Raw genomic sequence first — 57671 nt, 5'->3', positions numbered from 1 at the left:
GTCCGGCGCGGTGGCGTCGAGCTCCTCCGGAACGCGCACCCGGCCGGTCCTCGCCAGCTCCGACCCGAAGGCGGTGAGGATCCGCTCGGTGCCGTCGCGGACCGCCACGAGCTCCCCGGCGCTGTCGCCCGTGGTGACGGTGGCCACCACCACGCCGGCGGCCGCGTCGAAGCCGACGGCCTGTCGCTGCCCGGACAGGATCGTCCGGGGCTCCCCGCCGTCGAACGGCACCACTGCCAGGTCGACCGCGCCGCGGTTCTCGTTGCCGAACAACACGCCGTCCGCGGTGACGACCGTACGGCCGGTGCTGTCACCGTGGTTGTGGGTCTCGGCCGGGGTGAGCCGCCGCGGCGCGCCCTCGGCGGTGCCGGCGAGCACGGTGGGTACGGCGTACAGGCCGGTGTGGCGGGCCACGAAGTCCAGCCCGCCCGAGCCGACCTCGCTGCCGAGGAAGTACACCGTCCGCCCGTCCGGCCCGAACGCCGGCTGGCTCACGCTGAGCGTGGTGTCGGTGACCTGGCGCGGGTCCTTGCCGTCCGGCGTACACACGAACACGTCGCTGCGCAGGTCGCGGTCCCGGCCGGCGTGGCGGGCACTGGTGAACGCCAGCAGGTCCGAGCCGGGGCTCCACGCGACGTCGGCGTGGTCGAAGTCGCCCGAGGTCACCTGCAGTGGCGCCGGCTCGGCGTGGAACGGGTCGACCACGAAGACGTGCGGGCGCCGGTCGAGGGTGAACCCCACGCCGTCCAGGCGGTACCGCAGGCTGGTGATCCGGCGCGGTGGCTCCTGCTCTGGCGCGACGTCCTCCCGGGTGCCGTACCGGCCCTCGTCGGGAACCCTGGCGACGTAGGCGATCCGGGTGGAGTCCGGGCTCCAGACCGGGGCGCCGGCGCCGAGCGGGTGGTGGTCGACCGTGGTGACCTGCCGCGCGTCGCCGCCGTCGGTGGGCAGGACGTACAGCTGCGGCCTGGCGTCCTTGCCGTTCTTGCCGGCCGCGCGCAGGAACGCCAGCCACCGCCCGTCCGGGGAGAACGCCGGCGCCTGGTCGCTCCAGCCGTGGGTGAGCGGCCGGGCGGGTTCGGCGCCGTCGGTCGGCACGGTCCACAGCTGGGCGCGGTAGGCGTCGGCTTCCAGGTCGAGCCGGGTGACGGCCACGACGGCGGTGCGCCCGTCCGGGGAGAGGGTGGGCGTACCAGGGGTCCGCAGCAGGCCAAGATCAGCAGGCTTCATGCCGCCGGACTGTAGTAGCCGCATTGGTGCTGGTCGAGACTCGTCCCGAACCCGCCTGAGACGAACCTCAGCCGCGGGCGGCCGGGACGTTCACCGAGGCGACCGAGCCGGTGTGCCGGGCCCGCTCGGCGGCGAAGACCGCGAGGTGGGTCTCCAGCGACTCCAGGCCACCGGACTTGATCAGCGACGGGTCGCCCGCGGCCAGCGCGGCGGTGAAGGAGTCCATCAGGCCTGCGTCGCCGCCGCCGTGGCCCGAGCCCGCGTCGTGCCCGGTCGCGGGCACCGACAGCACCTCGGTCCGGTCGGTGAGGAAGTCGAACACCGTCACGTGCTCGCCGTCGCAGTCGACGGTGCCCTGGGTGCCGAAGATCTGCGTACGCCGGTGGCCCTTCTCGGCGAACCCGACCATCGTGAACGTCCCGGTGGCACCGCCCGCGAACTCCATCGAGACCACCTGGTGGTCGACCACGTCGTTGTCGCAGGCCCACACGCACCGGCCGTACGGGCCCTCCGCGAGCGCCTTGGTGACGCCCTCCTCGGTGATGTCGTTGGTGACGGTGTGCAGCGGCCAGCCGGTCTCGCCCCGCTTGATCATGCCGAGGTACAGCTTCTTCGCGGAGTAGGCGCAGGTGGGCTCCACCGCGCAGTCCAGGCAGCGGTCGGAGGCGCCGGCGGGCTGGTTCTGCCGCTTGAAGTACGACAGCCGGCCGAAGCTCGACACCTTCTCGATCGGGGCGCCGACGACGTAGCGGATCCAGTCGATGTCGTGGCAGGACTTCGCCAGCAGCATCGACGACGACTCGTCCTCGCGCCGCCAGTTGCCGCGTACGTAGGAGTGCGCCTGGTGCCAGTAGCCCACCGGCTCCAGGTGCTGGATGCTCATGATCTCGCCGATCCGGCCGGAGTCCAGCACGTCCTTGAGCAGCTGGGTGTACGGCGTGTAGCGGAGCACGTGGCAGACGGCGAGCATCACGCCGGTGCGCTGGACCGCGTCCAGCAGCGCCCGGCAGCCCTCCTCGGTCGGCGCCATCGGCTTCTCCACCAGCAGGTGGTAGCCCTGCTCGGCGAGCCGGGTGGCGGGCTCCACGTGGTCGTTGTCCTGGGTGGCCACGACGGCCGCGTCGGCGAGCTTGCCGGCCTTGCCGGCGGCCAGCAGGTCGGCCCAGGAGGAGAAGGTGCGCTCGGGGGGTACGCCGTGGAGTTCGGCGAGGGTCTTGCGCTGGTAGTCACGCGGCTCGGCGACCGCCACCACCCTGGCCCGGTCGGGGTGCGCCGCCGCCCACCTGGAGTAGACCGAGCCGCGGTTGCCGGCACCCAGGATGGCGATCGTCACCGGCTGCCCGGTCGTGGGAAGGGTTTCCTCGGTCACCATGTGCTCCCAGGTGTCACGGGTGGGGCTGCTCGGCATCCGCGCCGCGCCGCCCACAGTTTGTAGGTCGTCCGCTCCCGATGGTGCCAGGTGAGTGCGTTTTCCTGCGCACTAGCTCACCGGTCGGAGCACGTACGTCCAGTTCGGCGACCGCGCGTACACGGTTGGTGGGCTGCCCGGCAGCGGACCGCAGTGGACTCGCGACGGGCCGCGACCGGGAGCCGGCGGCCGGCCGGGCGAGTCCGTTCCCTGCGTTCCGGAACCGGCCTGTCCGGCCCGGGACCCGGTCGTTGACCGCGTTCCCGACAGGTCCCTACCATCCCGTGAAACGATTCAGTAGAAAGCTTTCCGAGCAGGCGAACGACCGCAGGATTCGACGGGCAGTTCCTACGAGAGGCGGTGCCGTGCGACGGGTGTGCTTTCTGCTGCGGGTCAGGCCTGATCGCCTGGACGAGTACCGAGAACGCCACCGCGCCGTCTGGCCGGAGATGCAGCAGGCGCTGCGGGAGACCGGATGGCACAACTACTCACTCTTCCTGACCGACGACGGGCTGCTGGTCGGCTATCTCGAGACCGAGGACTTCGAGGCGGCCAAGGCGGGCATGGCGGAGCGGGAGATCAACCGCCGTTGGCAAAGTGAGATGGCGGACTTCTTCGAGGACCTGGAGTCGGGCAGCGCCGACACCGACATGCGACCGCTCACCGAGGTCTTCCACCTCGACTGAGCCGGCTGGACGGGAGATGAAGGGCATGGCCGCCACCACTATCGAGACTGTCAAGTCCGCCCTGCGCGCGCAGCAGATCGAGACACCGTCCTGGGCGTACGGAAACTCCGGCACCAGGTTCAAGGTGTTCGCGCAGGAAGGCATTCCGCGCAACGCCTACGAGAAGGTCGACGACGCCGCGCTGGTCCACAAGCTCACCGGGGTCGCGCCGAGCGTGGCGCTGCACATCCCGTGGGACAAGGTGGACGACTACGCCGACCTCGCCGCGCACGCGAAGAACGCCGGCATCCGGCTCGGCGCGATCAACCCGAACGTCTTCCAGGACGACGACTACCGGCTCGGCAGCGTCTGCAACCCCGACCCGGCCGTACGCAGGAAGGCGCTCGCGCACCTGCTGGAGTGCGTCGACATCATGGACGCCACCGGCTCCTCGATCCTCAGCCTGTGGTTCGCCGACGGGATCAACTACCCCGGTCAGGACTCGCTGCGTGCCCGTCAGGACCGGCTCGCCGAGGCGCTGTCGGCCGCGTACGACCGGTTGGGTGCGGACCAGCGGATGCTGGTGGAGTACAAGTTCTTCGAGCCGGCGTTCTACGCCACCGACATCCCCGACTGGGGCACGTCGTACGCGCACTGCGTCACCCTCGGCGAGCGGGCACAGGTGCTGGTCGACACCGGCCACCACGCACCGGGCACGAACATCGAGTTCATCGTGGCGTTCCTGCTCCGGCAGGGAAAGCTCGGCGGCTTCCACTTCAACAGCAGGTTCTACGCCGACGACGACCTGATGGTCGGCGCCGCGGACCCGTTCCAGCTGTTCCGCATCATGCTCGAGATCGTGCAGGCCGGTGCGCTGGAGGAGTCGGCCAACATCGCGTTCATGCTCGACCAGTGCCACAACCTCGAGCCGAAGGTGCCGGCGATGGTCCGGTCGATCATGAACGTCCAGGAGGCCACCGCCAAGGCACTGCTGGTGGACGCCGACGCGCTCGCCGCCGCGCAGCGCGAGGGTGACGTGCTCGGCGCGAACGCCGTGGTGATGGACGCCTACAACAACGACGTCCGCCCGCTGCTCGCGGAGGTGCGCGAGGACCTCGGCATCGACCCCGACCCGATCGCCGCCTACCGTCGAAGCGGCCACGCCGAGCGGGTACGGGAGGAACGCCGCGGTGGACAGGCCGCCGGCTGGGGCGCGTAGACCACCACGGCTGCGTGACCTCGACGGTCGCGACCAGTGCACACCCACAGAGGTTGAGGAGAAGCCAGCATGCACCCTGAGGTCGCCCGGCTGATCGAGCGCAGCCACCGGCTCGGCGCCGACCCGACGTTCACCAACTACGCCGGCGGCAACGCCTCCTGCAAGGGTGCCGAGCCCGACCCGGTGACCGGGGCCGACGTCGAACTGCTGTGGGTGAAGGGGTCCGGCGGCGACCTCGGCACGCTCACCGAGGCCGGGCTGGCCGTGCTGCGGCTGGACCGGATGCGGGCGCTGGTCGACGTCTACCCCGGTGTCGAACGCGAGGACGAGATGGTGGCCGCGTTCGACTTCTGCCTGCACGGCAAGGGCGGAGCGGCTCCGTCGATCGACACCGCGATGCACGGGCTGGTGGACGCGCCGCACGTGGACCACCTGCATCCCGACGCCGGGATCGCGTTCGCTGCCGCGGCCGACGGGGAGGCGCTCACCAAGGAGTGCTTCGGCGAGCGGGTGGCGTGGGTGCCGTGGCGGCGGCCGGGATTCCAGCTGGGGCTGGACATCGCCCGGATCCACGCCGAGCATCCCGAGGCGATCGGGGTGGTGCTCGGCGGGCACGGCATCACCGCGTGGGGTGCGACGTCGCAGGAGTGCGAGGAACACTCGCTGGAGATCATCCAGGCCTGCCAGGCGTACATCGAACGCAACGGAAAGCCGGACCCGTTCGGCGCGGTGGTGGCGGGGTACGAGCCGCTGCCGCCGCAGGAGCGCCGGGCGCGCGCCGCGGCACTCGCGCCGCTGATCCGTGGCCTCGCCTCGACCGATCGCCCGCAGGTCGGCCACTACACCGACAGCGAGGCGGTGCTGGACTTCGTGGCCCGCGAGCACCACCCGCGCCTGGCCGCGCTCGGCACCTCCTGCCCCGACCACTTTCTGCGGACGAAGGTGCGTCCGCTGGTGCTCGACCTGCCGGCCACCGCGCCGCTGGCGGAGGTGGAGGAGCGGCTGCGTGCGCTGCACGCGGCCTACCGGGACGACTACCGCGCCTACTACGAGCGGTACGCCGACGACGACACGCCGGCCATGCGCGGTGCCGATCCGGCGATCGTCCTCGTGCCCGGTGTCGGGATGTTCAGCTTCGGCAAGGACAAGCAGACCGCCCGGGTGGCGGGTGAGTTCTACGTCAACGCCATCAACGTCATGCGCGGCGCGGAGGCGATCTCCACCTACCGCCCGATCGAGGAACGCGAGAAGTTCCGGATCGAGTACTGGGCGCTGGAGGAGGCCAAGCTGGCCCGGATGCCCAAGCCCAAGCCGCTGGCCACCCGGGTCGCGTTCGTCACCGGCGCGGGGTCGGGCATCGGGCGGGCCATCGCCGAACGCCTCGCCGCCGAGGGGGCGTGTGTCGTGGTCGCCGACCTGAACACCGAGGCGGCCGCGGAGGTCGCCGCGGGCATCGGCAGCACCGACGTGGCCGTACCCGTGACCGTGGACGTCACCGACGAGGAGCAGGTGCAAGCAGCACTTGACGAGGCGGCACTCGCGTTCGGCGGCGTGGACTTAGTGGTCAACAACGCCGGACTGTCGATCTCCAAGCCGCTGCTGGAGACCACCACCGCCGACTGGGACCTGCAGCACCGGGTGATGGCCCGCGGGTCGTTCCTGGTTTCCCGGTCGGCCGCGGCGGCGATGGTCGCGCAGGGGCTCGGCGGCGACATCATCTACATCTCCAGCAAGAACGGCGTCTTCGCCGGCCCCAACAACGTCGCCTACGGCGCCGCCAAGGCCGACCAGGCCCACCAGGTGCGGCTGCTCGCGGCAGAGCTCGGCGAGCACGGCATCCGGGTCAACGGCATCAACCCCGACGGGGTGGTGCGCGGCTCGGGCATCTTCGCCTCCGGGTGGGGTGCCCAACGGGCCGCGGTGTACGGCGTACCGGAGGAGAAGCTCGGCGAGTACTACGCCCAGCGCACGCTGCTGAAGAAGGAGGTGCTGCCCGGGCACGTCGCCGCCGCGGTGGTCGCACTCACCTCCGGCGATCTGGCTCAGACCACCGGCCTGCACATTCCGGTGGACAGCGGCGTGGCCGCGGCCTTCCTGCGCTGACAGAAGGGGCTCGGCGATGAGCGACGACGTGACACTTCGGGCCGCCGCGGTCGACCTGGGCGCGTCCAGCGGCCGGGTGGTGGTCGGCACGGTGGGCCCGGACCACCTCGACACCGAGATCGTCCACCGGTTTCCCAACGAACCCGTCCATGTCAACGGCAGGTTGTCATGGGACCTGCCCTCGTTGTGGCGCGGGGTCCTCGCCGGGGTTCGCGAGGCGGCCGAGCGGGGCGTCACGTCGGTCGGTGTCGACTCCTGGGGTGTCGACTACGGCCTGCTCGACGAGGCCGGCCGGCTGCTCGCACCGCCGGTCCACTACCGCGACTCGCGTACCGACGGGATCATGGAGCGGGTACGCGCCGACGTCGGCGACCGCACGCTCTACGCCACCACCGGCGTGCAGTTCATGGGGTTCAACACCGCCTACCAGCTGCTGGCCGAGGATCCCGCGACGCTGCGGAAGGCCCGCATGATGCTGCTGGTGCCGGACCTGCTCTGTCACCGGCTCACCGGACGGATCGGCGCCGAGCGCACGAACGTCTCCACCACCCAGCTGTACGACGTACGAGCGCGGACGTGGTCCGACGACCTCGTCCGCCGGCTCGGCCTGCCCCGCCGGCTGCTGCCGCCGCTGCGCGACCCCGGCGACCTGCTCGGGCGGATCCGGTCGCCGCTGCGCGGTCCGCTGGGCGTCTCCGGCGACCTGTGGGTCACCACGGTGGGCTCGCACGACACCGCGTCGGCGGTCGCCGCCGTCCCGGCGCACGACGGCCACTTCGCCTACGTCTCCTGCGGCACCTGGTCGCTGGTGGGACTGGAGCTGAGCTCGCCGGTGCTGTCGGCGGCGAGCCTGGAGGCCAACTTCACCAACGAGGTCGGCGTCGACGGGACGATCCGCTACCTGCGCAACGTGATGGGGCTGTGGCTGCTGCAGGAGAGCATGCGCACCTGGCGGGCGGAGGGCCGGCCGGAGGGCCTGGCGCGGCTGCTCGCCGACGCCGAGAACGAACCGCCGCTGCGCAGCGTGGTGGACGCGGAGTCGCCGGACTTCCTCGCACCCGGTGACATGCCGGATCGGATCCGGGCCCACTGCCGCGACACCGGGCAGCCCGAGCCGGCCACGCCCGCCCAGGTCACCCGGTGCGTCCTGGACAGCCTGGCACTGGCACACGCCCGCAACGTCGCGGCCGCCCAGCGGCTGTCCGGGCGGCGGGTGGACGTGGTGCACGTCGTCGGCGGCGGCGCGCAGAACTCCCTGCTCTGCCAGCTCACCGCGGACGCCTGCGGCCTTCCCGTGGTCGCCGGTCCGGTGGAGGCGACGGCGCTGGGCAACCTGCTCGTCCAGGCCCGCGCGCACGGTGTGCTCGTCGACCGGGCCGAGGCCAGGGACGTCGTACGCCGCACCCAGGACCTGCGTACCTACGAGCCCCGCGACCACGACCGCTGGTCCGCCCTGCTGGCGGCCTGATTCGGAGGAAGCCGGCCGGCCGGTGTCGATCGTGCCGACCGGTTCAGGACGCCTGCCCGGTGGGAGGTGTCAGCCGGCTGACGCGGCGGTGCCGTCGCCGCGGGTGCCTGAGTATGGTGCGGGGATCGTTCAACGTGGGGAGGCGTCCGGTGCGTGCACTCGTTTTTCGTGGTCCGTGGGACCTCGCGGTCGAGGAGCGGCCCGACCCGGTGGCGGGTCCGGGCGAGGTCGTGGTCGGTGTGGTGTCCACCGGCATCTGCGGGTCGGACCTGCACGGCTACACCGGTGAGAACGGCCGGCGGTTCCCCGGCCAGGTGATGGGACACGAGACGGTGGGCCGGGTGGTCTCCGTCGGTCCCGACGTGCCGGCGTCGGCGCGGCTGACCGAGGGTGCGCTGGTGACCGTGCACCCGGTGCTCGCCTGCGGCACCTGCGACGCCTGCCGAGCCGGGCAGGACCACCGCTGCCCGACCAAACAGATCATCGGGGTGGCGCCCGCGATCAGCGCGGCGTTCGCCGAACTGATGGTGGTGCCGGCAGCGAACGCCGTCGCGCTCCCTGCGAGCATGCCGGAGGAGTACGGCGCGCTGGTGGAGCCGCTCACGGTCGGCTACCACGCGATGGTCCGCGGCAGCTGCGGACCCGACGACAACGTGCTGGTGGTCGGCGGCGGCCCGATCGGGCAGGCCTGCGCGCTGGCCGCCCGGCGGCTGGGCGCCGGCCGGATCACCGTGTCCGAGCCGCACCCCGGACGCCGGGCGCTGCTCGCCGACATCGGGCTGACGGCGGTGGACCCGGCGGCCGCGCCGCTGGCGGACACCCTCGCCGAGGCCGGCGTCGCCGACCCCACCCTGGTCGTGGACGCGGTGGGCTCGTCGCGGTCGCTGGGTGACGCGCTGACGGTGGCCGGCGAGGGCGAGCGGGTGGTGCTGGTGGGCATGCACGAGCCGCAGGTCACCCTGTCGGCGTACGCGGTGAGCATCGCCGAGCGCACGGTGGTGGGCAGCTACTGCTACACCCGCGAGGACTTCACCAGCACGGCCGCCTGGGTCGCCGACGGGCCGGCCGAGCTGGCCCGCCTGGTCGAGGGCCGGGTCAGCCTGGCCGACGCGCCGTCGGCGTTCCGGGCGCTGGCCGAGGGCAAGGACGGCTCCAGCAAGGTGCTCGTCTTCCCGTCCGGCGTGGCCGGCTGACCGGCCTACTGCGGGGCGGGCAGGACGCAGGCGGGGCTGGGAATCTCCAGCACGTCGTCGGCCTGCTCCGGCACCCCGGTCGCCGGGTCCAGGACGAAGTGCGTGACCTGGTGGGAGCGCTCGTTGGCGACATAGAGGTGCTGCCCGGCCACCATCAGGTGCCGCGGCCATGCCCCTCCGGTCGGCACGTCGGCGACCGGCTTGACCCGGCCACCCTGCACCGACAGTGCGCCGATGACGTCCAGCCCGCGGTTGGCGACGTAGAGCATGCGCCCGTCGTCGCTGATCCCGATCTCGGAGGGGTAGTTGTCGTCCGGCGCCGAGGCGAAGGTCGACGGCGCCACACCCTGGTGGGTGAGCGCGCCGGTCGCCGGGTCGAGGACGTACGTCGTGACGGTGGAGTCCAGCTCACCGGCCACGTGCACGAGGTTGTCGGGACCGAACGCGAGGTGCCGCGGCCCCGCCCCGGGTGCGGTGTCGGCCACCGGTCCGGGCGCGAGCGTCCCGGCGTCGAGGTCGAGGGTGTAGGTCAGCACGGCGTCCAAGCCGAGGTCGACGGCCAGCACGTGCCCGCCGCTCGGGTCGACCCGGATGTGGTGGGCGTGCGGGCCCTCCTGCCGGTCGGTGCGCGGGCCGGACCCCTCGTGCTGGATCAGGTCGGAGCGTTCGGCGAGTGAGCCGTCGGGCCGGATCGGGTGCACCGACAGGTGGCCGCTGCCGTAGTTGGCGGTGAGCAGGAACCGGCCGGACGGGTGCACGGTCAGGTGACACGCGCCGTTGCCGCCGGTGGGCTCGGTGTTGAGCTCACGCAGGCCGCCGTCCGCGCGGACGGCGTAGGCGGTGACGGAGGCGTCGCCGCGTTCGTTCACCGCGTAGAGACGGGTGCCGTCGGGATGCCAGGCCAGGAAGGCCGGAGACGTCGTCTGTGCCACCACGTCGACGAGACTGAGCGCACCGGTCGACACGTCCTGGTGGGCCAGGCTGATGCCGGTGCCCTCCCCGCCCGCGTCCTTGGTGAACGAGCCGATGTAGAACCTGCGGATGCCGTCCACGATTACCTCCGAAGTGACTGCGCTGTCGAGGTGGGGCGAACCGTGCTCGAACCTATCGGTAGTCGCTGACAGTGCCGATCCGTGTGCCACATCGTGGTCGGGTGGTCACCGGCGCAGTGGATCGTACGCCGTCAGGTCGATGCCCGGATGCTCGCCGACCGCGAGCGCGGCGGCGACCGCACCGGTGTAGGGGCCCGCGGTCAGTCCGGTGGCGCCGAGGCCGGTGGCCAGCACCAGTCCCTCGATCCCGGGGACGCACCCGAGCAACGGCAGTCCGTCCTCGCTGCTGGGCCGGAACCCGACCCGGGTCTCCAGCACGCGCGCGTCGGCGAGGCCGGGCGCGACCGTCAGCGCGGAGTTCAGCACCTCGTGCATGCCCGCGGCGGTGACCCGGTGGTCGTAGCCCGAACCCGTCTCCCGGGTCGCGCCGACCACCACCCGACCGTCCGGGAACGCCAGCAGGTAGTGCCCGCCGGGCGGCTGCACGACCGGCCACGCGGACGTGTCGGCGCCGGTCAGCAACAGGTGGACGATCTGGCCCTTCTGCGGTGCCAGGGCGAGCTTGACGCCCGCCGGTTCGAGGAGTTCGCCGCACCAGGCGCCCCCGGCGACCACCACCGCGTCGGAGCCGATGATCGTGCCGGCCTTGCCGTTGCCGCCGTCCTCACCTGCGCCGTTGCCCAGGTGCACGCCGCCGACCCGCCCGTCGACCAGCAGCAGCCGGGCCGACCCGGTGACGAACCGCACGCCACGGCGGGCGCCCGCGCGGGTCAGCGCGTCGCGCATCCGGGCGCCGTCGACCCGGCCGCCGCCGCTCACGTGAACCGCCGCCAGGTCCGGGTGCAGCGGGGGAAACAACCTGCGCACCTCGGCGGGCGACAACCGGCTGACCGTTCCCACCTGGGGGATCGTCGCGGCGCGCTCGCGGGTGAGTTCGTACGTCGCGGCCAGGTTGTCCTCGTCGGCGTCGACCTGCACGCCACCGACCGGTGCGTAGCCGGTGTCGGTTTCGCCGTCGTCGGCCAGCCGGGCGAGGACCTCGGGGTAGTAGCAGGCGCCGGCGACGTACAGCCGGAAGGCGTCCGGATCGGCGGTCGACCGCGACAGCCAGGGTGCGACGATTCCGGCGCCGGCGTCGGTGGCCCGCCCGGGGTCGGCCCGGTCGACCAGGACGACCTCGACGTCGCGGTCGGCAAGGTGGTACGCCGCACTCGCCCCGACGATGCCCCCGCCGATCACCACCACCCGCATGAGAATTCACTCTGGCACGAGGGGCCCGCGCTCACGCCCGGCTTCGGGAACCTGGCTGGGTTCGGCCACGGTGTCCTGCCCGTATCAGTCATCGGTCCGGCCGGTCGGCCCGTGAACGCCGCCGGTGGGCCTGCGATGTGCGGACGCTCGTCCCGGGAAGTCGCCGATCAGCCGAAGTCGCGTTCGAGGCGGACCTTCGCCTCCCGCTCCAGCAGGACGACCTTGCGGTCGACCCCGCCGCCGAACCCGACGAGCTTGCCGTTGGCGCCCACCACGCGGTGGCAGGGCACGACGATGGCGATGGGGTTCTGCCCGTTCGCCGCACCGACCGCGCGGGACGCGGTGGGCGAGCCGATCCGCCGGGCCAGCTCGCCGTACGTCTCGGTCTCGGCGAACGGGATCTCCCTCAGCGCGGCCCACACCCGGCGCTGGAACGCCGTACCGCCCGGCTCCAGCGGCAGGTCGAAGTCGGTGCGTTCGCCCGCGAAGTAGGCGGTCAGCTGCTCGACCGCGGCGGCCAGCACCGGGTCGTCGTCCAGGTCGCCCCGGTCCAGGGGTGCGTCGCCGGTGAAGTGCAGCTGGGTCAGGTGGGTGCCGTTCGAGCGGAGGGTGAGCGCGCCGACGGGGGAGTCGATCGTGCAGGTGTGGGAGGTCATGCGGCCTGTCCTTCCGTACGCATGGCCGCCGGGACGACGGTCCACAGGTGCTGTGCGGCATAACTGCGCAGCGGCCGCCAGCGGTCGGCGACGGCGGCGATCTCGGCCGGCCGGTCGGGTACGCCGAGGGCGACCAGTGATCGGCGGATGCCGAGGTCGGTCCCGGGGAACGCGTCCGGGTCGCCGAGCCCGCGCAGCGCGACGTACGCCGCGGTCCAGGGTCCCACCCCCGGCAGCGCGAGGAGCCCGGCCTCCACCTCGGCCCGGTCCGCGCCCGGCGCGAGGTCGAGGTCGCCGCCCGCGACCGCGCGGGCCAGCGCGGTGACGGTGCGGGTTCGGGCGGCCGGCATCGGCAGGGTGCCCGCCTCCGCCAGGGCTGCGGGTGCGGGGAAGCTGTGGGTCAGCGTCCCGACGGGGTGGGGCAGTGGGTCCGCGTACGCCGAGACCATCCGGCCGACGACCGTCCGGGCCGCCGCCACCGACACCTGCTGGCCGACGATCGCGCGGACAGCGGTCTCGAACGCGTCCACGCTGCCCGGCACCCGCAGCCCCGGGCGGGCGCGGACCAGCGGGCCGATCAGCGGGTCGGCGCCGAGCGCGTCGCTGATCCCTGCCGGGTCGGCGTCCAGGTGCAGCAGCCGGCGGCACCGGGCCGCGGCCGGGCCGAGGTCGCGCAGATCCTCCAGGTGGAGCTCGCAGCGGACGTAGCCGTCGGCGGGAGTGAGCGACAGAACTCCCGTGCCGTGGTGCAGGCGCACCGCCCGGCGGTAGGTGGTGCCGTCGAGTTCCTCCAGGCCGGGGACGAGCCGGTCGGCGAGGTAGCGCCGGCCGGCCTCGGCGTCGTACGGCGGGCGGTAGGGAAGCCGCAGCGTGACCGCGCCGTTGGTCGGCTCCTGCCGCCGGCCGGCCCGCCGGACGTCGCCGGGCGTGGCCGCGAACACCGCGCGGATCGTGTCGTTGAACTGGCGCACGCTGCCGAACCCCGCGGCGAACGCGACATCGGTGATCGGCAGGTCGGTGGTCTCCAGCAGCAGCCGGGCGGTGTGGGCCCGGCGGGCGCGGGCCAGCGCGAGCGGGCCGGCTCCGAGCTCGGCGGACAGCAGCCGGCCGAGGTGGCGGGTGGTGTAGCCGAGCCGGGCGGCCAGGCTGGCGACTCCCTCGCGCTCGACCAGCCCGTCGTCGACGAGCCGCATGGCCCGGGCGGCGACGTCGGCCCGCAGGTCCCACTCCGGCGAACCCGGCACGGCGTCGGGGCGGCACCGCCGGCAGGCGCGGAACCCCGCGTCCTGGGCGGCCGCGGCGGTCGGGAAGAACCGCGCGTTCTGCCGTTTCGGGGTGGTCGCGGGGCAACTCGGGCGGCAGTAGATGCCGGTGGAGGTGACGGCGATGTAGATCCAGCCGTCGAAGCGGGGATCGCGCGACTCCACGGCTCGGTAGCACTGCTCGAAGGACGGCATCACGGGTACGACACTGGCACGGAAGCCGGCCCTGGGCTAGCGGGAATCGGACCTCGGCGTGGCGCCGGGCCCGTGCGGGGCAGCGCCTACCGGCGGGGGTCTGCCCAGCGGTCGTTGGGCACCAGCGGGTACCAGTCCGGCCGGCCGGGGTCCCGGTCGTAGGGGTAGTCGCCGAGCTCGCGGTACAGCTCGGCGTAGCGCTCCAGCCGGTCGCGGTCGAGGGTGACGCCGAGCCCCGGCCCGTCCGGCACCGCGATCGCGCCGTCGGCGTACGGCAGCTTCCCGCCGGCCAGCACGTCGTCGGTGAGGTGGTGGTAGTGGGCGTCGGCGGCCAGCGTCAGCGCCGGGAGTACGGCGCCGAGGTGCAGCATCGTCGCCAGCTGGATGCCGAGCTCGCCGGAGGAGTGCACGGCCACCGACTGCTGGAACGTCTCGCACACGTTCGCCGCCTTCACGCACGCCCGGATCCCGCCCCAGAACGTCGTGTCCAGCAGGATCGTGTCGACCGCGGGGTCGCGCAGGTTGGTGGCGAGCTGTTCGGGGTTGACCACGACGGTGTTGGTGGCCAGCGGAACGCGGACCGCCTCGCGCACCCGGCGCATGCCGTTCAATCCCCAGGTCGGGTCCTCGTAGTAGTCGTTGTCAAGGTCCTCGATCGCCCGGCCGAACCGGATCGCCTCCTCCACCGACAGCGCGCAGTTGGGGTCGTGGCGGAACCGGTCGCCGGGCAGCGCCGCGGCCAGGGCGCGGTAACACTCCAGCTCGTACGCCGGTGGGTAGACGCCGCCCTTCAGCTTGTGGGTGGTGAAGCCGTGTGCGGCCCTCAGGGCGAGCGCGTGCTCGACCAGTTGGTCCGGCGTACGCACCTCACCGATCCCGCTGTGGGCGTCGGCGTACCGGAAGAACAGGTAACTCGCGAAGGGGACCCGATCGCGCACCTTGCCGCCGAGCAGGTTGTACACGGGTGTGCCGAGCGCCTTGCCCACGATGTCCAGGCAGGCGAACTCGATCGCCGCGAGCAGCTGGGTGCGGTTGTTGTAGAGCGACGCGGTGGGGTTGGCGATCTTGAACCGCAGCTCCTCCAGCGCGAACGGGTCGTGCCCGAGGAGGTACGGCCGCAGCCCCGCGAACGCCAGCGCGGCACCCTGCCCGCCGCCGCCCATCTCGCCCAGGCCGGTGATGCCCTCGTCGGTGTCCACCTCGACGATCGTGCGGACGAACCGTCCCCAGTGCGCGCCGTTGGAGTGCCGCAGCGGCGCCTCCAGCGGGACGGTCACGGTGGTGGCGCGCAGGTCGGTGATCCGCATGGCTACTTCCCCGGGAGGACGACGGGAGCCATGGCGAGCAGGCCGCCGTCGACGCGGTAGTCGGCGCCGGTGACGAACGACGACCGGTCGCCGGCGAGGAACGCCACCAGCTCGGCCACCTCGGCCGGCTTGGCGATCCGGCCGATCGGGTGGCTGCGGCCCCAGTCGGCGAGCACGTCCTCGGTGTCCCGGTCCCCGCGGAACAGGTCGGCCGACCAGCGCAGCATCGGGGTGTCGACCGAGCCGGGGCAGACCGCGTTGACGCGGATGCCGTCGCGGGCGTGGTCGACGGCCATCGCCCGGGTCAGCGCGAGGATGCCGCCCTTGGACGCGGCGTAGGCGGCAACCCGGTCCTGGGTGACGTACGCCTGCACCGACGCGACGTTGACGATGGACCCGCCACCACGGGCACGCAGGTGGGGTACGGCGTACTTCGCGGTGAGGTACATCGCCTTGAGGTTGACCGCGAGCACCTCGTCCCACAGTTCCTCCGAGGTCTCCTCGACGGTGCCGTACCGCTGCACACCAGCGGAGTTGACCAGGACGTCGATCCCGCCGCACCGCTCGGCCGCCTCGTCGACGAACCCGCGCACGTCGTCGGCGCGGGTGACGTCGACAACCGACGCGCTGACCTCGCCCGGTGTGCCGGCCAGCTCCTCGCGCAGGGCGCGGACGTGGTCCTCGACGTTCGTGGCGACGACCACGGTGGCACCTTCGGCGGCGAGGAGTTCGGTGACCGCGCGGCCGATGCCGGAGCCGCCGCCCGCGACCAGGGCCACCTTGCCCGTGAACTCACCCATGCGCGTCCTCCCGCCGTCGGCCCTGATCCGCAGGACCGACCCTAACGGCGTACGGAGGATGCAGGACGGTGTGGCGGGCGCCGCCCGGTCACTCCGGCCGGGTCCGGACGTGTTCTGGTCGTACGCCGAGACCGACGAACCGGCTCATCGGCCGGCGCAGCACCGGCGCCAGCCAGACCGGCAGGATCCGCGGCGGCGATCCGTCCGCGTGGTCCGAGCGCAGCGCGCGGTTGAGCCCGAACGTCTGCACCGCCCGCTGCAACGCCTGGGTGACCGCGGTCGGCAGCTGCCGGCGGCGCTGGACGGCGGCCAGCGCGCGGTCGGGGACCGGAACGCCGGACCGCTGCGCCGCCCGCAGGGACGGAACGAGCAGGTTGGCGGCGGCCACGGCGTCCTGGATGGCGAGGTTGATGCCCACCCCACCCACCGGCGACATGGCGTGCGCGGCGTCGCCGATCGCGAGCAGGCCGGGCCGGTACCACCGCCGCAGCCGGTCCATCCGGACCTCGAGCACGCTGGTGTCGTCGAAGCTTCGCAGCTCACCCACCCGGTCGGCGAGGAACGGCACCGTCTGCGCCACGCCGCGGCGCAGCGCGTCGATGCCCTGGGCGCGCAGGTCCTCGAAGCCGCCCTTGCTGATGAGGTAGGCGATCTGCCAGTACGTCCGCCTGGGGATGGTGACCGCCGCCCGGCCCGGACCGAACCTGAACGTCAGCGCCCGCGCCGCGGAGTCGCCCTCGGCCCAGGGCAGCCGGAACCACACCACGTCCATGGGTGCGCCGAACGCGCGGGGGGCGAGGCCCGCCGCCCGCCGCAGCGTGGAGTGCCGGCCGTCGGCGGCGACAGTGAGCGCCGCGCGCAGGACGTGGTCGCCTTCGGGGTCGCCACGTCCGTCGGCGCCTCGGTCGCGGAAACGGACGCCCACCACCCGGCCGTGCTCGACCACCAGGTCGTACGCCTCCGCCTCGCGGCGCAGCTCGAACTCCGGGTAGGCCGAGGCCGCGGCGGCGAGCAGCTCCAGGAAGTCCCACTGCGGCACGAGCGCGATGTAGGGGTGGCGCACCCGCAGGCGTCTCAGGTCCAGGATGTCGACCCGGCGGCCGCCGCTCTCGAACCCGGCACGCACGACCCGTTGGTGTGGTATCTCCTCCAGGCGATCCGCCAGGCCGAGTTCGGCGAGCACCTCCAGCGTCGACGGGTGAACGGTGTCGCCGCGGAAGTCACGAAGGAAGTCGGCGTGCTTCTCCAGCACAGTCACCCGCACACCGGCCCTGGCCAGCAGCAGTCCCAGCATCACTCCGGCGGGCCCACCCCCGGCGACGCAGACGGTCGGTTCCGGCATGGGTCAGTCTTCGCGGTTCTGTTCGTCCCACGGGCGGAAACCACTGTCGGCGGTGTGGTCCCAGTCCAGACCGCCACGGGTGCTGCGCACAGCCCCGATGATCATGGACAGGATCATCAGACAGACGAACCCCGCGACGACAATCGCCACGACTACTTTCCAGTCCATGCTGTCCCCGATCGCCGCCGGTTCTGATCGCGCCGGTTCTCGACAAGAACGATGCCAGCAATGCGATGACTGTGCAGGACGTTACCAAAACGCGGTCCCCGAACGCCGGACGCACTGTGGACGAGCACCGACCGAAGCGAACGCTTTGCCACTCCCACACCGTGTCAAGGATTCGTTGCGAAACGTGGCCGAGTGGTTGCCCGGCTCGTGCGACGTGGTGGTGGCGAGCCCGCGCGCTCACCACCACCGCGTCCATGGAGGAAACCGCTCCTTGCGAGGTGCAGTCGCAGGTTGACGGCTACTGCTTGGCGGCTACTGCTTGACGAACAGCTTGGTGAAGTCGGGCCCGCCGCTGAACGGGTCGAGGACGACGCCGCCGAGCTTGGAGCCGTACAGGAAGTTCGTCTTGCTGTAGTCGACCGGGATGATGGGGGCGTACTTCTGCATCATCATCTTGTCGAGCTTCGGCCACTCCGCCTGCTGTTGCTTCAGCGGCAGTCCGGAGATCCGGTCGATCTCGGCGTTGATGTCCTTCGCGTTCAGGAAGGACTTGTTCGGTGCGGCGTTGGGGTTGAGGGCGATCAGCCGGCCGTCGAAGATGGCCGGGAACACCGTCGTGCCCGACGGCCAGTCCAGGCACCAGCCCAGCGGCCGGATGTTGATCTTCGACTTCGGGTTCTCGAACTCCGCCCGCACCTGGTCGCGGGGCATCGGAATGGCGGTGGTCCTGAAGCCCGCCGCCTTCAGCTTCTGCGCCCGGACAGCGGAGACCTGTGCGGAGATGTCGTTGTCGTTGGAGTAGGCCCACACGACGTCGAAGCCGAGCTTGCCGGCCTTCTCCAGCATCTTCTTGGCCTTGGCCGGGTCACCGTCACCCTTGCCGCCGTTGCCGAACAGGTCGTACTTGACGAAGCCCGGCGTGACGCGGGGAAGGATGGTGGTCGCCGGAACGTAGGTGAACGGGCTGTCGCCGCCGGTCTTGTGCAGCGAGTCGAACGGCCACGCCGTGATCAGCGCCCTGCGTACCTCGAGCGGGATCCGCCGGGTGTCCAGGTAGATGAAGTCGGTGCAGGTACCGTCACCGGTCATCATCCGCTTCTCCGGCTCCTTGCCCTGGATCTTGGGCAGCAGCGAGGAGTCGACACCGTCGTAGGTGATCGCGGTCTGGTCCGGGCCGTTGTCGGCGATCAGCTGCTCCTGCAGCTTGATCGGGTTCTGGCCGTACTTGAAGTCGTACTTGTCGACGTACTGGTGGCGCACCGGGTCGGTCTGGGGATCCCACTGGTCGTTCTTGACCAGGACCAGGCGCTTGCCCTTCTGGTACGTGTCGAACTTGTAGGGCCCGGTCGCCAACGGGTGGTTGCCGTAGGCGTCCCTGGTGTCCTTGGCCTGCGGGATCGGCGTGAACACCGGGAACGTCGCGTAGTAGGCGAGGTCCGGGAACGGCTTGCCCATCTTCATTACGACGGTCTTGTCGTCAGGGGTGGACACGCCCGGGTAGTCCAGTCCGCCACCCTTGGCCTTGGACTTGAACGGGCCCTTGTAGGTCGAGCCGTCGAGGAAGTAGCTCTGCTGGTACGTCGGCCCGCCCGGAAGCTCCTCGGTGGCGAAGGATCGCTTCACCGAGTACGCGACGTCCTGGGCCTTGACCGGGGAGCCGTCCTCGTACTTCAGCCCGTCCTTGAGGTGGAACGTCCACTCGGTGAAGTCCGCGTTGTGCTGGCCCAGGTCGGTGGCCAGGTCCGGGACCAGGTAGTACTTCCCGTCCGCCCGGAGTTCCAGCGCCGTGAGGGTGCGCATCGTCAGCCGCGCCACCGACAGGGTGTCGATGTAGTACGAACGTGTCGGGTCGAACGTCTCCGGCGCCTGCACCGTGAGGATCGTCGCGGTGCCGCCCTTCTGCGCGCCGGCGATGTCCTTGGCCGGGGCCTTGGCGTTGGCGTCCTCGACCACCTGGAACCCCGAGCCCCGCGGAGTCGCCGGCGACTCGTTCTGCTTTCCCTTGTCCTGCTGGGCTGCTCGCTCCGACGGAGAAGCTCCGCCGCCGCAGGCGGTCAGGCCCAGGGCGAGTGCCCCGGCGACCGCCACCACCCTCCTGTATCGCATTGCCATCCCACTCCCTGTCCGCGGCCACTGCCCACTCGGCCGGACGCAGACGTCGCTCACCCGTCGATGTGGAAATGCCGTTGCTGCCGATGGTGCGCCATGCGTTTGCGATGCCGTCGATGCGTCGAGGCCGGTGTTGACGCAGGTGTTTCGGGCGACGCTGTCGATCAGGCCGGTTGGAACGATAGGCGGCGCACGGGTGGTCGACGGTCACGAATCGGGCACGCTTGTTCATCGATGTGATGGCGTACGCGAGAGCTCGGGCAGCGAGGGGAACGTGGCGGGACCTCAAGCAGCGTTCGAGATGTGGAGGCCGCGACGTCCGTCGCGGCCGTCGAACGTTCAGAGAATGACGTCGGCGAGTTCGTCGGCACGCGGCGGGTCGGCACCCGGACGGGTGCAGGTGAGCGCGGCGGCGGTGCCCGCCCGGGTCAGCAGGGCGCGCAGGGTGTCCTCCGGCAGCGTCGGCCGCGGCCGGCGAAGAGTGGCGAGCAGGTCGTGGTCGTACAGCCCCGCGAGCAGTGCCGCGCTGAACGCGTCGCCGGCACCCACCGCGTCCACGACCGACACGACCGGAGCGGTGACGTCCACCCTCGGCTGTGCCGGGCCGGCGGCGAACGCGCCGTCCGGGCCCAGGGTCACCACGACCAGTGCCGGGCCGCGTTCGCACCACCGGCGTACGACGTCGGCCGGGGCGGTGCCGGGATACAGGTACGCGAGGTCGTCCGCGCTGACCTTCACCAGGTGCGCGGAGCCGAGCTGGGCCTCGACCCGAGAGCGGGCGGCGTCCCGGTCCGGCTGCAGGTGCGGCCGCACGTTGGGGTCGAGGCTGATGGTCACCGCGCCGCGGTCGTGCTCGCGGGCGAGCCGCTTCTCCAGCACGCTCGCGCCCGGCTCGAGTGCGAGGGCCAGCGAACCGGTGTGCACCGCGGTCACCTCGTCGGGGAACGGGTCGGGCAGCTCCTGCGCGGTCCACTGCCAGTCGGCGGTGCCGTTGCAGTAGAACTCGAACCTCGGCGAGCCGTGCGGGTCCAGGAACACGAACGCGAGCGTGGTCGGCTCGCTCGCGGACACGGCGTACCGCGTCGACACGCCGTTGTCGGCGAGGTGGGCGCGCAACCGGTCGCCGAAGGAGTCCTGCGACAGCCGGGCCAGCAGGGCCGTCGGAACGCCGAGCCGGGCCAGTCCGACCGCGACGTTGAACGGCGCGCCGCCGGGCCTGGCGTGGAAGACGCCCTGGTCGTCGCCCGCCAGGTCGATGAGAGCCTCGCCGATGACCGTGATCACGTGTCGTCTCCTGCGGTTCGGGGGAGTGCCAGCATCTCGCACCGCCACTTCGGGCGGGCACCGGGCGGCCAGTCGGCTCTGCCCGGCGGCCGATGGCGGACCCCGCACGCGGGCGCCCCTCGTCCCTGCTGTGTTCACACCCTAGGGTCTGAACGCAGGACGGACCCCGAGGTCGGGGATCGGCAGGCTCCGGTGTGACAGGCTCCGGCGCGGCGGAGGGACCAGCGCGAAAGGGACGAGGCGATCGGTGGTGAGCGACGTCGGCGCGATCGTACGCCGTGTCCTGCCGGTGGTCGCCGTCGTCGGGCTGCTCGGCCTGCTGGTCGTGGTGGCCGCGATGTCCGGTCCGGAGGTCACCGGGCTGCCGCTGCCCGGCCGCGGGCAGCGGGTGGTGACTCCTCCACCGCCGCCGACGGCCGGGCCGACCGCGGCGCCGACGCCGACGGTCAGCACCGCGCCACCGTCGGTGTCCGTTCCGGGATGGCTGGCGTGGGTGCCGGCGGTGTTCGGCGTACTCCTGCTGGCCGCGCTCGTCGTGCTGGTGGTCCACCTCGTGCGGCTCTACCTGCGGCACCGGCGCCCACGGGACCGTGAGGACGTGGATGTGTCCCCCCTGCCGGTGGAGGTCGAGGACGAGACCGGGCAGCGGTTGCGGGCCGCGGTGGACGCCGGCATCGAGGACCTGGACGACGACGGAACCGACCCGCGCCGGGCCGTGATCGCCTGCTGGCTGCGGCTGGAGGCGGCGGCCGCGGCCGCCGGCACACCGCGGGCACCGGCCGACACCCCCGGTGACCTGGTGGCCAGGATGCTGGCCGCGCACCAGGTCAGCGCGGCGGTGCTGCGCGGATGCGCGGACCTGTACCGGAAGGCGAGGTACGCACCGGCCGAGGTCGAGGAGTCGATGCGTACCCAGGCACGGGAGGCACTCGGCCGGCTGCGCGCCGAGCTCGCCGCCGGCCCGGCTGCCGACGTGTCTGCCGACGTGGCTTCGGAGGTGTCCGCCTCGACCCGCAGCGCCGACGCGTCTGCCTCGACCAGCGGCGCGGACGCGCAGGACGTGGTCCGGTGAACGGGTGGGCGCGGCGGTTGCCGGGAGTGCTGCGCGGGCTCGCGATCACCGCGGTGGCCGCCGGCCTTGCGTACGCCCTGCTCGTGCTCGTGTTCCACGCCCGGGTTCCGTACGCGCTGTGTCTCGCCGTGGTGCTCGTCGTCGTCCTCGGCCGGCTGCTCACCCGCGCCTTCACCCCGCCGCCGGCCGGGCGGGCGCTGGTGCGCGAGGACACCTCCGCCACGGTGTACGGCGTACCAGACCGGCCGTTCGCCGACGTCCGCCGCTGGGAGGAACGACTGGACCTGATGCGCGGCGACCGCGACTACTACGAGCGCGTCGTTCGTCCCGCGATCGCCGCGGTGGTCGACGAGCGGCTGCGCGTCGGGCACGGTGTGACCCGGGAAGAACAACCCGACCGCAGCCGGGAGTTGGTGGGCGCCCGGGTGTGGGATCTGCTCACCACCACCCAACCCCGCCGGCCGCCCTCGCCGGGGGAGCTGGCCGCCGTCATCGCCGAGGTGGAGGACCTGTGAGCCAACCAGAGTTGCCGATTCCGACCGTGAGCGAGCGCTGTCAACAGGTACTTGACGCCGTTTCGGGTGTCGTGGTCGGCAAGCGCGCGGCGCTCGAACTCGTTCTCGCCGGCATCCTGTCCGGTGGGCACGTACTGCTGGAAGACCTTCCAGGGTTGGGGAAAACGCTCACCGCGCGGACATTCGCGCAGGCGCTGGGCGTGGAGTTCCGGCGCATCCAGTTCACCCCCGACCTGTTGCCGGCCGACGTGACCGGCTCGTCGCTGTACGACCAGCGCACCCACGACTTCACGTTCCGGCGCGGTCCGGTGTTCACCAACCTGTTGCTGGCCGACGAGATCAACCGCACGCCGCCGAAGACCCAGGCCGCGCTGCTGGAGGCGATGCAGGAACGCCAGGTCTCGGTCGAGGGCGACACCCACCTGCTGCCGACGCCGTTCCACGTCCTGGCGACCGCGAACCCGATCGAGTACGAGGGCACCTACCCGCTCCCGGAGGCGCAGCTGGACCGGTTCCTGCTGCGGGTGTCGTTCGGCTACCCGGAGTCGGAGGAGGAGTTCGACGTCCTGCGCCGCCGGATGTCGCGCCGGCAGGAGGAGTCGCAGGTCGCCGCCGTGGTCGACCCGCCGACGCTGGTGGCCATGCAGCGGTCGCTGGAGGACGTCGCGGTCGAGGATTCCATCGGCCGGTACGTCGTCGAGGTGGTCCGCGCGACCCGCGCCGACCAGCGGGTGCTGGTGGGCGCCTCGCCGCGGGGATCGCTGGCGCTGTTGCTGCTGGCCCGGGCGAAGGCGGTGCTCGCCGGCCGCGACTTCGTGGTGCCCGAGGACGTGAAGGACGTCGTCGTACCCGCCCTCGCCCACCGGATCACGCTGCGCCCGGAGATGTGGCTGCAGCGGATCGACCCGGCCCAGGTGGTGGCAGAGGCGCTGGCGACCGTTCCGGCACCGGCGAGCGCGGCCCTGCCGACCTACACGGGCTGAACGGGACGACGTGCGGATCTCCCTTCCGGATCGCCTGTCGGCCGCCTTTCGGGGCGTCCTCGCGCCCGGAGCTGTCGACGGCTCACCGGGCTGGTCGCCGACGCCGGCACTGCGCCGGGCGCTGGTGGTCACGCTCGCGCTGCTGGTGGCCGCCGTGCTCACCGGCCGGGTGGACCTGGTGGTGCTCGCCACGCCGTTCGCGGTGGGTACGTCGGCCGCTCTGCTGCGCAGGCCGCGGGGACTGCCCGTCGTCCGGGTCGGTGCCGCCGAGGGTGTGGACCCCTTGGCCGGCACGAATCCGGTGGCCGGCACGAATTCGGGCAACGGCGCGAGCCCGGCCGGGGCCGGTGACCTGGTGGAGGGTGCCGACCTGCACGTCCTGGTCGACGTACGCGCCGACGCGGCCGCCTACGACGTCGCCCTGGTGCAACGCGAGCAACCGCCCTGGCTGCGCGACCGCACCCGGGCCCGCACCCTCGCCGCCGCGGTGCCGGCCGGCGCGGGTACGCGGTTCACCCTCACCGGGCAGCTCGCCCGCTGGGGCCGCTACGTCGTTCCACCCGTGCGGGTGCGCGCTGCCGCCTGCGACGCCCTGCTGACCTGCGCCCCGGTGGCCTCGGACTCCCTTGCGGTACGCGTGTTCCCGCGCACCGAGCCGTTCGCCGCCGACGAGGCGATGCCGAACGCCGCCGGCCTGGTCGGCGTACACCGGTCCCGGCGGTTCGGCGAGGGCGGCGAGCTCGCCGGCATCCGCCAGTTCGCACCCGGTGACCGGCTGCGGCGGATCGACTGGCGGGCGTCCCTGCGTACCGGCGAACTCCACGTCGCCCAGACCCTCTCCGACCGCGACGCCGAACTCGTGCTCGTCCTCGACGTACTCCACGAGGCCGGCCGCTCGGAGGGGATCGACGGCGCGCCGAGCGTGCTCGACACGACGGTGCGCGCCGCCGCGGGGATCGCCCAGCACTACCTCGGCCGCGGCGACCGGGTGCGGCTGCTGGAGTACGGCGGGCGCAACCGTGCCCTGCGCGTCGGCTCCGGCCGGCACTTCGTCGCCGCGCTGGAGTGGCTGCTGGCCATCCGGGCGGGTGAGGGTCCGCACGACCCGGCGGCCGGGATCTTCGCCCGGCAGATCCTGCCGCAGCAGGCGCTGCTGGTGGTCCTCACGCCGCTGCTCGACCGGCGCAGCGTGGCGCTGCTGGCGCGGCTGGCGCGCAGCGGCCGGACCGTGCTCGCGGTCGACACCCTGCCCGACTCGGCCCGGCCGGACCGGGAGAACCCCTGGACGCCGGTGGCGTTCGGGCTGTGGCGGCTGGAACGCCGCAACACCGTCGCCCAGCTTCTCGAACACGGCGTACCCACCGTCACCTGGGCCGGAGCCGGCTCCCTCGACCAGGCGCTGCGCGACGTCTCCCGGCGAGCGGCGGCACCCCGATGAGCTACGCGGGAATGCTGCGGGACGCGCTGGGCGGTGCCGGCGACGCCGTGCGCCGGGTGCGGCGCGGCGCCCTGCTGGTGCGGGGCGTGGTCGCGGTGGCCGGCTTCGTGGCGCTCGTACTCGTCTCGCCGACGGCTGTCCTCGGACCGCTGTCGCTGCTGATCTGCGCGGCACTGGCACTGGTACCGGCCGTGCTGCCGGGCACCTGGGCCGTGCTGGCGCTGGAGCTGCTCGTCATGGCGGGCTGGCTGGTTCGTACGACGGCGTTCGACTCCGCGGGATCCTGGTGGGCGCTGGTCGCGCTGGCCGCCATGGCGTACCTCCACCACACCGGCAGCGCGCTCGCGGCTGTCCTCCCGCTGGACGCGGTGGTCGCCCCGTCGGTCCTGCGCCGCTGGCTGACGCGGTGGGCGGCGACGGTCGCCGGCACCGCGCTGGTCGCCGCTCTCGCCCTCGGAGTGGCCGGCCGCCTTCCGGTCGCGCCGACGGTGGCGATCCCGGTGCTCGGCGTACTCCTCGCCCTGTTCGTGGTGGGCGTGGTCGCCTACGCTCGCGCACCCCGATCCGGTGAGTGACCGCGCGGGCGCCCCGGGCGGCTCGGTCCCACTCTGCGAAACCGCCGTGCGGCGCCCGGGAGCGACCTCGTAGCCTTTCGACTATGCGCGTTGGAGTAGTGGGAGCCACCGGCCAGGTCGGTGGGGTCATGCGGCAGTTGCTGGCCGAGGCGAGCTTCCCGGTCGAGGAGGTGCGCTTCTTCGCCTCCGCCCGGTCGGCGGGGCGGGCGCTCCCGTGGCTGGGCGGCGAGGTGATCGTGGAGGACGCCGAGACCGCGTCGTACGCCGGTCTGGACGTCGTGCTGTTCTCCGCCGGAGCGGCCACGTCGAAGCAGCTGGCGCCGAAGGTCGCCGCCGACGGCGCGGTCGTGGTGGACAACTCCTCGGCCTGGCGGATGGACCCCGAGGTGCCGCTGGTCGTCTCCGAGGTCAACCCGCACGCGCTGGCGTCGATCCCGAAGGGCATCGTCGCCAACCCCAACTGCACCACGATGGCCGCGATGCCCGTTCTGTCGCCGTTGCACCACGCGGCCGGGCTGCGCCGGCTGATCGTCAGCACCTACCAGGCGGTGTCCGGTGCGGGCGGCAGTGGCGTCACCGAGCTCGACGAGCAGGTACGCAAGACCGCCGGCAACGCCGCGGCCCTCACCTTCGACGGCGCCGCGGTCGACTTCCCGCCGCCCTCGCAGTTCGCCCAGCCGATCGCGTTCAACGTCCTGCCGCTGGCCGGCAGCATCGTCGACGACGGCAGCGACGAGACCAACGAAGAGCAGAAGCTGCGCAACGAGAGCCGGAAGATCCTGGACATCCCGGACCTGCCCGTCTCCGGCACCTGCGTGCGGGTCCCGGTCTTCACCGGCCACTCGCTGTCGATCAACGCCGAGTTCGAGCGCGAGCTGACCCCCGCCCGGGCACTGGAGCTGCTGGCCGCGGCCCCCGGCGTGGTGGTGGCCGACGTGCCCACGCCGCTGCTCGCCGCCGGTCAGGACCCGGCGTACGTCGGCCGGGTGCGCCGCGACCCCACGGTCGAGCACGGCCTGGCGCTGTTCGTCTCCAACGACAACCTGCGCAAGGGTGCCGCCCTCAACACGGTGCAGATCACCGAGTTGCTGGCCGCCCGGCTCGGCTGAGTCCGAGTCGGCTGAGCCGGTTTCGGGCGGTTCGCCCGGAACGCCCGTCGTCCGTACAGGGTGACGGCTCGCGTTCCGGGCCTGGGGCTTCCGCTTCCGGTGCGACGCTGGTGGTGGCCGCACGCCCGTGCCGGCCGCCGCGGGTCGGTCGAGGGGGAGACCGTGGTCAAGCCGAGCAGTTTCGCCGTGGGCAGCCCCTGCTGGGTGGACGCGACAGTGCCCGACATGGAGGTGGCGCGCCGCTTCTACGGCTCGGTCTTCGGCTGGGCCTTCGCCGACCAGGGCCGCGACCACGGCCACTACACGATGTGCCTGCTGAACGACATCCCGGTCGCCGCGCTGATGCCGCCGCAGCCGGGCGACGGCGCACCGCCGATGTGGAACGTCTACTTCGCCACGCCGGACGTGGACGCCGCGGCCCGGGTCGCCGCCCAGCACGACGGCAAGGTGATCGTGCAGCCGGTCGACGTGGGCGACAGCGGGCGGATGGCGTTCGTCGCGGACCCGACCGGCGCGACGTTCGGCCTGTGGCAAGGGCGCGGCCACACCGGCGCCGGGCTGTGGGGCGACCCGGGCGCGGTCACCTGGAACGAACTCGCCACCCCCGACGGCGCCGTCGCCGACGCCTTCTACCGCGCGGTCTTCGACTACGACGCGCAGACGCCTGCCGACGCGGGCGTCACCGTGTGGAAGGCCGGCGGGCAAGAGGTGTGCAGCCGGCGGCAGACCGCCGAGTCCGAGCCGCAGTGGATCACGTACTTCGCGGTCGCCGACACCGACGAGGCGGTCGGGAATGTGCGCCGGCAGGGCGGCCGGGTCGAGCGCGAACCCTGGGACAGCCCGCACGGCCGGCTGGCCTGCGTGGCGGATCCGGCCGGGATCTCGTTCCGGCTGGCCGGCCCGGTGCCCGGAGTCTGAGGCCGCCGCCGCTTTCTCCGCCTGCCCCACGGCGACCTCACGGGTGAGGGCGTGCGCCTGCTGCAGGTCAAGACGCTGGGCCCGAGCCATCCGCACGAGGGGTACGCCCGCACCCGGGAGTTCTACCGGGCGATGGGGTTCCAGCCGCTGGAGGAACTCCACGGAGTCTGGCCGGGTAACCCGTGCCTGCTCATGGTCGCGTTTCTGCGGCACGGCTGACGCCCGCCGCGGGCACCGGGCTCGTCGCCTCGGTCGCGGCTGCGGGCGTCGGGAGGACGTGCGCCAGTACGGCGGTGAGGACGACCACCGCTGCGAACCCCGCGCCGAGGAACCGGTGGCCGGTGAGGACCAGCCCGATCGTGGCGCCGCCGAACACAAGCACCTTCACCGCGACCGCGATCGCCGCGTTCCGGACCGTCGCGTTCGGTGCCGCGAACAGTCCCCACAACACCGCACCCATGAGCGGGACCCCGACGCCGAGGGCGATGCGCACCGCCAGCGGCGCGCCGCCGCGCGACGCCGCGTAGCCAAGGGCGCCGAGCGCGGCGAGTTCGAGCGCGAAGACGGCGGCGAGGTTGATCCAGGCGACCGCCGTGGTGATGCCGTTCGCCGCGATGCCGTTGGCCATGGTGGTCCTCGTCTTCTCGTACGGTGTAGTGAGCGCTGCTCTCGTCTGAGAGCACTGTCCTCCCCGGGGTGGATGCTGTCAAGAGCGGCGCTCTCGAAAGTGAACGCTGCTCGCGAATGTGGCAGACTCCTGCCGTGCCCACGACCAGAACCAAGGCCGGTCCGCGTGAGCGTGCGCGGGCCGCGTTCACCCGCGACATCCTGGACATCTCCCGCCGGCAGATCGCCGAGTCGGGTGCCGCCGCGCTGTCCATGCGCGCGGTGGCCCGCGAACTCGAGGTGGCGTCCTCGGCGCTGTACCGCTACTTCCCCAGCCGGGACGCCCTGCTCACGGCACTGATCGTCGACGCGTACGCCGCACTTGCCGACCGGGCCGAGGCGGCACAGGCGAAGGTGCCCCGCGACGACCACCTCGGCCGCTGGCGGGCGATCTGCCACGCCGTCCGCGACTGGGCACACGCCAGCCCGCACGAGTACGCCCTCGTCTACGGCTCGCCCGTCCCCGGATACGCCGCGCCGGAGGAGACGGTCGAGGCGGGCACCCGGCTGCCGTACCTCCTGCTGCGCGTGGTCCGCGACGCGTGGGCGGCCGGTGCGCTCCGTGAGCCGGGCGGTGAGGTTCCGGCCCTGTCGGCGCGGATGGCCGAGCAGGCCGCCCATCTGGCCGCGGCGACCGGGCTGGAGGAGCTTCCGGACGCGGTCCTCGTGCGGTCGGTGATCGCCTGGACCCAGGTCTTCGGCGCGGTCAGCCTCGAACTCTTCGGCCACCTGAAGGGCGGGTTCACCGACGACGCGCCGTTCTTCGCCACCTCCGTCGATCTCATGGCCCACGTGGTGGGGCTGGACGCCCGGACATAATGGCCGGTATGACTGACGCCGCCCGGCCCGCCGACGACCAGCAGCCCGCAGCCTCCGCGTCCCCCGGGTCCTCCGTGCCTGGGCAGGAGGCCGACCCCCACCTGTGGCTGGAGGACGTCACCGGTGAGGAGGCCCTGGCCTGGGTGCGCGAACGCAACGACGAGACCCTTGCCGGCCTCGCCACCGGAGAGCGGTTCGAGGAGTTGCGTACGCAGATCCGGGAGGTGCTCGACTCCGACGACCGGATCCCCTATGTCGCCCGCCGCGGTGGTCTGCTCTACAACTTCTGGCAGGACGCCGACCACCCGCGCGGCCTGTGGCGGCGGACCACGCTCGAGTCCTACCGCACCGACCACCCCGAGTGGGAGGTGCTCCTCGACGTCGACCGGCTCGCCGCCGACGAGGGCGAGAGCTGGGTGTGGAAGGGCGCGCCGGTGCTGCGCCCCGAGCTGCGGCTGGCACTGGTGGAGTTGTCCCGCGGCGGCGCGGACGCGACCGTCGTCCGCGAGTTCGACCTGCAGACCCGCACCTTCGTCGAGGACGGCTTCCAGCTGCCGGAGGCGAAGAGCTTCGTCGGCTGGATCGACGCCGACCGCATCTACGTCGGCACCGACTTCGGGCCCGGCTCGCTGACCTCGTCCGGCTACCCCCGCGTGGTGAAGGAATGGCGGCGCGGTACACCGCTGGCGGAGGCGGAGACCGTCTTCGAGGGCAAGCCCGACGACGTTCTCGCGTTCGCCGGGCACGACTCGACCGAGGGGTACGAACGCGACTTCGTCCGGCGCCGGATCGAGTTCTACAGCGGCGAGACCTACCTGCGCACCGGTGCCGACGGTGCTGACCTTGAGCGGATCGACGTTCCCAACGACGCCGAGGTCGACGTCGAGCGCGACTGGCTGCTGGTCGTCACCCGCACACCGTGGACGGTGGACGGCACCACCTACCCTGCCGGCGCCCTGCTGGCCGCGCCGTTCGAGGACTTCCGGGCGGGCAACCGCGCCTTGACAGTGCTGTTCGAGCCCGACGAGCACACGTCGCTGGTCGGGTCCGCCTGGACCCGCCACCACCTGATCCTCAACACGCTGTCCGACGTCAAGAGCCGGCTGGAGGTACTCACCCCGCCGACCTCGGCCGCTGACGGGCAGGGTGTCAACTCCGGCTGGACACGGCGGCCGCTGTCCGGCGTACCCGAGTTCGGCAGCGTGGGGCAGGTCGGCACCGACCCGCACGACAACGACGAGTTCTTCCTGCAGACCAGCGGCTACACCGAGCCGGCGACGCTTCGGTACGGCACGGTCGACGGCGATCTCGAACCCGTCAAGCAGGCGCCGGCGATGTTCGACGCCGAAGGCCTGCGAGTGCAGCAGTTGTTCGCCACCTCCGACGACGGCACCCAGGTGCCGTACTTCGTGGTCGGCCCGGAGCAGCCTGCCGCCGGCGCGCCGACCCTGCTCGGCGGTTACGGCGGCTTCGAGATCTCCAACCTGCCCGGCTACCAGGCCGCGACCGGGCGGGCCTGGCTTGCCCGCGGCGGCACCTACGTCGTGGCCAACATTCGCGGCGGCGGGGAGTACGGCCCGCGCTGGCACCGTGCCGCGCTGCGGGAGAACCGCCCGCGTGCGTACGAGGACTTCGCGGCCGTCGCCCGCGACCTGGTGGCCCGCGGCATCACCGAGCCCTCCCGGCTGGGCACCCAGGGAGGCAGCAACGGCGGTCTGCTGATGGGCGTCATGCTCACCCGCTACCCCGAGCTGTTCGGTGCGATCGTCTGCCAGGTCCCGCTGCTGGACATGAAGCGCTACCACCGGTTGCTGGCCGGCGCGTCCTGGATGGCGGAGTACGGCGACCCCGACGACGAGGGCGACTGGGCGTTCATCTCGAAGTACTCGCCGTACCAGAACGTCCGTGCCGGACAGCCGTACCCACCGGTGCTGTTCATGACCTCCACCCGCGACGACCGCGTGCACCCCGGGCACGCCCGCAAGATGGTCGCCCGGATGCGCGACCTCGGTTACGACGTGGCGTCCTACGAGAACATCGAGGGCGGCCACGGAGCGGCGGCCGACAACGAGCAGCTGGCGTTCCGCAACGCACTCGCGTACGAGTTCCTGTGGCGGCAGCTCACGAAGTCCTGACTCCCTGCCGGGACGCAAGGCTGGGTTGACACCGGTGCCGGCTGTGACCGCACCGGTGTCGCTTCGGGCTGTCAGCGGCCGTTGGAGGAGAAGTGCTGGTAGTCGGGGTAGGCCCAGCGGGCACCCCACGGCCAGCCCAGCCCGCGCATGGTGCGCTCCACCGCGTCGCCGCGCACGATCATCCCCGGGCGCACGTTGGTGCGGTCGAGGTAGGTCTGCGAACCCGGCGGGTAGACCCGGCTCGCCGTGACGTAGGGGTTCTCGAACGTGTTGATGTCGATCGCGTTCCCGTAGGAGTGCTGGGACAGCTTGTACGGGTTGCCGGTGACCTTGCGGCAGTTGAACGCCGAGGTGTTGTCGGCGGCCATCGAGGCCTCGTCGCTGCCCCGGTACTTGTCGACCGGGTAGACCTTGCGGATCACCCACGAGTCGGCCTGGGCGTTCATGAACACCGTGCGGATCGCCGGCACCACGCTCGCTCGGACGACGATGCGGCCAAGGTGGTCGTCGCCGCCGAAGCTGCGGAACGGCAGGGTGAGGATCCGCAAGCCCGACGGTGGCACCGGGCAGCCGCTGCGGTAGGTGTAGGGAATGTCGCTGGCTCGCGGCGTGCGCACGGAGGTGAAGAAGGCCACCCGGATGTAGACGCCTCTGAGCCTGTGGATGGCCTGCAGGGAAGCGCGCTGGAAGTCCTGCCGGTAGCCGTACGACGTGCCTCGCATGTAGGCGGTGGGTAGGCCGATCCAGGACGCCTCGGCACCGAGCCGCAGGTACTTCGCCAGAATCGAGCCGCGTATCTCGCGGGCGCCGGTGCTGGGGGAGTACCAGATCCGTCCGCTGGAGAACTCCGTCACGCGGACTCCGGGCACCTTGCCGGCGTGTTCGGAGGCCGTCGGAACGCCCATCGAGCCGGCCGATCCGCCGAGGGCGAGATACCGCGCCAGCGTCGGGCCGTAGACGCTCTGCGCGCCGGTCCCGGGAGTCCAGTAGACCCTGCTGTGGTAGAAGTTCTGCACCCTGGCGCCGCGTCCTGAGGTGTAGGCCGCGCTGGTCGGCAGGCCGAGGGCGCTGGCCGAGGCGCCGAGCCCGAGGTAGTAGCCGAGGAAGGGTTCGAGCACCTCCCACGCCCCGGTGTCCGGGGAGTAGTAGATGTGGCCGTGGGCGTAGACGCGGCGGTACCCACGCGGGACCGCCACCACCGGCGACGTGGCCGGTCCGAGCACGCCGGCGGGGCCGCCCAGCTGCTGGTAGCGGGCCTCGATCGCGGCCTCCGGAGTCACCGCCTGAGCCACCCGAGTCGCCGCAGGCGCGGCCGCCGGGTTCGGCACCTTCCCTGCGAGTGCCGAACCCGGCGGCAGGAGCAGGCTCAGCACACAGGTGAGGAGCACCAGCGAGGGCATGCTCCCCGGACGCCTGTCGCGCACCCGCCAGGAGCTGACGGCACGCGTGATTGCCTCGTTCATCGCCTGTTCCCCCGACGTGCGATGCGGCACCTGTGGTCAGGTGCGTGTCATGTGGAGATTGACACGCCCTGCGCACGGCCTACGGCAAAAGGAGGAAACCCAAACGCGGCGCCGCGACCGGGTGTCCGGTCGGGGCGCCGCGTCGTGGTGTCGCGGGTCAGCGGTGCGGAAGGTCAGCGGGTGAGGAGCGTCCTCAGGTAACCGGCGAGTGCGGTGTGGTCGATCCTCGACTCTCGGGTCCCACGCTGGACGATGGTCATGCCGACCCGTCGGCCTTTCTGCACGACGGTCTCGTCCCACTGACCCGGGACGGCACCGGGACCGGCCTCGTACCGCGAGTCGAACAGCGTCCCGGCGTTCGGCCGGTCCACCTGGGCGACCGTTCGCGCGGTGCGGAGCGTGGCCTTGGTCTTGGCGGACGGCTTGGTGCACCGGGCCAGGATGTCCGCCAGTCCGTCGACGAACCGCGCCGCCGACGCCTCCGAGCGGTAGTCGAGGACCAGCGCCACCGCGATCTGGCGCCCCGGGGCGCGGTAGGTCTGCTCCAGCGCGTTCGCCGGGACCGGCAGCGGCGACAGGCGTTCGGTGCCGGGGCAGCCCAGCGGGACGATCGACGCCGCGACCTCCTTCGGGTCACGCTGGCGGACTGGCTGGCCGTTGGAGACGAACCCCTCCTCAGGTGCGTCCGGCTCGGTGTAGGGCTTGAAGTCCGACCCGAGCCGGTCGGCGGCGGGGAGGTTCTTCCTGGTGAGCGGTCCGGCGGTGGTGGCGGGAGGCGTGGGCATGGGCGGCTCGGTGGCCTTGTCGCCTGCCTTGGCACCTGCGTGGTCACCGGTCGCGTCCGCCGTGGGCCGGGCCGTCCTGGTGCCGTCGCCGGCGCTGTTCGTGTCCGTCGTGGGGGACCCGCACGCGCCGCAGGCCAGGGTCAGCCCGCCGATGGCCAGGCCGGCGAGGAGTTGGCGAGTTCGCTGCACTGGTCAGCCGCCGTTCTCGGAGAAGTGCTGGTAGTCGGGGTAGTTCCAGCGGGCTCCCCACGGCCAGCCCCTGCTTCGCAGCGTGGACTCGACCGGGTCGCCGCGCAGGATCATCCCCTTGCGCTTGTTGCCGCGGTTGAGGTAAGTGTCCGAACCCTCAGGGTAGACGTTGGAGGCGGTGACGTAGGGATTCTCGTACGTGTTGATGTCGATGGCATTTCCGTAAGAATGCTGGGAAAGCTTGTACGGATTGCCGGTGACCTTGCGGCAGTTGAAGGCCGAGGTGTTGTCGGCGGCCATCGCCTTCACGTCGTCGCCCTGGTAGACGTCGACCGGGTTGATCCGGCGCAGCGGCCAGCCGTGGGAGTGGGCGGCGCTGAACACCGCGGTGATGTCGCCGACGACGGTGGAACGCACCACGATCGTGCCGTACTGGTCGTCGTCGGAGAAGTTCCGGAACGTCAGCTTCAGCATCCGCAGGGACGACGGCCCGACCGGGCAGCCGCTGCGGTAGGTGTAGGGGACGTCGGCCGCCGTCGGAGTCCTCGACGTCACCGTGAACGGCATCCGGATGTAGGCCTTCTTCTTCGAGGAGTAGTACTGCAACGAGGCGTACTCGAACCCCTGCCAGTCGCCGTAGGACGTCTGCTTGTGGTAGCTGTTCGGCAGGCCGATCCGAGACGTCTCGGCCCCGATGGAGAGGTACCGCGCGAGGGTGGCGCCGCGAACCTCACGGGCACCGGTCTTGCTGGAATACCAGATTCGCCCATTCTTGAACACCGTGACCCGCGAGCCGGCCTTCTTGCCCGCCTTCTCCGCCACGGTGGGCAGGCCGAGGACGCCGGTCGACCCGCCGAGCTGGAGGTAACGGGCGAGGGTCGCGCCGTAGACGCCCTGCGCGCCGGTCCCGCTGCTGTAGTAGACCCGGCCCTTGACGAAGTTCTGCATGGTGACGCCGCCCGCAGCCGAGTACGGCGCGCTGGTGGGCAGGCCGAGCGGGCTCGTCGAACCGCCGAGCTTGACGTAGTAGTCGACCATCACGCCGGTCAGGTCCCACGCGCCGGTCGACGACGACCAGTAGATGCGGCCGTGCTCGAACGCGCTGAGCCGTGCGCCGGCAGGCTGTGCCGATCCTTCGCCGTGGGTGGGGAGTCCGAGCTTGCCCGCCTCACCGCCGAGGGCGAGGTAGCGAGCCAGCAGCGGACCGTACACGCCGCGGGCTCCGGTCGCCGCCGAGTAGTAGATGCGTCCACCCGTGAAGCGCTGGATCAGGACTCCCGCCGTGGCGCCCGCGTACTCCGCGCCGGTCGGGAAGCCGAGCTTGCTCTCCTGGGCGCCCAGGAAGTCGTAGTAGTTCTGCATCGGGCCGGTGCGGACGTCCCACGCGCCGGTCGCGTCGGAGTAGTAGACGCCGCCGTGCTCGAACCTGCGGACGTAGCCGCCGGTGATGGCGGTGACCGCCGAGGTCGCCGCGCCCAGGACGCCGGCGCTTCCGCCGAGGGCCTGGTAGCGCGCCTCGATCGCGGCTTCGGCGTCGGCCGCGGTGGCCGGGGCCTTCGGCACGGGCTGCTTGTCGGCAGTGGTGGGGGTGGGCGTCGGTGTCGGTGTCCGCGTTGCGGTGGGTGCCGGTGACGCCGTCGAGGTGGCGGTCGGCGTCGGTGTCGGCACGACGGGTGTCGCGCCGGCCGACGGCGCGAGTGCGGCGGCACCGGCCAGAACCGCACCGGTGAGTGCGGCCACCGCTGTGGCGTGCATCCGCGCCTTTACGCGAACGGCGTTCATGTGCTCCCCTTCACCAGAACTCGTCGGGCCGCGCCACGAGAACGACGGACCCCAGCAGGGCAGGTGCGCACACCGGCCCGGTCGTGCAAGGTAGTACTCCCGGGCCGCGAAGATCGTTGCGTGCGGGCGGCGTTCTTCCGGAGAAGAAGCCTCCCAGCGGCGGGGGAGATCGAAGTCTAGTGCTCAGTCCCGACACCTGCCGGATTTGTCCGCGGAGGAACCGGAGGGCCGGTCCGATGACTCACCACACCTGGCGGCCCGGAACGCGGCTGGTCGTTCAGGAACGCTGGCACGACCATCTGTGGAGCGCCGTACCCCACGTCCTCGTGGAGGACGGCGACTGGTGTGTCACCCATGTCCCTGTCGGTACGACGGCCGGCTACGCGAGCAGTGTCGGAGTCCCCGGGCGCGACCACCTCTCGCGGTCCGAACGCAAGCTGGTCGCGATGCAGACCCTGGTGTACGAGGTCGTCGAGCGGACGATCGACCTGCGCACACTGCACTTCTTCGCACCGGGCTCGTGGGCCCGGGTCATTCTCGGATGGACACCGGCAGGGGAGTTCCTCGGCTGGTACGTCAACCTGGAGCTACCGCCGGTGCGGATGCCCGACGGGATCCAGACGATGGACCTCGTGCTCGACGTGCAGGTACTCCCGGACCGCTCCTGGACCTGGAAGGACCGCGAGGACTTCGAGGAGGCAGTCCGCCGGGGTGTCCTCGACGGCGGACTGCTCGCCACCCTGGAAGACCACGCGCACCGCGTACTCGCGCAGGCGACGGGCCGCACCGGGCCGTTCGAGGCGCGCTGGCTGGACTGGCGGCCGGATCCGACCTGGCCACGCCCGGTTCTTCCGTCTGCGTACCGACCGGGTGGCTCGGGGTGGTCGGCCAGGTGACCTGGGTGAGGGTGCACGGCGCGTCCGTCCGGTGGTCGACGGACTCTTCCGCGGAAGAACGCGACGCCCTCCTCGTCGAGAGGCGTTGCCGCCTGTACGTCGGGCGAGCCGGAGCTATCGTTTCTTCCCGCGCTGGTCGTCATCGACCAGGCCGGCGCGGCGCAGCGCGTCGGCCAGTGCGGTGTCGGTGCCGCGATCGTCGCGCCGGGCCGGGCCGCGGTCGGTTCGTTGCCCCTGCCCACGCTGACCGGAACCGCCACGCTGACCTGAACCACCACGCTGACCTGAACCACCACGCTGACCAGACCCACCACGGCCTTCGGTCGGAGCGCCGCGTCGCCCGTGGTCCGAACGCGCTTCCCCACCGGGCTTGGGCTCACCGGCCCGCTGCCCGCCCGAGCGCTGCCCACCCGAGCGCTGCCCGCCCGAGCGCTGCCCACCGGACCTCGACCCGCCGGGCCTCGCACCACCCGACCGCGCGCCACCGGAAGACTCCCCGCCGACCTCGTCGTCGAGCCGCAGGGTCAGCGACACCCGCTTGCGGGCGACGTCGACCTCGAGCACCTTCACCTTCACGATGTCGCCGGGCTTGACGACCTCCCGCGGATCCTTCACGAAGTTTTTCGACATCGCCGACACGTGCACCAGGCCGTCCTGGTGGACGCCCACGTCGACGAACGCACCGAACGCGGCGACGTTGGTCACCACTCCCTCGAGCACCATCCCGGGCGTGAGGTCGGTGAGCTCCTCCACCCCTTCGGCGAACGTCGCGGTGCGGAACGCCGGCCGCGGGTCCCGGCCCGGTTTTTCCAGCTCGGCGAGGATGTCGGTGACGGTCGGCAGGCCGAACGTCTCGTCCACGAAGTCCGAGGGCTTCAGCCCGCGCAGGGTCGAGGTGTTGCCGATCAGTTCCCGCAGGTCGCCGCCGACCGAGGCCAGGATCCGGCGTACGACGGGATAGGCCTCCGGGTGCACGCTGGAGGAGTCGATCGGGTCGTCGCCCTGCGGGATACGCAGGAAGCCCGCGCACTGTTCGAACGCCTTCGGCCCGAGGCGGGGGACGTCCTTCAGCGCGCGCCGGGAGCGGAACGGGCCCTGCGCGTCGCGGTGTGCCACGACGTTGGCGGCGAGGGTCTCGGTGATGCCGGACACCCGGGTGAGCAGCGGCGCGGACGCGGTGTTGACGTCGACACCGACGGCGTTGACGCAGTCCTCGACCACCGCGTCGAGGGAGCGGGACAGCTTCGTCTCGGACACGTCGTGTTGGTACTGCCCGACGCCGATCGACTTCGGGTCGATCTTCACCAGCTCCGCGAGCGGGTCCTGCAGCCTGCGGGCGATGGACACCGCGCCGCGCAGGGAGACGTCCATGCCGGGCAGCTCGGCCGAGGCGTACGCGGAGGCGGAGTAGACGGACGCACCGGCCTCGGACACCACCGCCTTGGTGAGCGTGAGCTCCGGCTGCCGGCGGATGAGGTCCTCGGCCAGTTTGTCGGTCTCCCGCGAGGCGGTGCCGTTGCCGATCGCGATCAGCTCGACGTGGTGCTCCCGCGCCAGCCGGGCGAGGGTGGCCAGCGACTCGTCCCACCGCCGGACGGGCACGTGCGGATAGATGGTGTCGGTCGCCACCACCTTGCCGGTGCCGTCGACGACCGCGACCTTCACGCCGGTACGGAACCCCGGGTCCAGACCCATGGTCGGCCGGGTGCCGGCCGGTGCGGCCAGCAGCAGGTCACGCAGGTTGGCCGCGAACACCCGGACGGCCTCGTCCTCGGCGGCCTGGCGCAGCCGCATCCGCAGGTCGATCCCGATGTGCACCAGGATCCGCGTGCGCCATGCCCACCGCACGGTGTCGGCCAGCCAGTCGTCGGCGGGCCGGCCCTGGTCGGCGATGGCGTACCGGTCGGCGATCCGGACCTCGAAGTCGGTGCGGCCCGCCGTGGCGAGCTCGGGTGCACCCGGCCCGTCGCCGGCCGGCGCGCTCGGCTCCTCCGGCTCGAGGGTGAGGTCGAGGACCTCCTCCTTCTCACCGCGGAACGCGGCCAGCACGCGGTGGGAGGGCAGGGAGGTGAAGCGTTCGGCGAAGTCGAAGTAGTCGGCGAACTTCGCACCGGCCTCCTCCTTGCCGGCGCGCACCTTCGTCACCAGCCGCCCGCGGGACCACACCAGCTCGCGAAGCTCGCCGATCAGGTCGGCGTCCTCGGCGAACCGTTCGACCAGGATCGACCGGGCACCGTCCAGCGCGGCGGCCGGGTCGGCCACGCCACGATCCGGATCGACGTAACCGGCGGCGGTCTCCCGCGGATCCAGCGACGGGTCGGCCAGCAGGGCGTCGGCGAGTGGCTCGAGCCCCGCCTCGCGGGCGATCTGCGCCTTGGTCCGCCGCTTGGGCCGATAGGGGAGGTAGATGTCCTCCAACCGCGCCTTCGAGTCGGCCGCCAGGATCCGCGCCTCCAGCTCCGCGTCCAGCTTGCCCTGCTCGCGGATGGAGTCGAGGACGGCGGCGCGGCGTTCCTCCAGCTCACGGAGGTAGCGCAGGCGCTCCTCCAGTGTGCGCAGCTGCGCGTCGTCGAGGGTGCCGGTGACCTCCTTGCGGTACCGCGCGATGAACGGCACGGTGGCTCCGCCGTCGAGCAGCTCCACCGCGGCCCTGACCTGGCCCTCGCGGACACCGAGCTCCTCCGCGATCCGCTGGTGGAGGGCGGCAGCCGCCTGGGCAGGCGACTGTGCCGACTGGGCCGACGACGGGGCCGGGCTGGGGGCGGCGGGGGCTGCCTCGATGGCTTCGGTCACGGTCTGGCTCCACTTCGCGTGCACGACGGTCGTAGGCCGGCAGGTCGTCCGGTCCGACCCGGGGCATGTCCTGAGCATCGTGCCAGGTGCCACCCCCAGCCGCGCCCGGCCGTCCACAGCCCTGCTCCGCGAAGGCGGCCGTCCACGGGCCGGACCGGAGACGAGACGGGCTCAGAGCGGCCGGCTGGACGGTGCCACCGGATCGGGCAGTACGCCGCGGCCGGAGAGGGCGTGGTCCACGTGCGCGGCGCACGCCCGGCCCTCCGCGATCGCCCACACCACCAGGCTCGCGCCTCGTTGGGCGTCGCCGCAGCTGTAGACACCGGGTGCGGTCGTCTCCCACCCGTCGTCGACCAGGACCGTGCCGGTACGCGGGTCGAGCTGGACGCCGAGCTGGTCCAGCAGCGGTGCCGCGTCGGGGCCGACGAACCCCGCGGCCAGCAGCACGAGTTCCGCGGGCAGGTCCTCCTCGCTGTCGCGTACGACGTGGAACCACCGGTGGCCGCGCGCGTCGAACCGGCGTTCCACCACGGCCGTCCGCACCTGGCGTACGTGACCCCGTTCGTCACCGGCGAAGGCCACCACCTCGCGGGACCAGTCCTCCACCACACCCTCCTCGTGAGCGGGGGAGACCCGGTGCACCCTGGGCCACTGCGGCCAGGGGTTGGTGTCCTCGTCGCGGAGCTCCGGAGGCCGCGGGTTGTGGTCGAGCTTGCGGACTTCGACCGCGCCCTGCCGGTTCGCCGTACCCAGGCAGTCGGCGGCGGTGTCCCCGCCGCCGATGATGACGACGTGGCAGCCGTGCGCGTCGATCGCGGGCGCGCGCAGGTCGCCGGCCTCGACCCGGTTGGCCTGCGGGAGGTAGTCCATCGCCTGGTGGATCCCGGCGAGTTCGCGTCCGGGCAGGTCGAGCTCTCTCGGTCTCAGCGCACCGACCGCGAGGACGACGGCGTCGTACCGCGCGCGCAGCCACTCACCGGACACGTCCGTCCCCGCGTCGACACCCGGACGGAACCGCACCCCCTCGGCGGCGAGCTGGCCGAGCCGCCGGTCGACGACCCGCTTCTCCAGTTTGAAGTCCGGGATGCCGTACCGCAGCAGGCCGCCGATCCGGTCGTCGCGTTCGAACACGTGGACGTCGTGACCCGCTCGGGCCAGTTGTTGCGCGGCGGCCAGGCCCGCCGGGCCCGAACCCACGACCGCGACCTGTCGTCCGGTGCGGATCGGCGACGGGCACGGGTGTACCCAGTCGCGCGCCCAGGCGTGTTCGATGATCGCGAGCTCGACCTGCTTGATGCTGACCGGCGCGGCGTTGATCGCGAGGACGCAGGCGGGTTCGCAGGGTGCGGGGCACAGCCAGCCGGTGAACTCGGGGAAGTTGTTCGTGGCGTGCAGGGACTCCAGGGCACGGTGCCATTCGCCGCGGGCGACGTACTCGTTCCACTCCGGGATGAGGTTGCCGAGGGGACAGCCGGCGTGGCAGAACGGCACGCCGCAGTCCATGCACCGTGCGGCCTGGGTGCGCGCGGTCTCGGTCAGCGGCGGCTGGAGCACGGCCCGCCAGTCCCGCAGGCGTTCGGCGATCGGTCGCTTGCGGAACTCCACGCGCGCGTGGTGCAGGAATCCCCAGGGTTCGGCAGGCATCGTCTGGGCAGCTAGGTCTGGGCTCGCGCAAGCCGGCGTTGACAGTGCGTACGTCCCATCGATGCTAGCGCGGGAATCCGCGGCCGGTCCGTTCCGCGACGGTCGTACGCATCGGTCCGGTTCGCGAGTTCACGTTCCCCACAAGGGTTTTCAGCCGGTACGCGCGGACCGGCGGTGCCGGAGATCACGCACCACACCGAGCATCACCACCGCGACGGCGGCGGTGAGCTGCAGTACCGGAGCGAGCCGGTGCGCATGGGTCAGCAGGACGGCCTCCCCGCTAGCGCCGACCACCACCGCGAGGAGCAAGGTCAGCCGCCGGCGCACCGTCTCCCGGGCACCCGCCGTCGCGAGCTCGCTGGTGAGCATGGCGAGGGTGCCGGTGAGGTACGTCGTGGCCGCGGCGGGCAGGCACAGGGCGTTCACCGCCGCGCTCTGCGACCCCATCGCCAGGCCGGCGACCGCGATCAGCCCGGCCTGTGCTGCCGTGCTCGGCTGCCCGGCGGTGACCAGCCAGCCGGTGAGCACGACCGCCTGGGCGAACGCCGTGATCGCCAGTGCCGCGGTGATCCGCGGCGGCCACGGGTCCCGCGGGCTGGAGCGCGCGGTGCGGAGCAGGCGGGACACGAGGAACACGCCGGTGACGAACGCCGCGATGGCGATGACCGAGGGGATGAGATCCCCGGCCGGCCGGGCCTTTCCGGCGGCGAGCCCGGTCAGAACGAGGTTGCCGGTCATCACGCTGGTGAAGGCCCCGCCGAGTGCCGCGAAGCTGAGTGCGTCAGTCGCACCCGAGCCGAGCGCGAGCAGGGTGAGTGCCGGTGTGGGCGGAGGAGGCGACCGGTGCGACGGTGCCGGCTCCGCCGGCGGGGCCGGTGGTGTGCCGGGCGTCTCGGGCGGCCGCGGTGGTTCGGTCATCTCGCCACCGACGATTTCACATCCGTCCCGTTCACATCCGTCCCGTTCACATCCGTTGCGGCACCGGCGGGCTCATATGTACGTTCCCCATGGACACATCGCCGCCGTGGTCGACGGTACGGGGCCGTACGCCGGGGCGGTGTCCGAGTGGGAGGTCCGCCATGCGGATCGTGGTGGTCGGCGGCAGCCTGGCCGGGCTGGTCGCGGCGACGCTTCTCGGCCGGCGCGGGCACGAGGTGACCGTGCTCGACCGCGACGACCTGGCGCCGGCGGGCGATCCGGAGGAGGCCGCGGCGACGGCGTTCCGTGCCGGTGCGCCCCAGATCGTCCAGCTGCACGTGCTCCGGCCGCTGGGGTGGTTGCCGCTACGCCGGCACCTTCCGGACGTGTACGCCGGCTGGCTGGACGCCGGAGTCCTGCAGTACTCCCTTGCCCAGCAGATGCCGCCCACCCTGGCCGACCGGTCGCCGCGGCCGGGCGACGACGACCTCGCCATGCTGTTGTTCCGGCGTTCGACGATCGACTGGGTGATCCGGCGAACAGCCGCGGCGGAGCCGGGTGTGCGCGTGCGTTCGGGTGTCCGCGTCACCGGTCTCACGGCGACCGTCAGGGACCCGCCACGGGTGACCGGGGTGACCACCGACGAGGGGACCGTCGAGGCTGACCTGGTGCTGGACGCGTCCGGCCGGCGTACCCGCATCGACCAGTGGCTGCGCGGGATCGGCGCGCGCCCCACCGAGGTCACTGCCGCCGAGTGCGGCGTTGCCTACTACACGCGCTACTACCGGCTGCGGCCCGGCGCCACGCTGCCCGGCTCACCGGCGATGGTGGTGAACCTCCCGATGCGCAGGTTCATGCTGGCGATGTTCGGCTGCGACCACGACACGGTGGGGCTGTGCCTGGTGCCACCGGCGGAGGACCGGGCGTTCAAGACGGTGCGGGACCCCGCCGCGTTCACGGCCGTCGCCCGCACCGTGCCGCAGGCCGCCGTCTGGCTGGACGTGATGGACCCCGAGACCGCCGTCTTTCCGATGGGCGACCTGCACAACACGCTGCGCCGGTCGGTGGTGGACGGGACGCCCGTCGCGACCGGGATCCTCGCCGTCGGCGACTCGTTGTGCACCACCAACCCGACGTTCGCCCGCGGGATCGCGTTCGCGCTGCAGGAGGTGATCCACCTGGCGGACGCGGTGGGGGAGTACCCGGTCGAGGAACTCACCAAGGTGATGGACGAACTGACCTCCACCCGGATCGAGCCGTGGTTCGCCGACCAGGCGGCGATCGACGCCGCCCGGCTGGCCGCGCTGCGCCGGGAGCTTCGGGGTACGCATGCCGAGCCGGCCGGTGCGGCCGGGACGCCTGGGTCTGCTGGGGCGCCTGCGTCGGCTGGGCCGGCCGAGGGACGGATCGACCTCGCCTCGCTGCGCCAGGCGGCCGGCTTCGATCCGGACCTGTTCCGCGCCCAGGTCCGGCTGCTCGGCATGCTCACCCCGGCCGAGGAGATCCTCGCGGACCCGGCGGTCGTGCGCCGGGTAGGCGAGATCCTGGCGAGCGTCGAACCGCCGCCGTTGCCGGACCCCTCCGACGAGGAACTCGACGCCGCCCTGGCGGCCCGATAGAGCGCGCTTCGAAGTGGGCCGCGCGCGGGAAAGCTGGCGTACGAGGTGAGCGTGTCAGCTCTCGGGCGAGGCGCCGTGCGCGGCCAGGCCGGAGATGAGGATGTCCACGCCGGCCTCGAAGCTGCGGTCGATCTCCGCCGCGCCTCCGGCGTCCAGCAGGTCGCTCAGTGAGCCGTTGATCTCGGCGAGGACGAACCCGGAGACGAACGTCAGCAACACGTTGCCGATCCGGCCCACCTCGGCGTCGGGGAGGCCGGCGCGCCGCAGTGTGTGACACAGCGCTCCCCACAGCGGTCCCTCGCGCTGGATGAACCCCGGGTGGGCCAGCAGGTAGACGATCAGGTTGCTGTGCTGGTGGGCGAGCGCGCGGAAACTGTGCCCGATCTGGCGCAGTTGCCGGGGCCAGGGTGTGTCGTCGTCGGCGGGCTCGATCCGCAGGTCGGCGACCGCCAGCTGGGAGATGCCCAGCAACAGCGCGGCCTTGTTGGGCACGTGGTGGTACAGCGACATCGGGTTGACGCCCAGCGCGGCAGCGAGCTTGCGCATGCTCAGGCCCTCGATGCCGTCCGCGTCGACCATCGCGAGTGCGGTGGAGTGGATGAGCTCGGGCGTGAGGTGGGGTGATTCCTTCCGCCCCTGTGAGGCCGCCCGCGCCTGGCCTGACCTGATGACCATGGCTCGTACCGTATCAGCCATACGGTGTATGGTAAGACGGTCATACGGTGTATGGCTGCCCGTCCGGACGACCCGAACCCGACGAGGAAGTGACGATCATGGCCGACCTGCTCCCCGTTCCCGGCCCGCGCGGCGTCCCGGTGCTCGGCAACACCCTCCAGGTGCCCGCCGACGGGCCGAGCGCCTACTTCGCGGCCCTGGCGCGCGAGTACCCCGAGGGGATCTTCCGGCTGGAGCTCGCCGGTCGGAAGGTGATCTTCGTCCACGACCCCGACCTCGTGGCCGAGGTGTGTGACGAGTCACGCTTCTACAAGCCGATCGACCCGCCGCTCAGCCACGTCCGCGACTTCGGCGGCGACGGACTGTTCACCGCGCGGTCGGACGAGCCGTCATGGGGCCAGGCGCACCGGATCCTGATGCCGGCGTTCAGCCAGCGGTCGATGAAGGCGTACTTCCCGCAGATGCTGGAGGTCGCCGAGCAACTCGTCGGCAAGTGGCAGGACCGGCAGGGCGTCGACCTGAAGGTGGCCGAGGACATGACCCGGCTCACCCTGGACACGATCTCCCTCACCGGCTTCGACCACCGGTTCAACTCCTTCGACGCTGAGGAGCTGCACCCCTTCCTGCAGGCGATGGGCAACGCGCTGGTCGAGGCGATGACGCGGATGCGCCAGCTGCCGTTCGTCACCAGCATGCGCCGCGGTCAGGACCGCGCGTACCGCGACGACATCCAGACCATGCAGAGCCTCGTCGACGAGGTGATCCGCGAACGCCGCGCCGAGGGCCGGACCGGCGGCCGCGACCTGCTCGGCCTGATGCTGGACGCTGCGGACCCCACCACCGGCGAACGCCTGAGCGACGAGAACATCCGCAACCAGGTGTTGACGTTCCTCATCGCCGGCCACGAGACCACCAGCGGGCTGTTGTCGTTCGCGCTGTACCTGCTGCTGCGCAACCCGCACGTGCTCGCCCAGGCCTACGCCGAGGTCGACCGGCTGCTCCCGGGTGACACCGTTCCCACGTACGAGACCGTGATGAAGCTGGACGTCATCCCGCGCATCCTCGACGAGACGCTGCGCCTGTGGTCGCCGATCCCGAGTATCGGGCTCACGGCGTACGAGGACACCGTGCTCGGCGGCCGCTATCCGGTCGCCAAGGGGCAGAAGATCAGCGTCCTGCTCGCGCCGCTGCACACCCACCCGGGTGCGTGGGAACGCCCGGACGAGTTCGACATCGACCGGTGGCTGCCCGAACGCAAGGCCGAACACCACCCGCATGCCTACAAGCCGTTCGGCAACGGCGAGCGGGCCTGCATCGGCCGGCAGTTCGCACTCACCGAGGCCCGGTTGGCGCTCGCACTGCTGCTGCAGAAGTTCGCGCTGTCCGACCCGCACTCCTACCGGATGCATGTCAAGCAGACGTTGACGATCAAGCCGGAGGGTTTCACCGTCCGGGTGCGGGAGCGCCGGCCGCACGAGCGGGCGGTGCCTGCCGCGTCGCGGGAAGCCGAGCCCGGTGCCACCGCGGCCGCGTCCGCACTGGACGTGCGGGCCGTGGGTGTCCCGCTGCGGGTGGCGTACGGCTCCAACCTCGGCAGCACCGAGGACCTCGCGCAGCTCGTCGCCGAGCGGGCTCGTCAGTCCGGGTTCGAGACCACGCTGACGACGCTGGACGAACTCGCCGAGGACGTACCCACCGACGGTCTGCTGGTCGCGGTGACCGCGAGCTACAACGGCAAGGCGCCCGACAACGCGCAGCGCTTCGATCACCTGCTGGCGGACGGCGGGCTGGCGCCGAGATCCCTTGCGGGGTTGAAGTTCGCCGTCCTGGGCGCGGGCAACACGCAGTGGGCGACCTACCAGGCGTTCCCCAGGCGGGTGGAGAGCGGGTTGCTCGCAGCCGGCGCGACGGCGGTGGTGCCGCGCGGTGAGGCCGACGCGGCCGGCGACTTCGACGGCATGGCGGAGGCCTGGCTGGGCGAGCTGTGGGCCGCCCTGGCACACGAGTACGGCGCGGACACCAGCGCCGCGGACGCTCCGCGCTACCGGCTGGAGGTGCTCACCGAGGCCGACATCCGCCCGGCGGTGGTGTCCGAACATGCCGTGCCGCTCACGGTCGTGAGCAGCGAGGACCTCGTGGGCGACGCGACCGGCCTGTGGGACTTCGCGCTGGAGGCACCGCGTCCGGCCGCCCGGTCGGTCGTGCTCGAACTCCCCGAGGGGATGACGTACCGGACGGGCAACCACCTGGCGGTGTTCGCGAAGAACAACTCAGAGTTGGTGGCCTGGGCGATGCGCCAGTTGCGCGTACGCCACGACCAGGTGGTCCGGCTGTCCCAGCAGGACGGCCGGCGTACGCACCTGCCGGTGGGCGTCCCGGTGCCGGTGGAGTTGCTGCTCACGGAGTTCGTCGAACTGCAGGAGGTGGCCACCAGGGCGCAGCTGCGCACCCTGCTCCGGTACACCGGCTGTCCCTGGACGACCCGCGAGCTCCAGGCGCTGTGCGGTGAGGAGCCGGAGGCGCAGCAGCGGTACGCCGACGAGATCCTCGCCAAGCGGGTGTCGGTGCTCGGTCTGGTGGACCGCTTCCCCGCGGTCGAGTTGCCGCTCGCGGCGTTCCTGGAGCTGGCCGGGCCGATACGGCCGCGGTTCTACTCCATCTCCTCCTCGCCCTTGGTCGATCCGCGCAGGCCTCGGTTGACGGTCGGGCTGGTGGAGGGTCCGGCCTGGGCGGGCACGGGTGAGTACCGCGGGCTTTGCTCGCAGTACCTCGCCCGGCTCGAACCCGGAGACATCGTCTACGGCTACGTGCGTACGCCCGCCCCGGCGTTCGAACCTCCGGCCGACCCGGCCACACCGATGGTGCTGGTGGGCCCGGGGACCGGCATCGCCCCGCTACGGGGTTTCGTCGAGGAGCGGGCCACGTTGTCGGCGGCGGGTGAGCGGGTGGGACCGGCGTTGTTGTTCTACGGCTGCCGGCACCCCGAGCACGACTGGTTGTACGGCGAGGAGTTCGCGCAGTGGGAGCGGGCCGGGGTGGTGACCGTCCACGCGGCGTACTCGGCGGTGCCCGACCACCCGTACCGCTTCGTCCAGGACGCCCTGCTGGCACAGTGCGACGCGGTGTGGACGGCGCTCGCCGACGGCGGCCACTTCTACGTATGTGGTGACGGCGCGCGGATGGCGCCGGCCGTGCGCGCGGCCCTGCTGGAGGTCTGCCGCCGGAGCACGGGCGGAACCGGCGTGGACGCCGAGGAGTGGCTGGCCGAACTCGAGCGGGAGGGCCGCTACCAGCAGGACGTCTTCGCCTGAGCCGATGTGGGCCGCGACGTGGCTTCGTCGGTCCGCGTACCGAAGTACATCGCGCCGAGCACCAGCTGTCCTGCGGTTGGCGTCAGCCGTTCAGCTGGTCGAGGATCGGCCAGAGGCTCTCGTGGCCCCTCATGGTGGCGTAGTCGTACTGGCTGCCACCCACCGCGCCGCCGTCCCGCACCGCGTTCACGAACGCCTGCACGCGGTCCGACGTCACCGGCGTGCTGCCCTCGCCGATCACCCCGCCCTCGACGTGCACCCGGCGGCCGGTGAGCGACCTCGCCCGCGTCGTCTGGTCCTTCACCCACGTGTAGACCTGGGACGCGGAGAAGTTGGACCTGAACGACCACAGCGCCATCGGTACGACGACCTCGCTGTTCGGCCCGATCGACGCCCACGGGAAGCCCTCCCAGCGGTTGCCGGGGTCGGTGCCGAACGGTGAGGGCACGATCGCCCCGATCACCGCCGGCGTACGCGTACGCACGCGTTGCAGGTGCGTGACCAGCCGCTGGTTGAACTGGTCGTGGGTGACCTCCCCGTCGGAGCCGAACCGCTCGATGTCGACACCCACCGCGTCGAACCGCTGCCCGGCCGGGCTGACGTAGGAGCCGATCGCCGCGGTGCGGCGCACGTCGCGTTCCAGGTCGCCGTAGCCGGGGACGTACCACCCGACGACGCGGATCCCCGCCGCGTGGGCTGCGTCCAGCCACTGACCCATCTCGGTCTCGTCGAAGAAGTCCTGTGCGCTGTTGAACCGCGCCGTTCCGAGATAGAGCGTTCGTACGTCACGCGCGCGCATGTCGGCCACCGACGACGCCGGGTCGAGAGTGGCGTAGTCCAGGGTGTCCACCCAGGTGCCGAGCCGGCGGAACGCGACGTAGGTGTCCACGGCCGTCCACGGGCTCCAGGTGCCGGTCGGCGTCGACCGCACCGACTCGTACTGGTAGCCGTTCGTGGACAACCCGAGGACCCGCACCGCCGCGTCGCCGTCGGCCGCGGCCGGTCCGGAGGAGAACGTTCCGCCCAGCGAGGTCCACGACGTCCACGCCGACCCCGTCCACCGCAGCAGCCGCATGCTGTTGCCGCTGCCGCGCGCCACGACGTCCAGCAGGCCGGTGCCCGGGGAGGCCGCGGCCGGCTGGGAGTTCAGCAGGGTGGAGGCGCCGCCGACGCGCACCCACGAGTGCCACTGGCCGCCGCCGAACCACTTCTGCGACAGGGTGTTGTCGACGTTGCGGACGAACACGTCCAGGCGTCCCGGACCCCACGACGTCGCGGCCGGGCTGGAGGACAGTACGCCACCCAGGCGTTCCCAGGCCGTCCATCGTCCGGACGCGAACGCCTTGTGGGACAGGCCGTTGTCGACGTTGCGGACGAACACGTCCAGCAGGCCGGGGCCCTGGGACGCGACGGCGGGTGCGGAGGTGAGGACGCCACCCAGGCGCTCCCAGCTCTGCCAGCCGCCGGCGGTGTAGGCCCGGTGCCACAGGGCGTTGTCCGTGCCGCGGGCGAAGACGTCCATGCGCCCGGGTGCCCACGAGACGGCCGCCGGCTGCGAGGCGAGGTCGCCGCCGAGGTTGAGGGTGCGCGTCCAGGAGCCACCCGGATAACGGATCTGCTGCAGCAGGTCGCCTCCGGAGGATGTGGTGAACAGGTCCGTCCGGCCGGGCCCGAACGACGTGACTGCCGGGCTGGTGCGTTCCGCCGACGGCAGCGGGATCGCCGCGGTCGGCGCGCCCGGACCTGCCACCGACGAGGGGCCCGACGCCGCCGCTGACGAACCCGCCGCGGCCATGCTCAGCGTCCCCGCGAGCAGCAGGGCGGCCGTTCCGGCGACCCGGCCCCGGGCGCCCGCCCCCGGGCGAGATCCGCGTTCCGCACTCGTCATCGCTTCCCACCGACTCTCCGACGCCGCCGCGCCCACGCCGGAACGCGGCGAAAACCGAAAGGTTGTGAACTGTCCGATCCCGGACACTGGTGACAGTACGCCGTGCACAGGCAGATACGCGGCGGAACGCCAGAACCGGTGAAGCACGCCGACCACAGCGGGCTGGGCCGTACCGGAGCCGCACCCAAGCCGGACCGGGCGGCCCGGGTGGCGAAGTCGCGCAACCCCCGACCTTCGCCGCGACGACCCGGGCGAACCACCGCAATCGGAGGGCGAGCGCTTCCTAGGGTCGGAGCATGGCGTACTTCACGTTCACCATGGCCACGCTCGTGGTGGGTGCGCTCGTGCACACCCTGGTCGACAAGTCCCCACAGCGGCGCACCCGGCCACGGGTGATCGAGCTGTGGCTGCTGTGGTTCGTGGTCGGCGGCGGCGTGTGGTCGATCTTCGGCGGGCTCAGCCACCTCGGCCCCAACTCCAGCGAGGTCGCGGCGTCGGTCGGGTACCACCGGAGCTTCTTCCAGTGGGAGGTGGGCTGGGCCGGCATCGCGGTCGGCGTGCTCGGGGTGGTCTGCGTACGGAAACGCGACAGCTGGCTCACCGCCGCCGTGGTCGCGCTGGCGATCATGTTCTGGGGCGACGCGGTGGGACACGTCATGCAGCTGATCGCGCACGACAACACAGCGACGGCCAACGTGGGAGCGATCCCGGTCGACGTGCTGCAGCCGCTGGTCGCGGTGGTCCTGCTCGTGGAGTACCGCCGGCACCAGCCGGCCGGCGGGCGGGCCGAGACCGGTCCCCGGGTCGCCGGATCGTGACCGGGCTCCGCGAGTCCGGGTAGCCTCGGCGGACGACCGGTTCGCGCTCACGTGTCCGGCCGCGACGAGCAGCCCACGCCCGGAAGGAAACCATGCGCCAGCTGCGCTACGACGACCTCACCGTGTCCGTCGCTCCCACCGCGGAGGCGGCCGGAGCCGCGGCAGCCGAACGCTTCGCGGCGGCCGTACGCGCCGAGCTCGCCACCGTCGACCCGGGTGACGCGGTGGCTGTGATCCTGGCCACCGGCAACTCCCAGTTCGGCTTCGTGCGAGCCGTGCGCGAACGAGACGACATCGATTGGTCGCGGCTGGTGGTGTTGCACATGGACGAGTACGCCGGCATGTCCGCGGACCACTCGGCGAGCTTCCGCCGGTGGTTCGCCGACCAGCTGCTGCCGTACGTCACACCGCGGGCGTTCCACGGCATCCGCGGCGACCACGAGCCGGTCGAGGAGGAGCTGGACCGGTACTCCAGGCTGCTGGCCGACCTCGACCCGGCCGTGTGCGTGATGGGCATCGGCGAGAACGGCCACCTGGCGTTCAACGACCCGCCCGCCGACTTCGGCGCCAGCGCGCTGGTCCACCTGGTGGACCTGGACGAGGCGTGCCGGCGCCAGCAGGTCGGCGAGGGCCACTTCCCGTCGCTGGCGCAGACGCCGACGCAGGCGCTGTCGCTGACCGTGCCCGCGCTGATCCGTCCGCGGACGGTGCTGGTGGTGACACCCGAGGCCCGCAAGGCGAACGCGGTCCGCGCCGCGCTGGAGGGCCCGGTCACCCCGGACTGCCCGGCGTCCATCCTGCGCACCGTCGGGCATGCGCAGCTGTTCCTGGACGAGGAGTCGGCCGGGACGTTGCGCGACCAGGTCGCCTGACCGCCGCGGTCGAGCTCGCCGGTCAGGCTCCCCGGAGCGCGGTCGCGGGACCGACGGCGGTCACGGTGACCACGGCCGTGCCGGCCTCGTCGGAGGCGGCCAGGTCGACCTCTGCGGTGATGCCCCAGTCGCGGTCGCCGTTCGGGTCGTCGAAGATCTGCCGCACCAGCCACCGGCCGGGCTCGGTCGTGGTGTCCACCACGAGGAACGCCGGCCCGCGCGCGTCCGGGCCGGTGCCGATCGAGTCGTACTCCGTGAAGTACTCCTCCAGAGCCTCCGCCCATGCGCCGGCGTCCCAGCCGGCCTCGGCGTCGAGCTCGCCGAGCTCGGCGGAGCGCCGCAGTGCGGCCAGCTCCACCCGCCGGAAGAGCGCGTTGCGGACGAGCACCCGGAACGCCCGGGCGTTCGAGGTCACTGTCAACGGCTCCTTGACGCCGATGCCCGGAGCGCCGGCGGACAGCTCCTCCTCGGAGGGGTTGCGCAGCCGTTCCCACTCGTCCAGCAGGCTGGAGTCGGTCTGGCGGACCAGCTCGCCCAGCCACTCGATCAGGTCGGTCAGCTCCTCGGTCCGGGCGTCCTCCGGCACGGTCTGGCGCAGCGCCTTGTACGCGTCGGCGAGGTAACGCAGCACCAGCCCCTCCGAGCGGGTCAGGCCGTACAGCCCGACGTACTCCACGAACGTCATCGCCCGCTCGTACATGTCCCGTACGACCGACTTCGGCGAGAGCTCGTGGTCGGCGACCCAGGGATGCCCGCGCCGGTACATGTCGTACGCCGCGTCGAGGAGGTCGACCAGCGGCCGCGGGTGGGTGACGTCCTCCAGCAGCTCCATCCGCTCGTCGTACTCGATGCCCTCCGCCTTCATCGCCGCGACCGCCTCGCCGCGCGCCTTCTGGCGCTGGGCGGACAGCACCTGCCGCGGCTCGTCCAACGTGGACTCGATCACCGACACCACGTCCAGCGCGTACGTCGGCGACTCCTTGTCCAGCAGCTCGATCGCGGCGAGGGCGAACGGCGACAGCGGCTGGTTGAGCGCGAAGTCCCACTGCAGGTCGACGGTGAGGCGCACCCGCCGCCCGGTCTCGTCGGGTTCGTCCAGCCGCTCCACCACACCACCGGCGAGCAGCGCGCGGTAGATCGCGATCGCCCGGCGGATGTGCCGGCGCTGCGCCGCAGGCTCCTCGTGGTTGTCGGTGAGCAGGTGGCGCATCGCGGCGAACGCGTCGCCGGGCCGCCCGATGACGTTCAGCAGCATCGCGTGGCTGACCGCGAAGCTGGACGTGAGCGGCTCCGGTTCGGAGGCGACCAGCCGTTCGAAGGTCGGCTTGCCCCAGCCGATCGAGCCCTCCGGCGGCTTCTTGCGGACGACCTTGCGGCGCTTCTTCGGGTCGTCGCCGGCCTTGGCCAGCGCCTTCTCGTTCTCCACCACGTGTTCGGGTGCCTGCACGACCACGGTGCCGAGGGTGTCGAAACCGGCCCGGCCGGCCCGCCCGGCGATCTGGTGGAACTCCCGCGCCTTGAGCAGCCGCACCTTCTGCCCGTCGTACTTCGACAGACCGGTGAACAGCACCGTGCGGATCGGCACGTTGATGCCCACGCCGAGGGTGTCGGTGCCGCAGATCACCTTCAGCAGCCCGGCCTGGGCCAGGGTCTCCACCAGCCGGCGGTAGCGGGGCAGCATGCCGGCGTGGTGGACGCCGATGCCGTGCCGGACCAGCCGGGACAGCGTGCGCCCGAACCCGGCGGTGAACCGGAAGTGCCCGATCATCGCCGCGATCGCGTCCTTCTCCGCCCGGGTGCACATGTTGACGCTCATCAGCGCCTGCGCGCGTTCCAGCGCGGCCGCCTGGGTGAAGTGGACGACGTAGACCGGCGCCTGGTGGGTGCTGAGGAGCTCCTCCAGCGTCTCGTGCAGGGGAGTGGTGACGTAGGAGAACACCAGCGGCACCGGGCGCTCGGCCGCGTGCACGAGCGTGGTGGGCCGCCCGGTGCGCCGGGTCAGGTCCTCCTCGAACCTGCTGACGTCGCCGAGCGTCGCCGACATCAGGACGAACTGCGCGTGCGGCAGTTCGATCAGCGGCACCTGCCAGGCCCAGCCCCGGTCGGGCTCGGCGTAGAAGTGGAACTCGTCCATCACCACCTGGCCGACGTCAGCGTCGGCCCCGTCACGCAGGGCGATGTTGGCGAGGATCTCCGCTGTGCAGCAGATGATCGGCGCGTCGGCGTTCACGCTGGCGTCGCCGGTCTGCATGCCCACCTTGTCGGCGCCGAACATCTCGCACAGCGCGAAGAACTTCTCCGACACCAGCGCCTTGATCGGCGCGGTGTAGTAGGTCCGCCTGCCCTGCGCCAGTGCGGCGAAGTGGGCGCCGGCGGCGACCAGGCTCTTGCCCGAGCCGGTGGGGGTCGCGAGGATCACGTTGGCGCCGGAGAGGACCTCGATCAGCGCCTCTTCCTGGTGGGGATAGAGGGTGAACCCGCGGTCGCCCGCCCAGGTGACGAAGGCGTCGTAGAGAGAGTCCGGATCCGCCTCGGCGGGTTCGGCCGGAGGTTGCAGCCGGGTCAGCTGCGGAGTGGCCAGGGAGGGTGTGGGGACGGACGTGGACGGCGGGGACAACGGATCAGTGAGCGACATGGCGCTTCCATCGTGCCCTACGCCGGGCGTGGCGGCCCAACCGCGCCGGACGCGGGTGGGCCGCCGTCAGCGGCTCGGACGTCAGCCGAGGTCGATCGTGGGGTACAGCGGGTAGTTGGCCAGCAGGTCGGCGGCCTGCTGGGAGACCCGGGTGGCCACCGCCTCGTCGAGCACGTGCGAGGCCTTCGACGGGGCGCCCTGCTTGGTGGTGCCCGGCTTCGTCTGCCCGAGCACGGTGTCGATCAGCCCGGCCACCTCGTCCAGCTCGGCGGTGCCGAGGCCGCGGGTGGTGAGCGCGGGCGTGCCGAGCCGGATGCCGGAGGTGTACCACGCGCCGTTGGGGTCCTGGGGTACGGCGTTGCGGTTGGTCACGATGCCCGCGTCGAGCAGCGCGGACTCGGCCTGCCGGCCGGTGAGGCCGTACGACGACACGTCCAGCAGTACGAGGTGGTTGTCGGTGCCGCCGGTGACCGGCTTCGCGCCACGCCTGGTCAGCCCCTCGGCCAGCGCCCTGGCGTTGTCCACGATCCGCTGGGCGTAGTCGCGGAAGTCCGGCTGCCGCGCCTCGGCGAGCGCGACCGCCTTGGCCGCCATCACGTGCGGCAGCGGGCCGCCGAGCACCATCGGGCAGCCGCGATCCACCTGGTCGGCCAGCTCGGGCTGGCACAGCACCATGCCGCCGCGCGGGCCGCGCAGCGACTTGTGCGTCGTGGTGGTGGTGATGTGGGCGTGCGGGACCGGGTCGTAGTCGCCGGTGAGCACCTTGCCCGCCACCAGGCCGGCGAAGTGGGCCATGTCGACCATGAACGTCGCGCCCACCTCGTCGGCGATCTCGCGCATGGTGGCGAAGTTGATCAGCCGGGGGTACGCAGAGTAGCCGGCGACCAGGACCAGCGGGCGGAACTCCTGCGCCGCCCGGCGTACCTCGTCGTAGTCGATCAGACCGGTCTCGGGATCGGTGCCGTAGCTGCGCTGGTCGAACATCTTGCCGGAGATGTTCGGCCGGAACCCGTGGGTGAGGTGGCCGCCCGCGTCCAGGGACATGCCGAGCATCCGCTGGTTGCCGAGCTCGCGGCGCAGCTCGAACCAGTCCTGCTCGGACAGGTCGTTGACCTGGCGGACCTGCGCCTTCTCCAGCGCCGGCGCCTCGACCCGGTTGGCGAGGATCGCCCAGAACGCGACCAGGTTGGCGTCGATCCCCGAATGCGGCTGGGCGTAGGCGTGCGGTGCGCCGAAGAGTTCGCGGGCGTGCTCGGCGGCGAGCGCCTCCACGGTGTCGACGTTCTGGCAGCCGGCGTAGAAGCGGCGCCCGATCGTGCCCTCGGCGTACTTGTCGCTGAGCCAGTTGCCCATCGCCAGCAGGACCGCCGGAGAGGCGTAGTTTTCGCTCGCGATCAGCTTCAGGGACTCGCGCTGGTCGGTGAGCTCGGCGCCGATCGCGGCGGCGACCCGGGGCTCCACCCCGGCGATCACGTCCAGCGCGCTCCGGAACGCGGTCGACTCGGTGCTGTTCTTCGGGCTCTGGGGGCTGTCCGGGGCGGACGCGGGGCTCATGGGACCTCCTGTGGCGTACGGAAGGGGGCCCAGGCGCACGGCACTCCGTCCTTCGACGAGGCCGCTTCCCGATGGTCGATCCCATCCCAACGCGCCAGTCACGGCCTACACCGAGGCTATCGTGGCCGCCCGCCCGCGCGCAGCCACCCGTACCCGGACACATCGATACGCGCCACGCCGGGGCCGCCTAGCCGGCCGAGCCCGCCACGGATCCGTTCCTGTCCGCCCTGTCCTCCATCGACCCCATGTCCGCCGTGCCCGGCCGGACCGGGACGGTCCGCCACGGCCGGATGCACGTCGGCACGCGAAGACCCCGCCCCTCTCCGGCGTTTGTGCCCTCACCCACCCGGCTGTGTGGACACTGGGATGAGGAATGTCTCAGGGACTTCTCTGGGCGGAACCGTTTCCGCAGGTCAGAGGCGGTACGCCGACCGCGGGGCCGCAGGCTCCGAGCGTCGGGGGGTGAGGTTGTGGCGGCGCAGAAGGGACAGCAGGGCGACTCCGGCAAGCCGGAGGAGCCGCAGGCGCGGACCTGGGTCCGCTCGCTGGGAATGATCGGTCTGGTCTTCCTGGTGCTGGCGGCCCTGATCGAGACGATCACGGCCGGAACCCAGCGTCCGGTGGTGGGCGGGCTGGTCCTGCTCGCGGTCGCCGCGTTCGTGGTGGCCGGGGTGGGGCGGCTGACCGAGCCGGAGAGCGTGCGCGCCGCCCGGGCGCAGGCGGCCGACGGGACGGAAGCGGCCGGCGAACGGACGGGACCCTGGCAGGAGGACGACGCTCCCTGGCGGGAGGACGCCGAAGGGCCCTGGCAGGAAGAGGGCCGCGAGGGTGGCGAGGGCGGCGACGGCGGCTGGAACGAGGGCGAGGGGCCGTGGAGCGAACGCGGCGAGCCCAGCGCTCCGGCCGAGCGGTCCGGCGGCTGGCAGGGCGACCCGCCCGGTGCTCGCGCCCGCTCCCAGACCCAGGCCGCCACCCGGGTGCCCGGCCAGCGACGGGAGCGTGGACGCAAGGCGCCGCAGGTTCCCGAGCGGACGTTCCCCCGGCTGTCGGAGCTGTCCGAGGTCGTTCTCGGGCCGACTCCGACGCACTACGCCCACCGCGGGCAGGCGCCGTACGTACGCCGTCCGGCCGCCGACGGCCGGCTGGCCGCGCTGCTGAACAGCGACGGTCCGCCGTTCCCGTTCGTGGTCGTGGTCGGCCCGTCGAAGGCCGGCAAGTCGCGCACGGTCGTGGAGGCGGTGCGGTCGGTGCTGGGTGGCCGCGACCCCGGTGTCTTCGTCCCCGGCAGCGGCGAGGAGCTCGCCGATGTGCTGCGCGAGGAGGAGTCCCTGCCCCGTGGGCGCCAGCCGTGGGTGATCTGGCTGGACGACGTGACCGCGGCGGACCTCGTACACCTGTCCGCGGACACGCTGGACCGGGCGGACCGGCACGCCATGATCGTGGCGAGCATGACCGACGAGCGCTGGGACCAGGTGCTGGACAGCACCGGCGACGTGGCGGCCACCGCCAAGGCGGCGTTGCGCCGGGCGACCAAGGTGCCGCTGGACTTCGAGCTGACCGTCCGCGAGCGGGCGGAGGCCGAGCAGCTCTACCCGCAGCTGCAGATCAACGCCAGCATCGGTGAGGCGCTGATCGGCGGGGACCAGCTGGTGGCGAAGTTCCGCGCCGGCCGGGACGGCGAGCCCGCCGGCTACACGATCGTGCAGGCGGCGGTGGACGCGCGGCGGGCCGGGCTGAACCGGCCGCTCACCGAGTCCGAGCTCCGCGGCCTCTACCCGCTGTACCTGCGCCGGGTGCGCATCGACCTCGACCCGACCACCGCGTTGTTCGAGGAGGGCATGGCATGGGCCACCGAACCTGTCGCCTCCGAGGTCTCGCTGCTGAGCTATGTCGGGGCCGGTGCGGGTGCGCCGAGCGGAGCCCCGGCGATCGGCTCGGGTCTGGGTGCTGGGCTGGGGTCGGGCCTGGGGTCGGCGGGTGCGGGCTTGGGCTCGGGCGTCGGTGCGCGGGGCAAGCCGGCGGCGCCGGAGACCTCCGACGGCGCCCTGGAGGTGCTGGACTACGTGGTCGCGGTCGAGGAGGGCCGCCACGGCCAGGAGGCCAGGCCGGTCTTCGATGCGATGTGGCAGGAGCTCATCGCCGCTGTTCCGCCCGATGACGCGTTCACCATCGGGATCGGCGCGAGCCTGCGCGGCAACCAGTCCGCCGCCGAACTCGCGTTCCGCAAGGTCCTCGACCTCGACCATGCCGACGAGGCGCCCCGGGCAGCGAACAACCTCGGCCTGCTGCTGCGCGAGCGCGGCGACGTGGCCGGGGCGCGGGCGGCGTTCCAGAAGGCGATCGACTCCGGGCACCCGGACGTCATGCCGCGGGCCGCGAACAACCTGGGTGCGCTGCTGCGCCAGCAGGGGGACGTGAGCGGTGCGCGCGGTGCGTACCAGAAGGCGATCGACTCCGGCCACACCGACGTGGTCCCCCGGGCGGCGAACGACCTGGGCTCGCTGCTGCGGGGACAGGGTGACGTCGCCGGGGCGCGGACGGCGTACCAGCGGGCGGTCGACTCCGGGCACACCGACGTGGTGCCGCCGGCGGCGCTCAACCTCGGCATGTTGCTGAAGGACCAGGGCGACGTCGCCGGGGCGGAGACGGCGTACGAACGGGCGATGGGGTCCGGCAATCCCCAGGTGGTGCCGGTGGCGGCGCTGAACCTGGGTTCGCTGCTGCGGGAGCAGGGTGACATGGCGGGTGCGCGGACGGCGTACCAGCGGGCGGTCGACTCCGGCCACGCCGAGGTGGTGCCGGTGGCGGCGCTGAACCTGGGTTCGCTGCTGCGGGAGCAGGGTGACATGGCGGGTGCGCGGACGGCGTACCAGCGGGCGGTCGACAC

Annotated in this window: 44 protein-coding genes and 1 riboswitch (1 of these 45 running past the window's edge); of the genes, 21 read left to right on the top strand and 23 right to left on the bottom strand. The window is 72.2% G+C overall.

Going from position 1 to position 57671, the window contains the following annotated elements; all coding sequences use genetic code 11:
• Nucleotides 1–1230, bottom strand: partial view of a S9 family peptidase gene (locus ABZV93_RS11055; RefSeq protein ID WP_354933444.1) — the 5' portion only. Its footprint begins 729 nt before the window's first position; only the first 1230 of its 1959 coding nucleotides appear in the window; the start codon lies at nucleotides 1228–1230; its stop codon lies beyond the left edge, outside the window.
• A gap of 67 nt (nucleotides 1231–1297) precedes the next feature.
• Nucleotides 1298–2638 carry a Gfo/Idh/MocA family oxidoreductase gene (locus tag ABZV93_RS11050; protein ID WP_354933442.1) on the bottom strand — a complete coding sequence of 447 codons (1341 nt, stop codon included), beginning with the start codon at nucleotides 2636–2638 and terminating at the stop codon, nucleotides 1298–1300.
• 374 nt (nucleotides 2639–3012) lie between these two features.
• On the opposite strand from ABZV93_RS11050, the gene ABZV93_RS11045 reads away from it, so the two are divergent.
• From ABZV93_RS11045 to ABZV93_RS11025, 5 genes are all read left to right on the top strand, one after another.
• The gene (locus ABZV93_RS11045; RefSeq protein ID WP_354933440.1) at nucleotides 3013–3324 is read left to right on the top strand and encodes an L-rhamnose mutarotase; all 312 of its coding nucleotides are present in this window, start codon (nucleotides 3013–3015) and stop codon (nucleotides 3322–3324) included.
• 25 nt (nucleotides 3325–3349) lie between these two features.
• Complete coding sequence (rhaI, locus tag ABZV93_RS11040) at nucleotides 3350–4522, top strand: L-rhamnose isomerase (protein ID WP_354933438.1); 1173 nt, start codon at nucleotides 3350–3352, stop codon at nucleotides 4520–4522.
• A 69-nt stretch (nucleotides 4523–4591) separates the two neighbouring features.
• On the top strand, nucleotides 4592–6625 hold the full coding sequence (locus ABZV93_RS11035) for a bifunctional aldolase/short-chain dehydrogenase (protein ID WP_354933436.1): 2034 nt from the start codon (nucleotides 4592–4594) through the stop codon (nucleotides 6623–6625).
• Nucleotides 6626–6641: 16 nt separating this feature from the next.
• A complete protein-coding gene (locus ABZV93_RS11030; protein ID WP_354933434.1) occupies nucleotides 6642–8093 on the top strand; it encodes a rhamnulokinase family protein in 1452 nt (483 codons plus the stop codon).
• Between the two features lie 149 nt (nucleotides 8094–8242).
• Nucleotides 8243–9286, top strand: coding sequence for an alcohol dehydrogenase catalytic domain-containing protein (locus tag ABZV93_RS11025; RefSeq protein WP_354933432.1), 1044 nt, complete (start codon nucleotides 8243–8245; stop codon nucleotides 9284–9286).
• Between the two features lie 5 nt (nucleotides 9287–9291).
• Here the strand turns inward: ABZV93_RS11025 and ABZV93_RS11020 are convergent, their stop codons facing one another.
• From ABZV93_RS11020 to ABZV93_RS10975, 10 genes are all read right to left on the bottom strand, one after another.
• On the bottom strand, nucleotides 9292–10338 hold the full coding sequence (locus tag ABZV93_RS11020; protein ID WP_354933430.1) for a lactonase family protein: 1047 nt from the start codon (nucleotides 10336–10338) through the stop codon (nucleotides 9292–9294).
• Between the two features lie 105 nt (nucleotides 10339–10443).
• On the bottom strand, nucleotides 10444–11589 hold the full coding sequence (locus ABZV93_RS11015) for an FAD-dependent oxidoreductase (protein ID WP_354933428.1): 1146 nt from the start codon (nucleotides 11587–11589) through the stop codon (nucleotides 10444–10446).
• A 167-nt stretch (nucleotides 11590–11756) separates the two neighbouring features.
• Nucleotides 11757–12245 (bottom strand): methylated-DNA--[protein]-cysteine S-methyltransferase, encoded by a 489-nt coding sequence (locus tag ABZV93_RS11010; RefSeq protein ID WP_354933426.1) that lies wholly within the window; start codon nucleotides 12243–12245, stop codon nucleotides 11757–11759.
• Nucleotides 12242–13702, bottom strand: a complete 1461-nt coding sequence (locus tag ABZV93_RS11005; RefSeq protein WP_354933424.1) for an AlkA N-terminal domain-containing protein — start codon at nucleotides 13700–13702, stop codon at nucleotides 12242–12244. The genes ABZV93_RS11010 and ABZV93_RS11005 overlap by 4 nt, the downstream gene beginning before the upstream one ends.
• 86 nt (nucleotides 13703–13788) lie before the next feature.
• Complete coding sequence (locus ABZV93_RS11000; protein WP_354933422.1) at nucleotides 13789–15009, bottom strand: enolase C-terminal domain-like protein; 1221 nt, start codon at nucleotides 15007–15009, stop codon at nucleotides 13789–13791.
• Between the two features lie 2 nt (nucleotides 15010–15011).
• Nucleotides 15012–15809, bottom strand: coding sequence for a glucose 1-dehydrogenase (locus tag ABZV93_RS10995; RefSeq protein ID WP_354933420.1), 798 nt, complete (start codon nucleotides 15807–15809; stop codon nucleotides 15012–15014).
• Nucleotides 15810–15897: 88 nt separating this feature from the next.
• Nucleotides 15898–17151, bottom strand: a complete 1254-nt coding sequence (locus tag ABZV93_RS10990) for an FAD-dependent oxidoreductase (protein WP_354933418.1) — start codon at nucleotides 17149–17151, stop codon at nucleotides 15898–15900.
• 3 nt (nucleotides 17152–17154) lie between these two features.
• On the bottom strand, nucleotides 17155–17301 hold the full coding sequence (locus ABZV93_RS10985; RefSeq protein WP_354933416.1) for a hypothetical protein: 147 nt from the start codon (nucleotides 17299–17301) through the stop codon (nucleotides 17155–17157).
• A 330-nt stretch (nucleotides 17302–17631) separates the two neighbouring features.
• On the bottom strand, nucleotides 17632–19425 hold the full coding sequence (locus ABZV93_RS10980; protein ID WP_354933414.1) for an ABC transporter substrate-binding protein: 1794 nt from the start codon (nucleotides 19423–19425) through the stop codon (nucleotides 17632–17634).
• A 342-nt stretch (nucleotides 19426–19767) separates the two neighbouring features.
• Nucleotides 19768–20712: a carbohydrate kinase gene (locus tag ABZV93_RS10975; RefSeq protein ID WP_354933412.1), complete on the bottom strand. Its 945-nt coding sequence runs from the start codon at nucleotides 20710–20712 to the stop codon at nucleotides 19768–19770.
• A gap of 250 nt (nucleotides 20713–20962) precedes the next feature.
• Here ABZV93_RS10975 and ABZV93_RS10970 point away from each other — a divergent pair, with 250 nt between their 5' ends.
• The 8 genes from ABZV93_RS10970 to ABZV93_RS10935 all read left to right on the top strand — a co-directional run bounded on the left by ABZV93_RS10970 (nucleotide 20963) and on the right by ABZV93_RS10935 (nucleotide 27541).
• Entirely contained in the window at nucleotides 20963–21784 is an 822-nt protein-coding gene (locus tag ABZV93_RS10970) for a DUF4129 domain-containing protein (RefSeq protein WP_354933410.1), read from the top strand.
• Nucleotides 21781–22299, top strand: coding sequence for a hypothetical protein (locus ABZV93_RS10965; protein ID WP_354933408.1), 519 nt, complete (start codon nucleotides 21781–21783; stop codon nucleotides 22297–22299). Before ABZV93_RS10970 ends, ABZV93_RS10965 begins: the two co-directional genes overlap by 4 nt.
• Entirely contained in the window at nucleotides 22296–23282 is a 987-nt protein-coding gene (locus ABZV93_RS10960; RefSeq protein WP_354933406.1) for a MoxR family ATPase, read from the top strand. The genes ABZV93_RS10965 and ABZV93_RS10960 overlap by 4 nt, the downstream gene beginning before the upstream one ends.
• Nucleotides 23283–23292: 10 nt before the next feature.
• On the top strand, nucleotides 23293–24720 hold the full coding sequence (locus tag ABZV93_RS10955; protein ID WP_354933404.1) for a DUF58 domain-containing protein: 1428 nt from the start codon (nucleotides 23293–23295) through the stop codon (nucleotides 24718–24720).
• Nucleotides 24717–25295, top strand: coding sequence for a hypothetical protein (locus ABZV93_RS10950; RefSeq protein WP_354933402.1), 579 nt, complete (start codon nucleotides 24717–24719; stop codon nucleotides 25293–25295). Before ABZV93_RS10955 ends, ABZV93_RS10950 begins: the two co-directional genes overlap by 4 nt.
• 83 nt (nucleotides 25296–25378) lie before the next feature.
• A complete protein-coding gene (locus ABZV93_RS10945; protein ID WP_354933400.1) occupies nucleotides 25379–26404 on the top strand; it encodes an aspartate-semialdehyde dehydrogenase in 1026 nt (341 codons plus the stop codon).
• A 60-nt stretch (nucleotides 26405–26464) separates the two neighbouring features.
• Entirely contained in the window at nucleotides 26465–27322 is an 858-nt protein-coding gene (locus ABZV93_RS10940) for a VOC family protein (protein WP_354933398.1), read from the top strand.
• 51 nt (nucleotides 27323–27373) lie between these two features.
• Nucleotides 27374–27541 carry a hypothetical protein gene (locus ABZV93_RS10935; RefSeq protein WP_354933397.1) on the top strand — a complete coding sequence of 56 codons (168 nt, stop codon included), beginning with the start codon at nucleotides 27374–27376 and terminating at the stop codon, nucleotides 27539–27541.
• On the opposite strand, the gene ABZV93_RS10930 is transcribed toward ABZV93_RS10935, so the two are convergent.
• Nucleotides 27513–27950, bottom strand: a complete 438-nt coding sequence (locus ABZV93_RS10930; protein ID WP_354933395.1) for a YrdB family protein — start codon at nucleotides 27948–27950, stop codon at nucleotides 27513–27515. The two genes, ABZV93_RS10935 and ABZV93_RS10930, sit on opposite strands and share 29 nt — an antisense overlap.
• A 134-nt stretch (nucleotides 27951–28084) precedes the next feature.
• Here ABZV93_RS10930 and ABZV93_RS10925 point away from each other — a divergent pair, with 134 nt between their 5' ends.
• Both ABZV93_RS10925 and ABZV93_RS10920 read left to right on the top strand, forming a co-directional pair.
• On the top strand, nucleotides 28085–28807 hold the full coding sequence (locus ABZV93_RS10925) for a TetR/AcrR family transcriptional regulator (RefSeq protein ID WP_354933393.1): 723 nt from the start codon (nucleotides 28085–28087) through the stop codon (nucleotides 28805–28807).
• Nucleotides 28808–28815: 8 nt separating this feature from the next.
• Entirely contained in the window at nucleotides 28816–30942 is a 2127-nt protein-coding gene (locus ABZV93_RS10920) for a prolyl oligopeptidase family serine peptidase (protein ID WP_354933391.1), read from the top strand.
• Nucleotides 30943–31013: 71 nt separating this feature from the next.
• On the opposite strand, the gene ABZV93_RS10915 is transcribed toward ABZV93_RS10920, so the two are convergent.
• The 3 genes from ABZV93_RS10915 to ABZV93_RS10905 all read right to left on the bottom strand — a co-directional run bounded on the left by ABZV93_RS10915 (nucleotide 31014) and on the right by ABZV93_RS10905 (nucleotide 35161).
• Nucleotides 31014–32405: a M15 family metallopeptidase gene (locus ABZV93_RS10915; RefSeq protein WP_354933389.1), complete on the bottom strand. Its 1392-nt coding sequence runs from the start codon at nucleotides 32403–32405 to the stop codon at nucleotides 31014–31016.
• A 173-nt stretch (nucleotides 32406–32578) separates the two neighbouring features.
• On the bottom strand, nucleotides 32579–33379 hold the full coding sequence (locus ABZV93_RS10910) for a hypothetical protein (RefSeq protein WP_354933387.1): 801 nt from the start codon (nucleotides 33377–33379) through the stop codon (nucleotides 32579–32581).
• Nucleotides 33380–33382: 3 nt separating this feature from the next.
• Complete coding sequence (locus tag ABZV93_RS10905) at nucleotides 33383–35161, bottom strand: M15 family metallopeptidase (RefSeq protein WP_354933385.1); 1779 nt, start codon at nucleotides 35159–35161, stop codon at nucleotides 33383–33385.
• A gap of 236 nt (nucleotides 35162–35397) precedes the next feature.
• On the opposite strand from ABZV93_RS10905, the gene ABZV93_RS10900 reads away from it, so the two are divergent.
• The gene (locus ABZV93_RS10900) at nucleotides 35398–36057 is read left to right on the top strand and encodes a DUF402 domain-containing protein (protein ID WP_354933383.1); all 660 of its coding nucleotides are present in this window, start codon (nucleotides 35398–35400) and stop codon (nucleotides 36055–36057) included.
• Between the two features lie 114 nt (nucleotides 36058–36171).
• Here ABZV93_RS10900 and ABZV93_RS10895 read toward each other — a convergent pair whose 3' ends face one another.
• From ABZV93_RS10895 to ABZV93_RS10885, 3 genes are all read right to left on the bottom strand, one after another.
• Complete coding sequence (locus ABZV93_RS10895; protein WP_354933381.1) at nucleotides 36172–38850, bottom strand: Tex family protein; 2679 nt, start codon at nucleotides 38848–38850, stop codon at nucleotides 36172–36174.
• 171 nt (nucleotides 38851–39021) lie between these two features.
• Nucleotides 39022–40494, bottom strand: a complete 1473-nt coding sequence (locus ABZV93_RS10890) for a glutamate synthase subunit beta (RefSeq protein ID WP_354933379.1) — start codon at nucleotides 40492–40494, stop codon at nucleotides 39022–39024.
• 150 nt (nucleotides 40495–40644) lie between these two features.
• A complete protein-coding gene (locus ABZV93_RS10885) occupies nucleotides 40645–41412 on the bottom strand; it encodes a YoaK family protein (protein ID WP_354933377.1) in 768 nt (255 codons plus the stop codon).
• A gap of 161 nt (nucleotides 41413–41573) precedes the next feature.
• On the opposite strand from ABZV93_RS10885, the gene ABZV93_RS10880 reads away from it, so the two are divergent.
• Nucleotides 41574–43031, top strand: coding sequence for an NAD(P)-binding protein (locus tag ABZV93_RS10880; protein WP_354933375.1), 1458 nt, complete (start codon nucleotides 41574–41576; stop codon nucleotides 43029–43031).
• A 54-nt stretch (nucleotides 43032–43085) separates the two neighbouring features.
• Here the strand turns inward: ABZV93_RS10880 and ABZV93_RS10875 are convergent, their stop codons facing one another.
• On the bottom strand, nucleotides 43086–43706 hold the full coding sequence (locus tag ABZV93_RS10875) for a TetR/AcrR family transcriptional regulator (protein WP_354933373.1): 621 nt from the start codon (nucleotides 43704–43706) through the stop codon (nucleotides 43086–43088).
• Between the two features lie 98 nt (nucleotides 43707–43804).
• On the opposite strand from ABZV93_RS10875, the gene ABZV93_RS10870 reads away from it, so the two are divergent.
• On the top strand, nucleotides 43805–47017 hold the full coding sequence (locus ABZV93_RS10870) for a cytochrome P450 (RefSeq protein WP_354933371.1): 3213 nt from the start codon (nucleotides 43805–43807) through the stop codon (nucleotides 47015–47017).
• A gap of 82 nt (nucleotides 47018–47099) precedes the next feature.
• Here ABZV93_RS10870 and ABZV93_RS10865 read toward each other — a convergent pair whose 3' ends face one another.
• Entirely contained in the window at nucleotides 47100–48905 is a 1806-nt protein-coding gene (locus ABZV93_RS10865; protein WP_354933369.1) for a hypothetical protein, read from the bottom strand.
• 296 nt (nucleotides 48906–49201) lie between these two features.
• On the opposite strand from ABZV93_RS10865, the gene ABZV93_RS10860 reads away from it, so the two are divergent.
• Together ABZV93_RS10860 and ABZV93_RS10855 are read left to right on the top strand one after the other, a co-directional pair.
• Nucleotides 49202–49723 (top strand): DUF6790 family protein, encoded by a 522-nt coding sequence (locus tag ABZV93_RS10860; RefSeq protein ID WP_354933367.1) that lies wholly within the window; start codon nucleotides 49202–49204, stop codon nucleotides 49721–49723.
• 92 nt (nucleotides 49724–49815) lie between these two features.
• On the top strand, nucleotides 49816–50595 hold the full coding sequence (locus ABZV93_RS10855; RefSeq protein WP_354933365.1) for a 6-phosphogluconolactonase: 780 nt from the start codon (nucleotides 49816–49818) through the stop codon (nucleotides 50593–50595).
• 22 nt (nucleotides 50596–50617) lie between these two features.
• Here ABZV93_RS10855 and ABZV93_RS10850 read toward each other — a convergent pair whose 3' ends face one another.
• Nucleotides 50618–53230: a DUF3516 domain-containing protein gene (locus tag ABZV93_RS10850; protein ID WP_354933363.1), complete on the bottom strand. Its 2613-nt coding sequence runs from the start codon at nucleotides 53228–53230 to the stop codon at nucleotides 50618–50620.
• A gap of 81 nt (nucleotides 53231–53311) precedes the next feature.
• Complete coding sequence (locus tag ABZV93_RS10845; protein WP_354933361.1) at nucleotides 53312–54784, bottom strand: glycine hydroxymethyltransferase; 1473 nt, start codon at nucleotides 54782–54784, stop codon at nucleotides 53312–53314.
• Nucleotides 54785–54804: 20 nt separating this feature from the next.
• Nucleotides 54805–54896: riboswitch (ZMP/ZTP riboswitch) on the bottom strand.
• A 358-nt stretch (nucleotides 54897–55254) separates the two neighbouring features.
• Here ABZV93_RS10845 and ABZV93_RS10840 point away from each other — a divergent pair.
• On the top strand, nucleotides 55255–57671 hold a 2417-nt coding region (locus tag ABZV93_RS10840), incomplete at its 3' end, for a tetratricopeptide repeat protein (protein ID WP_354933359.1).

Source organism: Actinopolymorpha sp. NPDC004070, from assembly GCF_040610475.1.
Taxonomy (GTDB): domain Bacteria; phylum Actinomycetota; class Actinomycetes; order Propionibacteriales; family Actinopolymorphaceae; genus Actinopolymorpha.
Note: the sequence above shows the minus strand (reverse complement) of the source record. Positions and strands in the feature narration are given on the sequence as shown.

Excerpts from the sequence above, each read along its gene's own strand:
- ABZV93_RS11010 (WP_354933426.1), bottom strand. The coding sequence starts at position 12,245 with ATGACCTCCCACACCTGCACGATCGACTCCCCCGTCGGCGCGCTCACC.
- ABZV93_RS10995 (WP_354933420.1), bottom strand. The coding sequence starts at position 15,809 with ATGGGTGAGTTCACGGGCAAGGTGGCCCTGGTCGCGGGCGGCGGCTCC.
- rhaI (WP_354933438.1), top strand. The coding sequence starts at position 3,350 with ATGGCCGCCACCACTATCGAGACTGTCAAGTCCGCCCTGCGCGCGCAG.
- ABZV93_RS10890 (WP_354933379.1), bottom strand. The coding sequence starts at position 40,494 with ATGCCTGCCGAACCCTGGGGATTCCTGCACCACGCGCGCGTGGAGTTC.
- ABZV93_RS11050 (WP_354933442.1), bottom strand. The coding sequence starts at position 2,638 with ATGCCGAGCAGCCCCACCCGTGACACCTGGGAGCACATGGTGACCGAG.
- ABZV93_RS11015 (WP_354933428.1), bottom strand. The coding sequence starts at position 11,589 with ATGCGGGTGGTGGTGATCGGCGGGGGCATCGTCGGGGCGAGTGCGGCG.
- ABZV93_RS10980 (WP_354933414.1), bottom strand. The coding sequence starts at position 19,425 with ATGCGATACAGGAGGGTGGTGGCGGTCGCCGGGGCACTCGCCCTGGGC.
- ABZV93_RS10905 (WP_354933385.1), bottom strand. The coding sequence starts at position 35,161 with ATGAACGCCGTTCGCGTAAAGGCGCGGATGCACGCCACAGCGGTGGCC.
- ABZV93_RS10920 (WP_354933391.1), top strand. The coding sequence starts at position 28,816 with ATGACTGACGCCGCCCGGCCCGCCGACGACCAGCAGCCCGCAGCCTCC.
- ABZV93_RS10855 (WP_354933365.1), top strand. The coding sequence starts at position 49,816 with ATGCGCCAGCTGCGCTACGACGACCTCACCGTGTCCGTCGCTCCCACC.
- ABZV93_RS11000 (WP_354933422.1), bottom strand. The coding sequence starts at position 15,009 with ATGCGGATCACCGACCTGCGCGCCACCACCGTGACCGTCCCGCTGGAG.
- ABZV93_RS10990 (WP_354933418.1), bottom strand. The coding sequence starts at position 17,151 with ATGCCGGAACCGACCGTCTGCGTCGCCGGGGGTGGGCCCGCCGGAGTG.
- ABZV93_RS10930 (WP_354933395.1), bottom strand. The coding sequence starts at position 27,950 with ATGGCCAACGGCATCGCGGCGAACGGCATCACCACGGCGGTCGCCTGG.
- ABZV93_RS10880 (WP_354933375.1), top strand. The coding sequence starts at position 41,574 with ATGCGGATCGTGGTGGTCGGCGGCAGCCTGGCCGGGCTGGTCGCGGCG.
- ABZV93_RS10845 (WP_354933361.1), bottom strand. The coding sequence starts at position 54,784 with ATGAGCCCCGCGTCCGCCCCGGACAGCCCCCAGAGCCCGAAGAACAGC.
- ABZV93_RS10885 (WP_354933377.1), bottom strand. The coding sequence starts at position 41,412 with ATGACCGAACCACCGCGGCCGCCCGAGACGCCCGGCACACCACCGGCC.
- ABZV93_RS11005 (WP_354933424.1), bottom strand. The coding sequence starts at position 13,702 with ATGCCGTCCTTCGAGCAGTGCTACCGAGCCGTGGAGTCGCGCGATCCC.
- ABZV93_RS10915 (WP_354933389.1), bottom strand. The coding sequence starts at position 32,405 with ATGAACGAGGCAATCACGCGTGCCGTCAGCTCCTGGCGGGTGCGCGAC.
- ABZV93_RS10870 (WP_354933371.1), top strand. The coding sequence starts at position 43,805 with ATGGCCGACCTGCTCCCCGTTCCCGGCCCGCGCGGCGTCCCGGTGCTC.
- ABZV93_RS10950 (WP_354933402.1), top strand. The coding sequence starts at position 24,717 with ATGAGCTACGCGGGAATGCTGCGGGACGCGCTGGGCGGTGCCGGCGAC.
- ABZV93_RS10865 (WP_354933369.1), bottom strand. The coding sequence starts at position 48,905 with ATGACGAGTGCGGAACGCGGATCTCGCCCGGGGGCGGGCGCCCGGGGC.
- ABZV93_RS10860 (WP_354933367.1), top strand. The coding sequence starts at position 49,202 with ATGGCGTACTTCACGTTCACCATGGCCACGCTCGTGGTGGGTGCGCTC.
- ABZV93_RS10945 (WP_354933400.1), top strand. The coding sequence starts at position 25,379 with ATGCGCGTTGGAGTAGTGGGAGCCACCGGCCAGGTCGGTGGGGTCATG.
- ABZV93_RS10900 (WP_354933383.1), top strand. The coding sequence starts at position 35,398 with ATGACTCACCACACCTGGCGGCCCGGAACGCGGCTGGTCGTTCAGGAA.
- ABZV93_RS11035 (WP_354933436.1), top strand. The coding sequence starts at position 4,592 with ATGCACCCTGAGGTCGCCCGGCTGATCGAGCGCAGCCACCGGCTCGGC.
- ABZV93_RS10875 (WP_354933373.1), bottom strand. The coding sequence starts at position 43,706 with ATGGTCATCAGGTCAGGCCAGGCGCGGGCGGCCTCACAGGGGCGGAAG.
- ABZV93_RS11030 (WP_354933434.1), top strand. The coding sequence starts at position 6,642 with ATGAGCGACGACGTGACACTTCGGGCCGCCGCGGTCGACCTGGGCGCG.
- ABZV93_RS10850 (WP_354933363.1), bottom strand. The coding sequence starts at position 53,230 with ATGTCGCTCACTGATCCGTTGTCCCCGCCGTCCACGTCCGTCCCCACA.